We start from the raw sequence: 57,447 nt of genomic DNA, 5'->3' as shown, positions 1-57,447 counted from the left end.
CGTCGCTGAAGCTGCGAAAGAAGCTGGCGTAGAGATCACTGCTTACGCACGTTTGGCTGTTGGTGAAGGCGTCGAAAAAGTCGAAGAAGACTTTGCTGCAGAAGTTGCGAAACTAAACGTATAATTAAATCCGACTATCTATATTGCTTTAAAGCCCGCTGAGATTTCAGTGGGCTTTTTTGTGCCGAAAGCCAAAGTTTACTATTTCACTCAACTGAGACTGTGCAATTATACGTTGAACGCATTACATTTTGGAAAGACGATAATGAGCTCGTCAATTGTTACCGACACGAACGACCAATACAGCTGGGACACGATTGAAACTGTCTTTGATGACTATGGAGAAATCATCGAAAGAATTACATCTTACGACAATGGTATTCAAAAAATAGAAAGTTTTCTCGGGGGGCAAATACAATTTATCGCGCAGGTCGATACTTTGGATATTTCAAACTGGAATTATAAACTGAGCGAATTCGATCAATATGGAAATCTTTCCTCGCGCGGCACCGTCTTGGATAATGGCATTTCATACCAGTGGTATTACGAACTGGGTCAACTCAGTGAGTTCGTACAAATCGACCATAACAACGCGAAAAGCTGGGACCATATCTTCGCAACCTACACTGAAAATGGGGAAATTTCCGAGCGTTCCGTACTCTATGATAATGGAATAGGCCTCTATGAAGAGTACGAAGCAGGGCAAATAGCGTTTTCATATAAACGCGATCAGAATGATGTTGCGAATTGGACTTCCATTGAAACGATCTACGACGAGTATGGAAGCAAATTAAATCGTACAACGCTCTACGATAGCGGCCAAATAAAGTACGAATCTTTTGAGAACGGCACCCGAAGAGCAACGGAGCAATACGATGGTTTCTTACCATGGGAAGCGCCCTCAGAAGACGGAGGCGCATATTCCTGGGAGAGTATCTACACGATCTATGATGCGTCCGGCGAACTTGAGCATCGCGAGACCACCTATGACAATGGCGTTTCGAAAGAAGAGTTTTTCGAAAATGGAAAGAATGTCGAAACTATCAAGCTGGACCTCGAGAACGCAGAGACCTGGGATTCGATCGTCTTTAACTACGACAGCGATGGTAGAATTGCACAGTCTACAACGCAGTATGATGACGGACGGAGCAAAGAACTCATTTACGAGGAAGGCCAACTAAAAGCAGTTTACATTTCGGATAATGCAGATGCCTATGGCTGGTCCGGTAAGCTGTCCGTATACGATGATGATAGTCACCGGTATTTTGCCGGCACAGAGTATGATGACGGAGACGCAATTATTTGGCTTTTTGAAAACGACATCAAGCAAGAAAGAATTGAAGTCGATGGGGACGAGAGCGAATCGTGGCTAATGAAGGTCACACAATACGGTGATTCGGGTCCGAACACAGTCTACTATGATGAGTATGACGATATTCCAGTGGACTATATCGACTACTTACCCATGTACGCAGAGCAGTTCTGATCTAAACGAAACGCGGCACCGTGCTCGGGAAAAGACACGGTGCCGCTATGACTTATGTACACCCGATTTCGGGACGAGGGCATACAATCATCAGGGGTGCTGATGCCGACGGGCAAACCCTTGGCATCAGCGTCCGGATAACCGGCACGGAATGTAGAGCCTTGAAATCACAAGGGGTTCAAACCGCTGTTCCCAGGCCTAAGGCCACCACTCACGGAACATCTTTAATTTCGCAAATGACGCCGCGTAACGAAAGTCAGGGAAACCTGACCTACCGTATCTTTGTAACTTTTGCCGTGGCGTCAAACGAAAGATCATTGTTGTCTCTGTATCTGTATCGGCGTTGTTGAGGCTTACGATGGCTCACCATCCATCACAAACATCTGGTTGTAAAAAGCTGCTTTCAGCACTGCTTGGGCAGTAGTTTCCACATCTAAGGCTTCACGTGCAAGTCTTAAATGTTTTTCCACCGTAGCGGGAGTGAGGCCTAAGAGCACTGCAATGTCCTGTGTCGTCTTGCCGTCACCTACCCATTGTAACACTTCGCGTTGACGTTTGGTCAAGTGACGCTCGCCGGTGTAGGGTAGGGTCAGCAGCTTTAGGTGCATGACGTTATTCATGACGATAATTTCGTCGCCGTGCTTTGCCCAGGTCTGCTCTACCATGTCTTGAGTGACCCCGGCACGCGCTGTCAACGCGATGGCTGCTTTGCTACGTTCCGAGATCGAGCGAAAGCTGATGGTATAGCCTGCGGTGACGTTCATTTCGCGATTGAATTCCATCACGCGCAGTTCACTTGGGGTAAGATTGTCGATCCGTCCCATATCCATCATCCAGCGCCAACTGCATGCACCATCATTGGCAAGCGCCCATTTGATCATCGGGGCATGGAAGTAATACCCCTCGTCAAAAAAGACTTTCATGTACTCTGGTGTTTGCGTCGACAAAAGGACCCAGTCCTGCGGATCCCCCAAAGAGTTCGAAGTACGGTAGCGCGTGTAACCATACATGAGACGATCAAAGCCATAGGCTTCCATCTGCTGCGTGTGCAGCTTCCACAGTTCCTCTACGGAACTGGCGTTGGTCAACCGTGATAGCTGATCAACGAGTGTTCTCATGCTTTATCCCCCACATAGTCTATCAGGGCTTGCATGGCTAGTGGATAGCCAGCTGCCCCAAACCCACAAATTTGACCGATACATACCTTTGAGATGTATGACGTCTGTCGAAATGCCTCTCTGGCGTGAATATTCGACAAATGCAACTCAATCACCGGCAGCATAATGCTAGAGATTGCATCCATAAGTGCAACCGATGTGTGTGTGTAGGCCCCCGCGTTCAAAATTACTCCGACATGCTTACCACGTGCAGCATGCATCATGTCAATCAAACTGCCTTCGTGATTGCTTTGCGCGAATTCGATTTCAATCCCGAGGTCTTTGGCTTTGTCTAAACAAAGATTTTCGACGTCTTTCAGCGTGGTCGTTCCGTAAACCTCGGGCTGGCGTGTGCCGAGCAGGTTGAGATTTGGGCCATTCAAGATGAGAAGAGATCTAGTCATATCGTTCCTTTAGCACCTTTAACTTATTGGTCAAAAGGGAAATTATGGTTAGAACTCCCCCTAGCGCAGGCTTTAAAACAGTGGGTTCGAACGTACAACCGTCACACTGGGTTCTCGTTCAAGTCGCGCAATATCGTCCTCATACAGTTTGGTCAGGTGTTTGCGTTCCCAAGCATTCCACGGGTCAAAGCCGGGATTATCTGCATTTCGCGGGTATTGTTCTTGGATATCGCGAATCTGCTCTGAGGCTACTGCGATACCTTTAGTCAAAATTAGATTTTGAATTTCTGCCATCGCACGGGCAGAGGCCGAGGGACGTTTCTTTTCGTCCTTTGGCGTTTTGAATTTGGAAATGTCGATTTTTTCGCCAACGATATTCCGCAATATTTGCCCAGTCATATTCGGATCGTTTCGAAAGTCTTCGAATTTCCAAACGTAGATTTGTGCATCGGGAAAGTAGTGGCTAACCCGTGCAATAACACCATTCCATCCCAAAAGATTATTCATAACGCGATTGACCATGGTATCGGCGAAAATCACATTTGGACTAAAGGGACGTAAGGAGCGGATATATTGAACATATGCGGCAGCAAAGAAATCAGCATAATTTCTGACTGCGAGGTGTACTTCGCGGACCGGAAATGGAATCTCGTTTGCAGTCACGCGCATGAATGCGTCGCGAAACCGATAGAGCGATCCACGCTTTGCGCAATGACCGCAATGCCCGGCAAGGTTTTCGTCACTCAGTATCAGACGTTCAGGCGCCATTTCCCGCAGAGGTTCAAAGAACGCAGTGGTCATCTGACGCAGCTTCTTGTCATCAATGATATCTTTGCGCTGTATATTTAGATGTAAATAGCTGTTTTCCTGACAGGGGACAGTGAAACCCTTTCGCATCTGGCGGTGGTGGACGTAGTGCACGCCACGTTTGTCCATAAAACCTTGATTGCGATGCAGTATCCGTTGCAAGTAGGTCGATGCCGTCTTGTGGAAGCCACCATGAAGGACCGTGTAAGGAACGGTCATTCTATGCACCAATGCGGCGCTTATAGCGCCGAAAGCTTGCTCTGACCCGGTCGGCCATCACGTCTCGTCCGGCTTCGCTGTAGTATTTCTGCAAAGATCCCGCAAACCAAGGAAGCTTACGCCGTTCACGGTAAAGTTGATAGAATAGCTGTGGTGTAATTTCGCCAAACAGCCCTTCGTGCATCAAAGGTTTAAGGGCATCAACCTTACGCAAGAACACGGCTGATTTGTGGTTTGAAAACCAACACTTATACCCGGTTACATTCGGCCCAACCAGTCGCTCAAAGTGCTTGCGATCCGGTTCAAAATACGGGTCATAAAAGACGCTCACTGGCCCGCATCTACCCAAGATGCCACGTGCATCACTCAGGGGCAGGGACCAGTCCTGCCGACGCCCAATCCAATAGCGTTCTTCCCAAGGCACCAATTCAGGATTAAGCGTCGTTTGCGGGTTAAAGGCCATGACATGCGATCCGGGTACCAAAGAGGCAAAAACCAACGCAGCAAACGCACCCATTGAAGAACCGGCAAAGACCACACGCTCATATCCTTCGAAGAACCCTTCATTGGCCAGGTTCTGAAAGCGTTCGATCAAGACTGGATCGCGATACCACAGCTTACCATGGGCAAAGACACCGAGGTGAGAAATACTTTGGCTTTTGGCGAACTTGAATCCCCACGGGACCCGATCTGGACTATCGTCATTCACATTCGAAAGATTATCAAAGGTGACATAGAGCGTGGGCCGCAATCGCCGGACAAACATGATCGAGTGACGCGAGCCTTTTTCAAAAAAACCTTCACCAGTACCGCCTGGCGACAATTCTGCGAACCAAAGGGGCAGGGCAGGTGCATCTGTTTGCACAGCGTTTTCTTTCTGAACGGTTTTGTCTTTGATCTTGGCGGGCATGCGACCTCGAGTGCGTTGTGACCTTCACCCTACTAACGGTTTCAACGGCGCATTAAAACTGCTCATTCATCACCTTGTGCAAGACTGCCCATGTAATTCGGGTTGACACACGCAGTAACTCAGCAAAAACAAAAGGGAGTAAACTGGTTCAATCCGCACGAGGAATGTTTGATGAAGATCGCAGTCGCTGGGTTAGGGTATGTTGGGCTATCCAATGCGGTATTGTTTGCGCAGCATCAAAATGTCGTCGCCATCGATATTGATGAAACGCGTGTCGCACAGGTTAATAACCGTGTCTCCTCGATCGAAGATGAGGATATATCAGCGTTTCTTGCCAATGAGGAATTATCTCTAACGGCGACGACTGATCCTGAGACAGCATATCGTGATGCCGATTTTATCGTCGTTGCGACACCAACGAATTACGACCCGCGCACGAACCACTTTGACACCACAAGCGTCGAAGCCGTCATCGCCGCGGCATCCCAGATCGCACCTGACGCGGTCATTATCATTAAGTCTACGGTTCCGGTGGGCTTTACACAGCAATTGCGAGCGGAAACCGGGCAAGAGAATATTATCTTCTCGCCAGAGTTCCTGCGCGAGGGTAGGGCGCTTTATGACAACTTGCATCCTTCACGTATCGTTGTCGGTTCGCATAGCGATGCAGGCAAACAGTTCGCCGATCTCTTGATCGAAGGTGCCGTGAAAAAAGACATGCCGGTTCTCTTTACTGATGCGACCGAGGCAGAGGCGATCAAACTCTTTTCAAACACCTATCTCGCGATGCGCGTTGCATATTTTAACGAACTCGATAGCTATGCTATCGCGCATGGCCTCAACTCGCGTGAAGTGATTGAAGGTGTGAGCCTCGATCCGCGGATCGGCACACATTACAACAACCCATCTTTCGGCTATGGCGGATACTGTTTGCCCAAAGATACCAAGCAGTTACTTGCCAATTATGATCAAGTACCTCAAAATATAATCGGCGCCATCGTACAGTCCAATCGCACACGAAAAGACTTTATTGCAGATCAGATCATTGCCCAAAAACCAAAAGTTGTGGGCGTTCATCGATTGGTGATGAAATCAGGTTCCAGCAACTTTCGAGACAGTTCAATCCAAGGGATCATGAAACGTATTAAGGCGAAGGGCATCGAATGTATCGTCTATGAACCCGTGCTTGAGGACACATTGTTCTTTAACAGCCGTGTGGTCACGGACCTAGACGCCTTTAAGGCCGAAGCAGATTTGATCCTGGCGAACCGACACTCAGATGAACTGAGCGATGTTGCCCACAAACTCTACACCCGCGATCTCTTTGAGGTAGACTAATGACACAACAAACAATTCTCGTCACAGGTGCTGCGGGCTTTATTGGTTTCCACTTGTCGCAGCTGTTGCTGGGTGAAGGTTGGAAAGTGGTCGGCCTCGATAGCCACAATGATTACTACGATCCAGCGCTGAAATCTGCACGCGAAGAACAGTTGCGCGGTCATGCCGATTATCGGAGCGTTAAGGGCAGGGTGGAGGAACCCGGTCTCTTGATGGAGCTCTTTGAGACCCACAAATTTGACGCGGTTGTCCACCTCGCTGCGCAAGCCGGCGTCCGGTATTCTATCGAAAACCCAAGAGCTTACACAGAAGCGAACCTCATGGGTACGTTTGAGCTCTTGGAAGCTGCACGCGCATTTCCACCCAAACATCTATTGCTCGCATCAACCAGTTCGGTCTACGGCGCGAATACGAAAATGCCGTATCGTGAAACAGATCAAGTTGATCATCAAATGTCCTATTATGCCGCGACGAAGAAAGCGACCGAAGCCATGTCGCACAGCTACGCGCATTTGTTTGATCTTCCTGTGACAATGTTTCGGTTCTTCACGGTTTACGGCCCATGGGGTCGACCTGATATGGCACCATACCTCTTTACCAGTGCGATTATGGCTGGCGAGCCAATCAAGGTTTTTAACCACGGCGATATGAAGCGCGACTTTACCTTCGTCAAAGATCTCGTGCGCGGCATTCGACTACTCATTGACGCAGTACCAGTGCGACCAACAGATGGCATAGTTCCCGAAGGCGACAGCCTGTCACCAGTCGCGCCTTGGCGCGTTGTAAACGTCGGCAACGGAGAAAGCGTCCCACTGATGGAATTCATCGGAGCGATCGAACGAGCCTCAAACCACACAGCAGTGAAAAACATGTTACCAATGCAAGCCGGCGATGTGCCAGCCACCTGGGCCGACAACACGCTGCTACGCAAACTGACCGGCTATACCCCAGAAACCAGCGTCTCGGACGGCATCAGTCAGTACGTTGACTGGCACCGTAAGTACTACGGCGGAGCATAATATTCGCTCCATTATATAACATAATACTGATTATGCGAATACTGCACTTGGTAGCAGCAAAGCTAAAATGTCACTCATCTGCAATTCAGAAGTGTTACTCTTGCGCCGCCTCATCGCTGCCAGACAAATCGAGCGTAAAGTGAAACGCGCTTTCAATTAACACGCTATTGCAACCGTGGCATCGTGGATGAGCCGTTAGCGAAAACGCACCTCCGCACGAACAGCGTTTGATATCGAGCTTGTCATTGACGCTGAGCGCCAGCGCTTCGACTTTGGGCCCGACATCAGCCCAGCTTGCACCCATCGCAAAGGTCTCGCTCAGGTTATCCAGCGCATTAACGATCTCTAGATGATCGTAGGGGTTAATCTCTTCTTCGGATTTCGTGGCGCAGTCTGAACAATGGTACAATTCCCAAGTTGGGTCGAACCCGACACCTTTGGGAGAAAGGTCATGTGGCAGCCCACATCCCTCACAGTGAATGACCAACCCGACCGTGATGAGGTCGCTGTAACGTGCATAATCTTTGTCGGCCCGCTTTAGTTTTTCGTTGAACGCAAAAAACGCAGGAGTGTTCAAACAATTGAGATGCACCGCATACCAAGGGTTATCGTCAATGAGCGGATTACTCGTATCCAACTCTTTGTTTCCACAAACACAGCAAGGGCGTTCCGTCATAAATTTTCTCAAATTATCCTTAACTCCCATGAGTAGAGTTTCGATTGGCTCGATATGCAACCACCAATATATTTTTCGGGAACAACCTAGCCCCACAAGGCTAGTGAAGCGTTCCGAACCTAAGACGTGCATCAAACAGTTTAGGGGAAGAAAACGTGCATTTCCCCTACCCTTACTCACCGTATTCCACCACTTAATCAGTATATTCGCTGCTTTTCTTGAAACTCAGTCGATGGGGCTATTCCTTTGGGGCGAAGCAATGCATAAGTGCTCAGAACACAGACCAAGTCACAGGACCGACGAAATTGACACTCCCTAGTTACGATCTTTTTGTTCTCGCCGCAGGCGCGATACTGTTTGGACTATATTTGTTGGTTAAGGGTGGCGATTGGACGATTGATGCGGCGGTGTTCATCGCGCAACGCACTGGGCTGTCTCCGTTGTTTATTGGCGCGACAATCCTGTCATTTGGGACCTCTGTGCCAGAGCTCTTTACTTCGGTGAATGCTAACCTGAGCGGATTTCCGGGTATCGCGCTGGGGAACGTTCTTGGGTCCAATATTGCGAATATTCTTTTGGTCCTTGGGGCCACCGCAATCATTTGCCAAATTGAAGGGAAAGCCAAAGATCTCATCAAAGATCTTGCCATGATGCTCTTGGCTACGGCGATCTTGACTTATGGGATGATCGTTGGTGTTTTTTCGTTTCTCTTGGGCGTCGTAATGTTCGCGATCTTGGTGGGCTTTGTTTTCTACCAGTACAAAACCGACAGCCTGGACGTCGAGATCGAAGAAGATGACGACGAATGCAGCATCACTTCGATGAAGGCGGGCATAGTTGTGCTTTTGCTCGGTCTTGCGGCTTTGGCGATTGGTTCGGAAATGCTGGTAAAAGGCGCAGTGGTAACCGGCACGTTGATTGGCGTACCTGAAGCGATCATCGGTATGACTGTCGTTGCATTCGGCACCTCCCTGCCCGAGCTATCCACCTGCCTAGCTGCAGCCAGAAAGCGGTCGTTCGGTATGATTTTAGGGAATATTATCGGGTCAAATACCTTTAACATCCTGTCGATCGTCGCGTTGACTGCAATCATTAAACCTCTTGAGGTGACGCCTGTCTTGATGGGCATGCAGCTATGGGCGACAGTTATCGTGGCCGTCGGTTTCGCAGTCTGGATGTTGACAGTTGGTAAGATCACGAAATTCGCGGGCATCATCATGGTAGGCAGCTATATCGCCTTTACCATCGCGCAGTACATCATCCCCAGCGCAGCTTAGGTTCTGGTTGGGAAAACTTAAAACGAACAAAGTTTTCCCAGAACCACCGTTTCCATCTCTGACCATTGCCCCTATATCTCTGTCGAAATTATATCAGTCGGGGATCCCCTAAATGAGCAAAGCAGAAATTGGCCTGATTGGCCTGGGTACGATGGGTGCCGCATTGGCACTGAACATCGCGGACAACGGCTTTGATATTGCCGTTTGGAACCGGACGAGCAGTGTGACACATGATTTTCATGCGAATGCTGGCGAGCTGGCACCCAAGATCACGCCAACTGACACACTCGAAGAACTGGTCGCCTCTATTGCAGAGCCGCGTGCAATCATCTTGATGGTTCCAGCGGGTCAGCCTGTGGATGATCAGATCGCTGCGCTACGCCCGCTTTTGGGTGAAAATGACCTGATCATTGACGCAGGCAACGCGAATTTCCACGACACCAATCGTCGAGCGGCCGAAGCTGGCGATCTGCCCTTCTTGGGGATTGGCGTTTCTGGCGGCGAAGAAGGCGCACGTTTCGGTCCTTCCATCATGGGCGGCGGTAAGCGCGAATATTGGGACCGCGTATCACATATTCTGACCGCGATCTCTGCTAAGCACGAGGATACACCTTGTGCCACTTGGATGGGTGAAGGCGGTGCCGGACATTTTGTCAAAGCCGTGCACAACGGCATTGAATATGCGGACATGCAGATGATCGCCGAAGTCTACGGCATCATGCGTGACGGAATGGGCATGGACAACGCCGCCATTGCCGACACATTCGCCAAATGGGACGCGGGTCCTTTGAAATCCTACCTTATTGAGATTTCTGGCAAAGTCGCAGGCGCGACCGATCCAAAGACCGGCAAACCAATGCTTGACGTTATCGTTGATGCCGCTGGCCAGAAAGGTACGGGTCGTTGGACCGTGATCGAAGGTCAGCTATTGGCCGCGCCGATCCCAGCGATCGAAGCAGCAGTTGTTGCGCGGAACCTGTCGTCGCAGTTGGCCAACCGCGCCGCTGGCGAAGCGCTCTTTGGCGCTGCACCGCGTCAAATCCCCCACGATACGCTTTCGCTTGATACGCTCGAACAGGCGCTCATGGCCGGGAAGATCCTTTGCTACGCGCAAGGTTTTGAAATGATCGCAAGCGCTTCGAAAGAGTTCGGCTGGTCCCTGCCCTTGCCCGAGATTGCCAAAGTCTGGCGCCAAGGCTGCATCATTCGCTCTGCAATGCTGGATGACATGTCATCCGCGCTTGGCGAGGATGAAACACGCAACCTGATGTTTGCTCCATTCTTTGCTGACAAGCTCAAGGACAACCATGAAGCGCTGCGTCAGGTCGTCGCTCAAGGCGCGCTACACGGCATCGCCCTGCCCGCTCTTTCTTCGGGCTTGGCATATTTTGATGCAATGCGCACTGCACGCGGAACTGCAAATATGATTCAGGGCCAGCGCGACTTCTTTGGGGCGCATGGGTTTGCCCGCGTTGATGGTGGTGAAGGCCATCACGGCCCATGGGGCAATAACTAAGCCCACAAAAAACGTAGGGTGGGTTTTAACCCACCCTTTTTCTTAGCCTAAAGCGTATCCAGCACCGCGTACTGTGCGCACAGGGTCATCGCCGCCATGTTGCGTCAGTACTTTGCGCAGGCGACCAACGTGAACGTCCACGGTGCGCGTATCAACATAGATGTCACGTCCCCAGACCCGATCCAGCAACATGTCACGCGACCAAACGCGTCCGGGCTTTTCCATGAATGTAGTCAATAGCCGGAACTCGGTTGGCCCGAGCTTGAGCGGGTTTTCTGCCCGTGTGACACGGTGCGTTTCAGCGTCCAAAACAATGTCTTCATAGGTGAGGACTTGCCCCACGGTCGCAGGACGTACCCGTCGTAACTGCGTCCGCACGCGCGCCATAAGTTCAGACACCGAATAGGGTTTGACGACATAATCGTCTGCGCCAGTCTCAAGACCGCGGACCTTATCGACCTCCTCTGATCGTGCCGATAACATGATCACGGGAATTGCACGGGTTTCAGATTTCACCTTGAGCCTGCGACAAACTTCGATCCCAGACAAATGCGGCATCATCCAGTCTAGAATGATGACGTCAGGCGTATCTTCCTCTACGCAGAGAAGCCCTTCTTCGCCGTTTTCAGCGCGGGTGACGCGGAACCCTTCTGCCTCAAGGTTGTAGGCTAGAACTTCGCGTTGGGCCGCTTCGTCTTCAACAACAAGAACATGTGGTTGCTGGGCCATTGCTCTAACTCGGCTCTGCTACATACGCGGTTTTGTCGCCCTTGGGTCGGGCGTCATCAGGCATTTCGCCGGTGACCAGATAGATGACTTGCTCGGCCATATTGGTCGTCAAATCCCCCATACGCTCGATGTTTTTGGCCATAAAATGCAGGTGCATGCAGGCTGTAATGTTACGCGGGTCTTCCATCATAAAGGTCAGGAATTCGCGGAACAGCGCGTTATACATCTGGTCCACTTCCTGATCACGTTGACGCACCACTTCAGCCAGTTCCGCGTCGCCACGTAGATATGCATCAAGCGTATCTTTCAGCATTTGTTCGACCTCGCGTGCCATCCGACGTAGCGCCGCATCGGCCCCGCTCACGGGGCTCATCTCGACCAAGACGCTCGTTCGTTTGGCGATGTTTTTGGCGTAGTCGCCGATCCGTTCCAGCGATGCCGACAGACGCAGCACGGTCAAAATAGCACGCAAATCTTTGGATACAGGGGCGCGCAGCGCAATTGTGCGTGCGGCTTCTTCGTTAATCTGCTCCTCGAGGGCGTCAATTGCTTTATCAGCAGCGCGCACAGCCTCGGCCAATTCCACGTCACGATCCGCGAGCGAATTCGCAGCGCGTAAGATTGCTTCTTCGACCAGACCACCCATTTTCATGATTAGCGTGGTGATGCCTTCAAGATCGCGGTCGTAGGCGGATGAAATATGTTCGTTCATCGAAATGGCTCCTTAACCGATCCGACCCGAAATATAGCTTTCGGTCCGGCTGTCTTGGGGGTTGGTAAAGATTTTGTCCGTGTCATCAAACTCCACGAGGTTCCCCAAGTGGAAGAAGGCAGTCTTTTGGCTGACGCGCGCGGCCTGCTGCATGGAGTGGGTCACGATCACAACCGAGAAACTCTGACGCAGTTCGTCAATCAGTTCCTCGACCTGCGCCGTCGCGATGGGATCAAGCGCAGAACATGGTTCATCCATCAGCAAGACTTCGGGTGCCGTAGCAATCGCACGTGCGATACACAGGCGCTGTTGCTGACCGCCGGACATGCCAGTGCCGGGTGCATTCAGGCGATCCTTAACCTCGTTCCAAAGCGCTGCTTTGCGTAGAGACTTTTCCACGATTTCATCAAGGTCGGCCTTATTACGCGCCAGACCATGGATTTTGGGGCCATAAGCCACGTTATCGTAGATGGATTTCGGGAATGGGTTGGGTTTCTGGAACACCATCCCGACCTTTGCGCGTAGCTGCACCGGGTCCACTTTGGGGTCATAGATGTCTTCGCCATCCAAAAGGATGTCACCTTCCACACGGCAGATATCAATCGTGTCGTTCATCCGATTAAGACAACGCAGGAAGGTCGACTTGCCGCAACCCGACGGGCCGATAAAGGCAGTGACGGTTTTGTCGGCGATATTGACATCCACATCTTTGATCGCGTGGTTGTCGCCATAAAAGACCTGAACCCCTTTGGCTTCGATCTTGATATCTTGCTGGGTACTTATTGTACGGTCCATTTGAATCATGTCTTCCATTTTTGCTCTCCTCTACCAGCGTCTTTCAAAGCGGCGACGCAGGTAGATTGCGACCGCATTCATGATTAGCAGAAAAACCAGCAATGTAATAATTGCGCCCGATGCACGTTCCACAAAGCCCGGATCGGCACGCTGTGTCCAGTTGTAGACCTGAACGGGCAACGCAGTTGATGCTTCGCCGAACAGCCCGCTTTCTGGGGTAAATGCAGCCGGGTATTCACGGACAAAGGCCACCATACCGATCAACAAGAGCGGAGCAGTTTCGCCTAAGGCTTGTGCCAGTCCGATGATCGTTCCGGTCAGAATTCCGGGCGCAGCCAGTGGCAACACGTGGTGGAACACCGATTGCATCTTGGAAGCACCCACGCCCAATGCAGCATCGCGGATTGACGGTGGAACGGATTTCAACGCTGCCCGTGTCGAGATGATGATCGTTGGCAAAGTCATCAGGGTCAGGACCAATCCGCCAACCAGCGGTGATGATTGGTTGAACTCCATAAAGTTGATAAAGATCGCGAGCCCGAGAATACCGAACACAATCGACGGCACAGCAGCGAGGTTCGAGATGTTCACCTCAATGATGTCGGTCCAGCGGTTCTTGGGTGCGAATTCCTCGAGGTATATCGAAGAGGCCACGCCAATTGGCAGTGCGAGGAACAGCACGACAAGCATCATGTAGAGAGATCCCAATATCGCTACACCGATTCCGGCAGCTTCGGGTCGCTGATCCGATGCATCCGGCCACACGAAAAAGTTCCAGTTGAACTTGGTTTGCATGATGCCAGCGTCTGCCAAGGCTTGCGCGATTTCGAGCGCTTCGGGTGATGTGTTCGCGTCGAGCGCTGCGCTCTCCATCGTGACCCGCCCCTTAAAGTAGCCGTCGATCCGGCCAGATGCCAAAAGATCGAATTGCACGGTCTGCCCGACCAAATCAGGATTGGCCAAGACGCGGTTGCGCACAGTGGCGGCCGCTTCTTTAGAGATCATGTTGCCGATGTCTTTGTTCGACAGCGTGGTCTCGATCCCTTGAGCTTCGAGAGTCGCGAGCAAGGCATTACGCAAGATGGGCGCGTAGCCGATTGTCGTCACCTTTGACATGACCTCAAGATCGCGCACACCTGATTTGTCGAGCTTCTCTTCGGGCAATGCGACCTCAAGCGAGATAAAGGTCTGCTTAAATGCGCTCAGGCCGTTGCCCAAAACCGATGTCAGCAAGATGACAAGGGCGAACATCGCGACGATTATGGCACCCAGCCCGTAGGCCTTGAAACGTGCCTCTGCGGCGTTGCGCTTACGCGTCCGTGCGTCCGTGGTTAGCAAAGAGGTCTTCATTCGTACTGCTCCCGGTACTTACGCACGATATAAAGCGCAAAAACATTAAGCCCCAAGGTGATGACAAACAGTGTCAAACCAAGAGCAAAGGCCACCAGCGTTTCCGGGCTGGCAAAGTCTGTGTCACCTGTCAGTTGGCTGACGATTTTCACGGTGACGGTGGTCATCGCCTCAAATGGGTTCATCGAAAGCCGTGCAGCGGCCCCTGCCCCTAACACAACAATCATGGTTTCACCGATCGCACGCGATGCAGCCAAAAGGACAGCACCCACAATGCCGGGCAAAGCGGCGGGAATAACGACCTGACGAATAGTTTCCGATTTCGTCGCACCCAAACCAAATGACCCGTCGCGCATGGCCTGTGGTACAGCGTTGATGATGTCATCTGACAATGAGCTAACGAATGGGATCAGCATGATGCCCATCACCAAACCGGCAGTCATCACGGATGATGCGCTTTGGCCCAATCCCATTGGAGAGGCAAAATAATCACGAAGGAACGGGCCAACCGTGATCAAGGCAAACAACCCGTAAACGATGGTCGGAATACCTGCGAGGATCTCAATCGCGGGCTTTGCAACTGAACGCATTCTGCTGCCCGCATATTCAGACAGATAGATTGCTGCAAACAAACCAATTGGCACCGCAAAGGCCAATGCGATCAGACTGATATAGAGCGTCCCCCAAAGCAATGGGATGATCCCCAAATCAGAATCGCCGCGGAAGTTTGGCGACCAACTGGTCGAAAAGAAGAAATGTTTCCAGTCGTACTGTTCAAAAAAATTGAACGTCTCGAACAACATGGAAAAGACGATGCCAACTGTCGTCAGGATCGCAATCGTAGAGGCAAAGATCAGCAGCCCCAGTATCCAACGTTCCGCAAACGTGCGGGCGCGCGTTTGCACCTTGATCCCGATCAGCGAGAGCGCAAAACCAGTGACGGCCAGTGCGATCACCACAAGGGTAAACAGCCAGCTTCCGGTTCCTTCGGTCAATCGGTTGTAAACAGAAAACAACAGGATCGCCGCGACAGGCGGTATCGCTGTTGCTAGAACGGTGTTGAGTGCATGTTGCTTGGGCAATGAAACCAGCTTGCGGATATCTCCGCCAGCGACTTGCAATGCCCGCGTCTTGGCTAGGAAGTAACCCGAGATGGTCAGGCCTAGAATCACAAGAAGCGGAAGGGTCAGCGATTGCATGATCGTTTCCAACGTATAAAGGGTTCGCATGAGGCGCCACGCGGACGCCCCATGCTCATAGTAAACTTAAGAGCCGCTGCCCATAGTGACTTCGTCAGCAACTGTCGCTTGGACTTCTGCCAGTTCTGGGTCAGAGACCAGACCGTACTCGGCCAATGGGCCATCTGGGCCAGCAATATCGTCAGATACAAAGAACTCAGCAAATTCTTTTACGCCTGGAACAACTCCGATGTGCGCCGCTTTGATGTAGAAATACAGCGGACGTGATACTGGGTAGTCCCCAGCAGCGATGCTGTCAGTTGTTGGAATAACGTCGGACATTGTCGCGACTTGCAGCTTGTCTGTGTTGTTTTCATAGAAAGCCAGACCGAACACGCCGATGCCGTTGTTGTCTGCTTCGATACGGGCAAGTGTCTCTGTGTAGTCACCGTCGATATCGACAGAACGGCCGTCTGTACGGATCGCCATACATGTGCCTTCGGCTGCATCTTCGTCGCCGCCGTTCAGGCCCATGATTGCTTCCATTGCGCCGCTTTCTTCACAGCCAGCAAGGATCACTTTTTCTTCGAAGACTTCACGTGTGCCGTGCTTTGTGCCAGGGATAAAGGCTTGGATCGGCTGTGCAGGGAACTCTGGGTTCACTTGGTCCCATGTTTCCACTGTGTTTGGAACCAATGCGCCGTCGACGACAACTTCAGCAGCCAATGCTTTGTACCAGTCTGCTGGTGTGAAGGCGAAACCGTTGCCGTTGATGTCAGATGCAAAAACGATGCCATCATAGCCAATGCGCACTTCGATGATGTCTGTCACGCCAGCAGCAGCACATGCTTCGACTTCGGATGATTTGATCGCGCGAGATGCGTTTGCGATATCAATTGTGTTTTCGCCAACGCCTTCGCAGAAACGCTTGAGGCCAGCTGATGATCCGCCTGATTCAACAACAGGTGTTGGGAAATCAAAGTTTTCGCCGAAAACTTCTGCAACGATCGAAGCATAAGGCAGAACAGTTGAGGAACCTGCAACCTGTACGTTGTCACGTGCAGTAGCAGCAGTTGCAGTCAGGGCAGCAAGAACTGCGGTTGTCGCAGTTAGTTTCATGATCGACATCAAATTACTCCAGTCTGTCAAACATCAGTTGCACGAGCACCGCGCAACCGTTGCGCCCCGTCTAGAAGCGGCGCTCGAAGCTTTTGTGACACTAGTGTAAAAGTTTTATGACAGCGGTCAAATTGGCAAGAAAACAGAGACGGTGGTACCCTGCCCCAGTTCGCTTTCGATTTGCAGCCGCCCGCGATGCCGATTCACAATGTGTTTAACGATCGCAAGACCAAGCCCGGTTCCCCCAACTTCGCGCGAGCGATGGCTATCGACCCGATAGAAACGCTCGGTCAGGCGGGCGATATGATGGCTGGCAATGCCTTCTCCTTTATCGGCAACGCTTATTTGTATGGCCTTAGAACGCAGACGCAGATCGGTCCCACTAGGGTGCACTGTCACGTTAAGACGTTTGCCCTGTGCGCCGTATTTGATCCCGTTTTCGATAAGATTGGTAAAGACCTGCACCAATTGTCCAGCATCACCCGGCACCATCTCGGTTGTTTCCGCGGCATCTAGAATCACCGTGACGCCCGCCTCTTGCGCCTGTGGTTCTAGCCCCTTGATGACCGAACCCAGCAATGCCGACAAATCAACATGTTCGCGAGGGCGGACGCGTTCGTCCTCTTCCACGCGAGACAATGACAAAAGATCATCGACAAGACGTGTCATCCGACTTGCCTCATGCGCCATAATCGCAAGAAAGCGATCTCGCGCATCCGCATCATTTCTAGCAGCGCCGCCGAGGGTCTCAATAAATCCCATCAACGCTGTAAGCGGCGTGCGCAATTCATGACTGACATTTGCCACAAAGTCGCGCCGCATCTTACCGGCATCTTCAGAAGCCGTGAGATCTTCGAAGCTCAGTACAATATCGTCACCAGCTGCGGAAATGGTCACACGGTAGGTCGTGTCCTTCGCACCGTCGCGACTGCTGTAGCGAACATTGCTCGCGGGCCCACCTCCCCGCAGGGTTGTAATTGATTCGACAACCGCTGGCTGCCGCAATGCGGAAATATAGTGTTTCCCAACCAATTCTCCGCCGAGAATATCCACGAGCGCGGTATTCACGGCCCGAACACGATCATCCGCACCAACAACCAAAACCGGCATTGGCAAGGCCTCAATCACCTCTGAAATATGGGTATATGTCAAATTCGCACCGTAATCTTTCTGTTTTTCATTTCATTTTGCGAAAAAACTGTTTGCGCTGCCGTATTTAATACGAGAAGAAAAGGAACGGGCAAACTATTGAACGCAATAGCGAATACTAATTTTAAAGTTTTATCTGTTTTCATTCGAAACATTCGCTTTGGTTGCAAATGACAAGCTAAGGTAAAGACAAATAAATTGAGGTAACGAATGGCAAAGACCAAAACGATCGTCATCGGAGATGTCGCGCGCTGGAAGGCACAAGGGCGCAATTTTTCTTCTACTGATGAATTGTCCTACGTGTCCATTGATGCGCTATGCGCTGAAACGATCGCCAAAATTTCGCCAGATACCATTCTATCGCCTCTTGTTGCCGATACTTTTGATGCGTTGGATGTTGCCGAAACCCTGCATCAAATCGGCTTTCAGGGCCAATACTGTGTCGTCGCAGATCCTCTTCCTAACAAAAAAGCCATCATCGCAGAGGTGAATGCCAAAGCACCGGGTTTACGGTTCGACATCCTTACGATGCCGTTGAACTAGCACGGCATAAGGTCACGTGCGAAACGCGCTGCATTTTCTTGGTAGTGCAGCGCAGATGCCCGCAGGCGTTCACGTGACGCGTCATCTAATGTTCGCACGACTTTTCCCGGTGCGCCCATGACAAGCGAACCATCAGGGATTACTTTACCCTCGGTGATTAGCGCGCCTGCACCGATTAGACAGCCTTCTCCGATTACGGCACCATTCAACACGGTCGCGCCCATACCAATCAGGCTGTCCCGTCCAATCGTACAACCATGCAACATGGCCTTATGCCCAATGGTGCAACCAGCACCAACCGTTAGCGGATACCCCATATCCGTATGCAGTACGCAGTTTTCCTGAACGTTACTGCCTTCGCCAATTGTGATCATTTCGTTATCGCCGCGCATGGTGGTCCCGAACCAAACCGATGCTTTGGCTGACAGGGTCACCTTGCCAATTATATGACAGCCCGGTGCGATCCATGCTGTCTCATTCACTGTGGGGCGATATTCACCAAGCGCATAACAAGTCATTCTCTTTCCCCAAATTGCGTCTGCAAAAGCCGAACATGGTTTACCAAATCAGGCTGCTGAGAACGACGCAACCGTTCTGCGCTAATGATGGTTTTCAGGCGCTCTTCGGTCGCGTCCAGATCATCATTGACCAAGACATAATCATAACCATCCCAATGGCTGATTTCATCCCAGCTTTTCTGCATCCGCGTTTCGATGACCTCTTGAGAGTCCTGACCACGTGAAACCAAGCGGCGATGCAGTTCCGTGATCGAAGGCGGCAAGATAAAGATCGACAACACATGTTCCTGAAGCGCCGAATTGCTGATCTGCTGCGCGCCTTGCCAGTCAACGTCGAACAGAACATCACGTCCCGCTTCAATTGCAGCCTGAACAGGCGCTTTCGGAGAACCGTAGTAATTGCCGAAAACGCGCGCATGCTCGAGCATGTCGCCGCTGGCTACCTGATCTTGGAATTCGGGGATTGTCACAAAGAAATAGTCTTCGCCATTTACTTCGCCGACCCGCGGTTCACGCGTGGTCGCCGATACTGAGAACCGCAGTGTGTCGTCCCATTTCCGCAAGCGCCCCGCAAGCGTCGACTTACCTGCGCCGGACGGCGAGGAGAGAATGATCAATAGGCCACGTCGGGACATCAGTTACTCCACATTCTGAATTTGTTCGCGCATCTGGTCGATCACGGCTTTTAGGTCAAGCCCTATCGCGGTCAGTGCCGGTGACTGTGCCTTGGCACATAAGGTGTTGGCCTCACGATTGAATTCCTGCGCCAGAAAATCAAGTTTGCGGCCCACCGGACCATCCGCGTTGATCAAATCGCGTGCGGCCTGCACATGCGCGCTGAGCCTGTCAATTTCCTCGGTCACGTCATTCTTAATCGCCAAGAGCGCCAATTCCTGCGCAACGCGTGCTTCCTCGACCTCGGTGATGTCTTCCATAACGCGATTCAGTGCGGTCGCGAGGTTTTCACGGGCCTGAGGTGCCCGCTCTTGTGCGGCGACTGCGGCATCGCGGGTCAAACTGGCGATTTGATCGATTTGCTCGCGCACCACTGTTTGCAGCGCCTGCCCCTCGCTTTTGCGCATTGCATTGAAGGCGCCAACGATCTCGGGGATTTCGGACAATAAGACCTTGACCAATTCAGCGTTGTCATCGTCGACTTTCGCAGGCACCAGAACGCCGCGTTGTCCCAGCACGTCGGCTGCCGTTGGTTGCGCCAGTGTCACGCCTTTGGCAAAAGCACGATCCTGAATTTGATCTAGCGCAGACAAAACTGCATCAAGACGCGCTTCATCAACGACCAGCTCTGCGGCTGTCTCTTCATGGTTCACACGCAGGTTTACGGTGACATTACCACGCGTCACCACCGCCCCGACCGCACGCCGCAATGCTTGTTCGACCCCGTCCAGGCCTTCGGGTAGCCGCATCCGTAAATCAACACCACGCGCGTTTACCGCACGCATTTCCCAGCTCCAAGTCGCTGCGCCCAATGCGCCGGTACGACTAGCGAATGCTGTCATCGAATGCGTCATATCTTACCGTCCCGTTTCCTGTTGGCACTGGTCCTATTGGATAAAGGGGCGTGGGGGCAAGCCTGCGTTCGTTAACCGTTTAACACTTTGTTAAATGAAATCGTGCTCAAACTGCGTTAAATTCTAATTAAAGGAAAACACAATTGTCCTGAGTTTAGAGTTTACAGTATCGCCGAGGATCAAATGGAAATCGTCAACAACATCCCGTTTCACCACCAAGACAGCTTTCCTGGTGCGAGCGATCCTATCCTCCAGAGCCTCGAGGCCTATTGGAATGCGCTGCGTCACGCGCGTCAAATTCCGTCGCGCAACGATATTGAGCCACGGGCGATTGATGCCGCCCTGCCCCATACGTTTATTTTGCAGCGCATTTCATCAGGGGTGGCACGGCTGCGTGTTGCGGGTCAGCAGCTACATGATCTGCTGCGGATGGATGCGCGCGGGATGCCTATTGGCACATTCTTTACGCCTGATGCCCGCGACGACATCATTCAAATTGTCGAAACGGCCTTTACCGAGCCTGCGATTATTTCGATCCCACTTGTCTCACCCGGGGCAGACCTGACTGGCACAATGCTGTTGTTGCCTTTGCGCGACGAAAAAGGCCAGACAACGCGCATTTTGGGGGCGATTGTCACGCAAGGTTCGCGCGGTCAGCGTCCATGCCGTTTCGAGATTGCCCATGACCTGCCCATTCGCCACGAAACACTGGCGCTGCGTGTCGCCTCCACCCAAGAGGCTGTGCTCTCTCAAATAACAAAAGGGCCAGATGCAACCAAGCACCCAGCCCTTCGTTTGGTTGTGAACAATCGCTGATTAGCCAGCTTTCGCTTGTTCCAGCTTATTACGACGCGCTGACAGTTCCTCGGAGACAAGGAAGGCAAGCTCCAAAGACTGCGACGCATTCAGCCGTGGGTCACATGCAGTGTGATAGCGGCTGGACAGATCTTCGTCAGTTACGGCGCGAATACCGCCTGTGCATTCGGTCACGTCCTTGCCGGTCATCTCAAAGTGAACGCCGCCAGGCACTGTGCCTTCTGCATTGTGAACAGCAAAGAATTCCTTCACTTCGCGCAGCACACTGTCGAATGGGCGCGTCTTATAACCTGTTGTCGATTTGATGGTGTTGCCATGCATCGCATCACAGGTCCAAACAACGTTTGCACCTTCTTCTTCGACGGCTTTGATCAGACGTGGCAGGTGTTCCCCGACAGAACCCGCACCGAAGCGTGCGATCAGCGTCAAGCGACCCGCTTCATTGTCTGGGTTCAACGACGCCATCAATGCTTTCAGGTGGCCAGAGGTCATGGACGGTCCACATTTCAGGCCAATCGGGTTTTGAACACCCTTACAGAATTCAACATGGGCACCATCAGGTTGGCGTGTCCGGTCACCGATCCAGATCATGTGACCCGAACCCGCAAGCCATTTGCCCGAAGTTGAATCCAGACGGCACAGCGCCTCTTCGTACTCCAGCAATAGCGCTTCGTGGCTGGTGTAGAAATCAACGGTCTGCAATTCATGGTTAGTGTCAGTGGTCAGACCGGCAGCTTCCATGAAATCAAGCGTATCTGTGATACGCGCAGCCATATCACTGTATTTCTTAACCTCATTTGCGGATGTAAAGCCGAGCGTCCACTTGTGAACCTCGTGCACATTGGCAAAACCACCTGTTGAAAATGCGCGCAACAGGTTCAGTGTTGCCGCCGCTTGCATGTAGGCTTGCGACATGCGCTCTGGATCAGGAATGCGCGCTTCTGGGGTGAAATCAAAACCGTTAATGATATCGCCGCGGTAGCTGGGCAATTCCACGCCTTCGACAGTTTCAGTCGGTGCAGAACGTGGTTTCGCCATTTGGCCAGCCATACGACCAACTTTGACAACTGGCACCTTGGCACCATAGGTCAAAACCATCGCCATCTGTAGCAGCACCTTAAAGGTATCACGGATACCATCGGCACTGAACTCAGCAAAACTTTCCGCACAATCACCACCCTGAAGCAAGAACGCCTCGCCTCTGCTCACGGCAGCTAGCTGGGATTGTAGTTTGCGTGCTTCACCGGCAAAGACCAAGGGTGGATAACTGGCGAGACGACCTTCAACAGCGCTTAGCGCGGCTGCGTCGGTATACTCAGGCATCTGTACCCGGGGCTTGTTGCGCCAGTCAGATTTTTGCCAGTTAGTCATTTTATTGCTCCATATCCATGCAAAGTGAACGAAATTTAGGTCTTTCGTATAGCGTGCTGCGGACCAAGGGCCAATACGAAAGTGAATTCCCTGACTTAGCGTCTTGAACGGATGAAATTGGGCTTGATCGGTGCGCGCAAAACTGTTTCGGTCTTTCGATACACTTTTCGGGACTTGGTGCGCATGATTGCAGACCCTCAAATCGTTGACGTTGATCACAGTGGCAAGCCACGCCACTTTGTTTTCGTGCTGCTGAATAACTTTACGATGCTTAGCTTTTCGGCCGCTGTTGAAAGCTTGCGGATCGCGAACAGAACCGCTGGTAAGTCTTTGTATACATGGAGCATTGTTAGCGAAGACGGCGAAGACGCAGTGTGTTCAAACGGCTGTGCATTTCGCGTTGAAAATGGTTTGGGTGAAACCGAGCGTGACGATACGATCATGGTATGCGGCGGTATCGGCGTGCAGATCGCGACGACCAAACGGCTGCTCAATTGGCTTAGACGCGAGGCGCGCAAAGGTGCTACAATCGCAGGCCTTTGTACGGCTGGGTATTCAATTGCAAAAGCAGGTTTGCTTGATGGCAAACGCGCGACAATCCATTGGGAGAATCACGACAGTTTTCTCGAAGAATTCGAGGATGTGACGCTGACCAAATCGGTTTTCACGATTGATGGGAACCGGATCACCACTGCGGGTGGTACGGCCTCGCTGGATTTGATGATCAAATTAATCGCTGATGACCACGGCGAGGATTTGGCCAATGCTGTCGCGGATATTCTGATCTATTCCGCCATTCGGACAGACCAAGACACCCAAAGACTATCTATTCCAACACGAATCGGGGTTCGTCACCCCAAATTGTCGCGTGTCATTCAGATGATGGAACAAAACATCGAAGAACCGATCAGCCCCGCCACACTGGCGACCGATGTTGGCATGTCGACCCGACAACTTGAACGGCTGTTTCGACGCTACTTGTCCCGCAGCCCCAAGCGGTATTACATGGAGCTTCGCCTCCAAAAGGCCCGCAATTTGCTGATGCAAACGGATATGACGGTTATTAATGTGGCCTTGGCCTGTGGGTTTGCCTCGCCGTCGCATTTCTCAAAATGCTACCGTTCGCATTATGACACGACGCCCTACCGCGAACGCGGCAGCCATGCATCACGCGCCTAAAACTTTATAACATCAACAGCTTATTTCGCGAACCTGCATCGCACAATTCAACCCTAATATATGACGTGCGGTTCCGACTTTCCTTTTGGAAACACGCTGATAAGCTGCCGCACAGGATAAAAGATCCAACTGGGAGTCTAAAATGAAAAAGCTACTACTGGCGACCTCTGCCATGACAATGATTTCAGGTGCTGCTGTAACCGCAGCAAACGCTGAAGACATTAAAATCGGTGTAATCCTTGGCTTCACCGGCCCGCTCGAATCAATCACACCAGCGATGGGCTCTGGCGCTGAGCTTGCGATGTCCGAAGTTTCGGAATCCGGTGCACTGCTTGATGGCTCCACTGTGACGCCAGTTCGTGGCGATAGTACCTGCATCGACAGCAGCGCGGCGACAACATCTGCCGAACGCCTTGTGACATCTGACAACGTCAACGCCATCATGGGCGCCGATTGTTCAGGCGTTACCGGCGCGATCTTGCAAAACGTTGCACGTGCGAACGGTGTTGTGATGATTTCACCTTCCGCGACATCACCTGGCCTGTCGACTGCCGAAGATGACGGTCTGTTCTTCCGTACCGCACCATCTGATGCGCGTCAGGGTCAGATCATGACCGAGATCTTGGGTGATCGTGGCGTCACCGAGGTTGCGCTGACATATACCAATAACGACTACGGCAAAGGTTTGGCCGATGCGTTCCAGTCAGCATTCGAAGCAGCGGGTGGTTCAGTCACAATTTCTGCAGCGCATGAAGATGGCAAAGCAGACTACTCTGCCGAAGTTGGCGCATTGGCATCCGCTGGCGGCGAAGTACTGGTCGTTGCAGGTTACGTTGACCAAGGCGGTTCTGGCATTGTGCGTTCCTCGTTGGATTCCGGCGCCTTTGATACGTTCTTCTTCCCTGACGGGATGGTTGGCGCTGCGCTCAACGAAAACTTTGGCGATGAACTGAACGGCTCTATCGGCAGCTACCCCGGCACTGATAGCACGGGTGCGGCGACATTCTTTGAAATGGCCGAGGCAGCAGGTTTCGACGGCACAAGCACATTCGCTGCCGAATCGTATGACGCAGCGGCACTGATCATGCTGGCGATGCAAGCGGCAGGTTCTTCGGCCTCTGCTGACCTCAAGGACCACGTTTTCGACGTGGCAAACGCACCAGGCGTAGAGATTTTCCCAGGTGAATTGGCCAAAGGTCTAGAGCTGCTCGCCGCAGGCGAAGACATTGATTACGTGGGTGCTTCTGCTGTGGAACTCATCGGAGCGGGTGAATCCGCAGGCAACTTCCAAGAAATTGAGTTCGCCGACGGGGTTTATTCCACCGTGAAGTACCGCTAATCAGCGAGCTTATGCAAAAAACGGCGCAGGAAACTGCGCCGTTTTACACAAATAGACATGCCAAACAGGCGTGCGAGGGGAAGATATGATCGTTGTTGAGAACCTGGTGAAAACCTTTGGTGGTTTTCATGCTGTGAACGGCGCATCATTGCGTATCGAACAAGGATCAATCACCGGTCTGATTGGCCCCAACGGCGCGGGAAAAACGACGCTTTTCAATGTGATCGCCGGGGTTCTCACACCGACCTCTGGTCGTGTGACGATGATGGGCGAAGACATCACGGGCCTCGCCCCGCATGAACTCTTTCACAAGGGCTTGCTGCGGACCTTCCAAATTGCGCATGAGTTTTCTTCGATGACTGTGCGTGAAAATCTGATGATGGTGCCCGGCGCACAGTCAGGTGAAACACTGTGGAATGCATGGTTTGGCCGCAAGCGGATCGCCAACGAAGAACGCGCACTGCTTGCCAAAGCAGATGAAGTTCTTGAATTCCTGACGATTGACCACCTCAAAGATGAAAAGGCAGGGAACATCTCTGGGGGGCAGAAGAAGCTATTAGAGCTTGGCCGGACAATGATGGTCGATGCCAAGATCGTTTTCCTCGATGAAGTGGGCGCAGGCGTAAACCGCACACTTTTGAACACCATTGGCGATGCAATTATTCGCCTCAACAAAGAACGCAACTATACGTTTGTCGTGATTGAACACGACATGGATTTTATCGGCCGCCTTTGTGATCCTGTTATTTGTATGGCCGAGGGCCAGGTTTTGGCCGAAGGGACGTTGGCCGAAATCAAAGCCAACAACCAAGTGATCGAGGCTTATCTCGGCACTGGCTTAAAAAACAAAGACAAGGTTATGACATGAAATTTCTACTGACTGTTTTGTTCGGCGCGGTATTGGGCGCGGCTGGAACATTCTACTACATCTACCTCTATCACGCAGATCCAACCGAGCAGGCGCTGATGCGCGACACGCTCACGACGTATCTGCCCTTCTTGTCGGAGTACATCAACAAGTGAGCGAACCGTTTCTGATCGGCGACGCCATGACCGGTGGTTATGGCAAAGGGCCAGATATCCTACATGGTTGCACGATTACCGCAGAAAAAGGCGAAATCGCTGTGATTGTCGGCCCCAATGGGGCTGGCAAATCGACCGCGATGAAGGCCCTTTTTGGCATGTTAAACGTACGCACTGGGGCCGTCCGGCTCGATGGTGTGGATATCACAAAATTGTCGCCTCAGGAACGCGTGGTTCAAGGGATGGGGTTCGTACCCCAAACCCATAATATTTTCACGTCGATGACGGTCGAAGAAAACCTAGAAATGGGTGCCTTTATCCGTCGCGACGATTTCAAGGACACGATGACGCAGGTCTACGACCTGTTCCCGATCCTCAAAGAAAAGCGCAACCAAGCCGCGGGCGAATTGTCGGGCGGTCAACGTCAGCAAGTTGCCGTCGGTCGCGCACTCATGACCCAACCCAAAGTGCTGATGCTGGACGAACCCACTGCAGGCGTGTCACCCATCGTGATGGACGAGCTTTTCGACCGGATCATTGAGGTATCCCGCACAGGTATTCCAATCCTCATGGTGGAACAAAACGCACGCCAAGCACTTGAAATTGCCGACAAAGCCTATGTTCTTGTTCAGGGACGAAATGCACACACTGGCACGGGCAAAGAACTACTGGCGGACGAAGACGTACGGCGGAGTTTCTTGGGCGGATGAACCAAACAGTCCAAAAATACCGTGCTCGCAGTGCCTTGGCATTCTTTGTCGCATCTCTGGCTGCGCCATCATTTGCAGAAACCCAATGCAAGTTTACGGTCGAGTGCTTTGAAAACGAACCATGCCAAGAGACCTCTTTCGAGTTTGACTATGTAGTGACTTCTTGCCCGCGTGCGCCTGGTCTACGAGATATCGTTGTCCAGACTGAATTCGGCGAGCTCTATGGCCAAGAAAGTGCAAACACATCTCAATGCTCAGGCGCTCAGACTAATATGGAGAGCTTTCATCTGTCAGATGAAACCACTGCCTACCTTCTAACGGTTTCATCCGAAGGGGCGCGTTTTACGGCCCATATGGATGGCCCGATCTCTATAAACTATTTGGGACATTGCGAGGAAACTGAGTGATGGACTTTTTAAACGCCCTTGTGGCCCTCGCTAACTTTGTCATCGTACCGGGCCTAGCCTATGGAGCGCAACTCGCCATCGGCGCGCTTGGTGTCACGCTGATCTATGGCATCTTGCGGTTTTCCAATTTCGCCCATGGCGACACTATGGCCTTTGGCACGGCAATCACCATTATTGGGACCAATGCGCTACTTGCGCTTGGGATTACCTTTGGCCCACTGCCAACCGCCCTTCTCGCCTTGCCATTCGGTATTGGTGCAACGATCCTTTTAGTGCTGTTCACCGATTGGCTGGTTTACAAATTCTACCGCGACCAAAAGGCCAAGCCAGTGATCCTCGTCATCGTATCCATGGGCGTGATGTTTGTGATGAACGGCATTGTGCGTTTCGTCATTGGGGTGCGCGATATTCGCTTTGCGGATGGTGAGCGTTTCTTGATCACCGCACGCGAATTTAAGGAAATGACAGGCCTGCGCGAAGGGTTGGCGATCAAAACAACGCAAGCCATCACGCTTGTTGTTGCCTGCATCGCGGTCGCATTGCTTTTCTGGTTTCTCAACAAAACCCGTACGGGCAAATCAATGCGGGCTTTCTCGGATAACGAGGATCTTGCGCTGCTGTCAGGTATCAACCCTGATTGGGTGGTCAAAGTGACCTGGATGATCGTAGCCGCACTGGCGACGACTGCCGGTGTTCTTTATGGCTTGGACAAATCTTTCAAAGCCTTCACCTATTTCCAATTGCTCTTACCAATCTTCGCCGCAGCGATCGTTGGTGGGCTCGGCAATCCATTAGGTGCCATTGCGGGTGGTTTTGTCATCGCATTCAGCGAAGTCACCATTACATACGCTTGGAAAAAAGTGCTGGTCTATCTGATGCCCGAAAGCCTCGAACCTGATGGGCTCGTGCAGTTGATGTCGACTGATTACAAATTTGCCGTCAGTTTTGCGATCTTGATCGTCGTACTGCTGTTTAAACCAACTGGCCTGTTCAAGGGGCAATCCGTATGAACCCTGCACTGAAAAACACGTTCTTGTTTGCATTTGTCGGCCTGCTTTTGGTCGGAACTGGCATGGTCCAAGGATGGAACTCGGCTCTCTTTATTCTCAACATGGGGTTGGTGTCGGCAATAATGGCGCTTGGCGTCAATTTGCAGTGGGGCTTTGCCGGGTTGTTTAACATCGGTGTGATGGGTTTCGTAGCACTGGGTGGACTAGCGGCGGTGTTGATTGGGATGCCCCCAGTTGGCGAAGCATGGTCGGCTGGCGGTATCTCGATCCTTGCAGGTCTTGCGTTGGGTGTGGCGACCGTTATCGCCGTCGTCATGTTCCGCAAACGCACTGCTGGGCGGGTCCAGACCTTTGGCACAATCGCGATCTTAATCCTCGGTTTTGTCATCTACCGCGCAGTATTTGATGGCGGCGTGAACGCAGTCGAATCTGTGAACCCGGCCTCTACGGGATATTTGGGCGGATTAAACATCTTTGGGCCACATCAAACAGCCGATGGGCTGCCCCTGCCTGACTATTTCATACTGCTTGCTTGGCCCATGGGTGGCGTTTTAGCTGCTGGTGCAGCGTGGATCATTGGCAAGACTGCACTGGGACTGCGTTCTGACTACCTCGCGATTGCGACCTTGGGCATTGCCGAGATTATCATCGCCGTTCTCAAGAACGAAGACTGGCTTGCCCGTGGTGTAAAAAACGTCAATGGCTTACCGCGTCCCGTACCGTATGAGGTAACGCTGCAAAACGATCCGGGGTTTATCGCGCGCGCGGCGAGCTTTGGTCTTGATCCGGTTGCGGCCTCAACGATTTACACAAAGCTTTGCTATACCGTGCTCTTTGCGATTGTGCTTTTGGTGATCCTGTGGCTTTCGCAAACCGCTTTGAAGAGCCCTTGGGGTCGAATGATGCGCGCCATCCGAGACAACGAAACAGCGGCGGCTGCGATGGGCAAAAACGTTACCGCGCGACACCTACAGATTTTCGTGCTGGGGTCCGCCATCTGCGGGATTGCCGGGGCAATGATGACAACATTGGATGGGCAGTTGACACCGGGCACCTATCAACCGCTACGGTTTACCTTTCTTGTTTGGGTCATGGTGATCGTAGGTGGATCTGGAAATAACTTTGGTGCTGTCCTTGGGGGCATTCTGATCTGGTGGCTCTGGGTCCAAGTTGAACCCTTGGGACTTGGCTTGATGAACCTGCTGTCCAGCGGGCTCGAGGATGGTAGCGCGCTGAAGGATCGGATGATCGAATCTGCGGCCTATATGCGACTGCTCACCATGGGGCTGGTCCTGCTGATTGTGCTGCGTTTCAGCCCACGTGGATTGATCCCTGAACGCTAACTTGTTCTTCTCGATAGCATTGATAAAACGGGGCCAATAAGAAACCCAGAGGTCCTCATGGCGTTTACCTTTCGTTGGCTTATCAGGCTCGCAACGGCTTTGATCGTACTCACCGTTGCGACCATTTCACTGGCCTACTATTTTGCGTCACGGTCCCTGCCCGACTACAACGCACAAAGCGATGTCGCCGGGATCAGCGCGACGGTCGAGATCGTGCGCGACAACGCCAATGTCCCCCATATATTTGGGGACAATGACGCGGATGTCTTTTTCGCCCTAGGTTATGCCCACGCCCAAGACCGCCTGTGGCAAATGACAATGTTGCGCCGCACGGTTCAGGGGCGGCTGTCGGAACTGTTCGGTGAAGATACGGTCGCATTGGACGAAGAAATGCGCCGCTATGACATTTACAACCTGTCAGTTGCTTCAGCCAAAGTGCAAGATGAACAGACGACGGCTGCACTCAACGCTTATGCTGCGGGTGTGAACGCATGGATGAACGAGGTTAACGCTGGTGCCCGCGGACGTGGTGCACCTGAAATGTGGCTCTTTAGCCATCCGATCGCACCTTGGGATCCGGCTGATTCCATCGCCATTTTAAAGTATCTCGCGCTTCAGCTATCGCCCCACCTCGCAAATGAGGTGTTACGCGCACGCACGTCCCTGCTGCTCGACAATGATCGGCTCCGCGATATTTTGCCCGATGATCCGACGACGGGGATTGCAGCCTTGCCGCAATATGCGGAGCTGGTGCCCGGTGTTCCAGAATATACGCCCAACATGCGGATTGCGGAAAATTCGCTTTCTCCGTTTAAGCCTGCAGAACTTGCCGGTGCGTCCAACGCCTGGGCTGCAAACGCGTCACGGTCTGCCACGGGATCGACCCTCTTGGCGAATGATCCGCATCTTGGTCTGACCGCGCCAACCCTGTGGTATCTTGCGCGGCTCGAACTTGAAACTGGCGGCGTTATTGGCGCCACCATCCCCGGATTGCCATTGGTGCTGACCGGTCGCAGCGATAGCTTGGGTTGGGGTATTACTGCCGGTTATGTCGATGATCTCGATATTATGATCGAAGAAGTGAACCCCGATAACCGCGACCAATATCGGGGCCCTGATGGCTGGGTTCCGTTTCGGACCCGCGACAGCATTATTAACATCAAAGATGCACCTGCTGTAACGCTCAAGCTGCGCTGGACGGCGAATGGTCCGGTCATGCCCGGCAACCACTTTGATCTGGGTACGATCACGCCACCCGACCATGTAACCGCCATTTCTTGGAGCGCGCTATCAGATCGCGACACATCAATCTCGTCGGCGCTGCGCATCATGAAGTCCCGCACCGTAAACGAGGCCATCCGCGCTGGTGAAGATTTCATCGCGCCCGCGCTGAACCTCACCCTTGCCGATCGCAATCGAATTGCAATGAAAACCATCGGAGCGATCCCAGCGCGTAGTGCGCAACATGAAAGCCAAGGGCGTTTCCCGTCCTTTGGATATCTGCCTCAAAACCGCTGGCAAGGGCGTTTCGCCTATAGCGACAACCCAATCTTTATAAATCCGCAAGGCGGCATTCTGGGCAATACGAATAACAAGACAGTTGATCGCCCGTTTCCACACCATGTGTCCTATCTCTGGGGCGATACACAGCGGATTCACCGTTGGCGGCGATTGATGCAAGCCCGCGAGGTGCACACCCGCGACAGCTTTATCGAGGCGCAACTTGATACGGTGAGCTTTACCGCGCGTACGCTATCGGCACTGATGGGTGCTGACCTTTGGTACACAGGTGACGCCGCCCCCGAAGGCACGCCAGAACGCCGCAGACAGGTTGCACTAGACCTCTTGTCCGCGTGGAATGGTGAGATGAACGAGCATCTGCCAGAGCCGTTGATCTACGCGGCGTGGGTGCGCGCCGTACAACAGCGATTGATCCGCGATGAGTTGGGACCGCTCGCTGCGGAATTCACGCATGTTGATCCGGTCTTTATTGAACGCGTATTCCGTGACATTGATGGCGCGGGCATCTGGTGTGATGTCATTCAATCTGCACCTGTTGAGACCTGTACTGATATCGCGCGACAAGCCTTAGATGATGCCCTACTCTGGATCACCGAAACACAAAGCACTGCAATCGAGGCCGTACGCTGGGGCGACGCCCATGTTGCGACCCACGACCACCCGGTTTTGGGACAAACTCCAATCCTGAACTGGATTGTTAATATCCGGCAATCGACAAGCGGCGGAGACAATACCCTTCAACGCGGCAAGACATCGGGCGCAGGGCCAGCGCCATTTCAAAACGTCCATGCGGCGGGTTATCGGGGGGTCTATGACTTTGCAGACCCAGATAGTTCGGTGTTTGTCACTGCAACAGGTCAATCAGGCCACCCGCTATCGCGCTATTACGATAACTTGGGTGAACTGTGGCGGCGTGGCGAATATATTCCGATGTCGCTTGATCCAGCGCTTGCACGGGCGGCGGCTGTGGGGGTAACGGTCCTTACGCCCGCCCCTTAGAGGCGAGAGAACCGTTCCTTTTGCAGTTCCGTCCAGAAAACGCTGATCGTGTAGCCCGTATCGGTTTGGACCTCTTGCGTGACGATACCTGCGTCGAACAACCATGCCCGCCTGCGCCCTTCGGCAAAGGACAAGGTGACCTGCGCCTCGGACCGTGGATCTTTTAGCTTGTTCGGAATGGCGGCAAGCAGTGGCTCCATCCCTTCGCCAGTGACAGCAGAAACTGCAAATAGATCGTCGGTACGACCAGCCTGCGTGATCATCGCATCGTGATCTTCGTCAGAAAGTTGGTCGATCTTATTCCAAACCTCGATCAAAGGCGCCTCTTCGGCAACACCAAGGCTTTGTAGGATTGCCATTACATCTTGCGCTTGCTCTTCGGTCTGTTCGTGGCTGATATCGCGCACATGAACGATCAAATCTGCATCAAGGACTTCTTCCAAGGTCGCGCGGAATGCAGCAACCAGTTCAGTCGGCAAGTCACTGATAAAACCAACCGTATCCGAAAGAATGACCTCATCACCGGTCGGCAGAACGATTTTGCGCATCGTAGGATCGAGGGTCGCAAAAAGCATATCTTTGGCAAAGACTTCTGCCCCAGTCAGCCGGTTGAAAAGCGTCGATTTACCCGCGTTAGTATAGCCAACCAGTGCCACAATCGGAAACGGGACCTTGGCACGCGACGCGCGGTGTAGCTCGCGGGTTTTCACCACCTTTGCCAACTGGCGGCGCAGTCGCCCCAGCTGTTCGTCAATCGCGCGGCGGTCTGCCTCGATCTGGGTTTCCCCAGGACCGCCCACAAACCCGAGGCCACCACGCTGTCGCTCAAGGTGGGTCCAGGCTCGCACCAGACGTGTCCGTTGATAGGACAATGCTGCCATCTCAACCTGCAGAACTCCCTCAGAAGTGCGTGCGCGGTCGCTGAAAATCTCAAGGATCAAACCCGTTCGATCCAGCAGCTTCACACCCCATTCTTTTTCAAGGTTGCGTTGCTGAACCGGCGTCACGGGGCCATCAATCAGTACCAAGGCAACGTCATTTTCCTTGAATACGGCCTTCAGTTCCTCGATCTTACCGGTTCCAAACAGCTTACCGGGATGAATTTTGGGCAGACGCACGGTATTGCTACCGACGACTTCCAGATCAGGAAGCGCAGCAGCCAAAGAAACGGCTTCTTCCAGCGCTGACCCTGCGGCACGGCGCTGGTGATCTGTCTTGAGATCAGGGTGAAGCACCCACGCCCGCGTCACGGGCCGATCATGTGTTTGCAATCTTACTCTTCGCCTTCATAGAGGCTGATAGGTTGCGCTGGCATGATTGTTGAAATCGCACTCTTGTAAACAAGCTGGGCTTGTCCATCGCGACGCAGCAATACGCAGAAACTATCAAACCAAGTGATCACGCCTTGCAATTTCACCCCGTTCACCAAGAAGATCGTCACTGGAACCTTGGTCTTGCGAACGTGGTTTAGAAATGCATCTTGCAAATTTGCTTTGTCGGCGGCCATTGTGACACCCTTTTTTTGTTATTACGGCCGCGCATCGGCCCCTCGCTGTTAGCCGCAGTATGTCGCGACCCACACAGAGTTTCCAGCCCCAAAAGGAAAACACTGCAACCTATGTTAACCGCGCCAAATTTCAGGGTTAAATAGCGCGATGATTGCGAGCGTTTCCAAGCGCCCCAATACCATTGCAGCCGCAAGAATGACCTTGGCACTATCTGGTATACCGGAATAGGCAATCGGTACTTCGGCTGCGACCGCGGCCAGTGGGCCAGTGGTCGACAATGCCGAAACACTGAGCACCATCGAAGTTTCAAATTGCACGCCGGTCAAGGACATCAGCGTCATGACTGCAGCAATGCTAAGCGCAAAGAGCATGAAGAATATCCACGAAATATACGCACCTTGTTTACGGATGCGGCGCGCCTCTTTGCCGCCTCCGCCGATGGACGATGGATGCAAGAGCCGTTCTTGTTCTCGTTCACCGTGACGAAACAGGGCATAGATCCGCAAAAGTTTTACGCCGCCTGCTGTCGTCGCAACCCCACCGCCGATCAGGGCCATACCCGTCAGAAACAGACCCGGCGTGTTCAACCCTGACCAAGAAGCGGCACCGTCCCAAAAATGCGATTCGAACCCGGTGGTGGTCAAAAACGAGGTCACGGTAAACAGGCTGCCCCAAAGTGCAGCAAAAATTTGTTGAATGGTTACCATGCTCTGCTGGTCGGCTGCCCCAATAAAGTGACGAAAAAACAGGGCCGCTGTGACCAATCCGATCAAGACCATCGCAGTGCGAAACTCGGGATCGTGCCAGAGACCTTTGTTCGCTTCTCCCATCATGCCGCGGCTAAACGTCAAACGTGACAAGGCAAAAATAAGAAAGCCAAGGATCAGCAATTCGCCCCAGAATCCAGAGACCGCGTAGTACAGCCCATCAATTGGCGAAATTCCTGACGTTGATAGCGTCGACATTGCATGGCAGAGCGCCACGTAGGGAAATTCACCCGCGACGACCAACCCGATCCACAACACAAATGTTAGCCCGACATAAATTGGTGTCAGCGTCAGCGTGTACCGGACCAAACGTTCTGAAGGATCGGCAATCCGTGAAATCTGGGTAAGCGCGGACCCTGCCCCTTTGCCGATGTTTGAGGTTGCACGCACCTCAAATCCACCAAGGTTCATTGGAGCAAAGATAGACACCGCCGTGACCCAAACCAACAAACCACCAAGCCATCCCACAAGCGCACGCCACAGGTGCAATGATGGAGTCAAACGACCAGATGTATCGTAAACGGTCGCCCCGGTCGTGGTGAAGCTTGACACCATTTCGAACCATGCGTTGATGTAGGTCGTGTTGCCAATGGCCTCGTAAAACGGGACCGCAAACATCAGCGGCAGCAGTGTAAACGCCGACAGCAAGCCTATCAGTTGGCTACGCGCGACATTGGTTGGTGCATAGCCCGCCGTCGCCAATCCGACGACCAATGTCAGCATGGAAAATAGCAAGAAACCGTAAAAGAACACGCGCATGGTGGTGAAGTCTTCCAAAATCACGCCATGCACTGCGGGCACCAACATCGCCAACGCGCCGATGCCCATGAGCACCACAAAAAATGGAAGCTTAACGATCCAGCCCATCAGAAGAAATCAATCGAAACCTGCAAGAGTCGTTCGACCTCTGGGACGTCATGACTCATTGCAAAGATCGCAATCACATCCCCTTCTTCGACGCGGGTATCCCCAACGGGTTTGGTGAATTTTTCGTCCTTCATTATCCCGCCGATGATTGTGCCTTCGGGGAATGCGATATCGCGAATGCGTTGCCCGGCAATTGGCGATGTCCCCAAAACTTGCGCTTCGATAACTTCGCCTTCAGCATCACCAATCGAATAGACGCCACGTACGCGCCCGTGCCGAATATGGCGCAAGATTGAACTAACCGTTGTCGCGCGCGGGTTAATATAAGCATCAATATCAAGCGGCCCCATCAGTGGCACCAAGGTTGGGTCATTGATCAAACAGATAGACATCGGGCAGCCCATCTCTTTGGCGCGGACCGAGACAAGGATATTTGTCTTATCATCATCAGTCACAGCCAGAACGGCGTCAGCAGTCGAGATATTCGCCTCTTCCAAAAGAGCGCTATTCAACCCGTCCCCATGGAGAACAATCGTCCGGTCAAGCGCATCCGCTGCGTCCTCGGCGATGGTTCGGTCTTTTTCAATCACCTTCACACGCACCCGTTCCGTTCGTGCCTCAAGCGCTTGCGCCACCCCAAGACCCACATTTCCGCCGCCAATGATCACGATACGTTCTTGTTTCGACTGCGTTTTTCCAAAAATCTCGAGCGTACGTGGCATATCTTGCGTATCGCAAAAAATATAGCATTCGTCGCCGGCAAATATCTGATCTCCGGCGGACGGCACAAACAATGCGCCATCGCGCCTGATCCCGACAACAATTGCGCGAAGCGTCGAAAATAGATCCGTCAACTGCCGCAAAGGGGTGTTGATGACGGGACAATCATCATCAATCGTGATCCCCAAAAGCTGTGCACGCCCCTCAAGAAAGCTCTCTGTATCAAAGGCGGCAGGCGCGGCAAGACGTTGAAGCGCGGCCTCTGCGACTTCTTTCTCGGGTGAAATCACAACGTCAATTGGCAGGTGATCACGCCGGTACAGATCTGAATAAATCGCATCGAGATAGTTCTGCGCGCGCAGTCGCGCGATCTTGCGTTGCACCGCAAACACCGAATGCGCAACCTGACAGGTCACCATATTGACCTCGTCCGAATGGGTCGCCGCGATAATCATATCCGCGTCACGGGCACCGGCACGATCCAATACATCGGGGTAACTTGCGTGGCCTGCAATGCCCTGCACATCGAGCGTATCTGTCGCACGTCGCACCAGCTCCGGGTTATTATCAACGACTGTTACATCGTTGCGTTCACCCGACAAATGGCGCGCGATTTGCCAACCGACTTGCCCCGCGCCACAGATAATGACTTTCATTACGCTTCGTCCTCGACATAGGCGACACGTCCGCCTGCCTTGTTTGTTGTCACCACACCAAGCGATTTGAGTTTACGGTGAAGCGCTGATCGCTCCATCCCGACAAAAGTCGCAGTCCGACTTATGTTACCACCAAATCGGTTAATCTGGGTCAAGAGGTATTCGCGTTCAAAAAGCTCACGTGCTTCGCGCAATGGCAAGGTTGCCAAACCACCGGCAAGAACAATGCGCCCTTCATCGCTACCGCCACCTTCTTCGGCAGAGGGCAGCTCGCGAGCCGCAATATCACCTGTATTTTCACCAAGGATAAGAACACGTTCGATCACATTCTTAAGCTGACGCACGTTACCCGGCCACAGCATGGTCTGAAGCAATGCACGTGCATCGTCGGCCAATTTGCGCAACGGCATCCCCTGCGCCTTGTTGAATACTTCGATAAAATGCTCGGCCAAAAGAGGAATATCTTCGCGCCGCTCTTCCAACGACGGAACAGCAATCGGCACAACGTTCAGACGGTGATACAGCTCTTCGCGGAATGTGCCCGCTGCAATCGCGGCCGGCAGATCGCGATTGGTGCTCGACACGACACGCAGATCAACCTGCACCTTTTCGGCGCCCCCGACACGTTGGAAACGTTGATCCACCAAGACGCGCAATATTTTCGACTGCGTGCCCAAAGGCATATCGGCAATCTCATCAAAATAGATCACGCCGCCATTGGCCTCTTCGAGCAGTCCAGGCTCGATACCGCGTCCGCTATCTTCGCGTCCAAACAGGACCTCTTCCATGCGTTCTGGCTCGATTGAGGCTGAATTCACGGTCACGAATGGTGCGCTGGAACGGTTCGAGTTCGCATGAATATAGCGCGCTGCGATCTCTTTCCCGACACCTGCCGGCCCTGTCAGCATCACGCGACCATTGGATTTCGTCACCTTATCCAACTGTGCCTTCAGGGCGCGAAACGCAGCACTATCCCCGAGCATTTCCGCGCTGGCCACATCACCACGTTTTAGCGCGACGTTCTCGCGGCGCAGTCGTGACGTTTCCATTGCGCGACGAATAACAACCAGCAACTGGTCGATATTAAACGGCTTTTCGATAAAGTCGTAAGCACCTTGTTTAATCGCGGCGACCGCAATTTCAATGTTCCCATGCCCCGAAATAATCACAACGGGCACGTCAGGATAGTCTCGCTTCACGGTCTTGAGAATGTCGATCCCGTCCATGTTGCTATCCTTGAGCCAAATATCGAGGATCATCAACGCCGGAGGTGACTTTGTTATTTGTGCCATACATTCATCGGATGTTCCCGCCAGCCGCGTTGTATAGCCCTCATCCTTGAGAATATCGGAAATAAGTTCGCGAATATCGCGCTCGTCATCGGTAATTAAAATATCGCCCATCATCGTCCTCATGCTGGTATTTTTATTGTCTGCGTATCAGCAGCCATCAATGGTAGTTGTATGATCGCGCAGGCCCCCGCGTGGTCCTGCCCCTCAAAGATTTCGGCATCCGCAAGTGTAAGCGAACCGTTATGTTCTTCGATGATCTTTTTGACAATCGGCAGGCCAAGCCCAGTCCCCTTGTCACGTGTCGTCACATAGGGTTCAAACAGCCGCGCCCGGTCCTCTGGCAGGCCAATCCCATTGTCAGAAACGGTGATTTGCGCGTGGCCATCGGCCTGCTCCATCGTCACTCGAACTTGCGCCTGATATCCTGCTGCATTGTGCTTTTCTTTATATGTTTCAGTTGCTTCTGCAGCATTTTTGACCAAGTTCATCAATGCTTGGCTGATCATCGTTCCATCGATATCCGCCAGTACTGAAACATCGGGCAATGTTGCAGAGACCAAGACATCAGGTTGCCCCGCCGTTTGGAGTGCCACCACATCTGCCACGAGTTTTGTCAGATCGACCACCGCCATTTCAGGTTCGGGCATACGCGCAAATTTTGAAAAATCATCGACAATACGGCGCAGGTCATTTGTCTGCCGGACGATGACGTCTGTCATCTGCTCCAGATTTTCCGCCTCTTCGCCCAAGAGCCTTGCGAATTTACGCTTGATCCGTTCAGCCGATAGCTGGATCGGCGTGAGTGGGTTTTTGATTTCGTGCGCGATCCGGCGTGCCACATCGCCCCATGCCGCCATACGCTGAGCGCTCACGAGGTCGGTCACGTCATCAAATGCCACAACATAGCCCTCGAGCGCGCCATCGGCATTTCGACGCGGGGACATACGCACCAGCAGGCTTTCTTGCTGACCTTTACGGACCAGGTTGACTTGATCTTGAACGTTATCTGCACCGGCCGCGATCATTTGCTCAAAGAGATCGCCAAATTCAGGGATCGCAACGGGCAATGCTGTCGGCCCACTGTCCGATGTCACGGACAGCAACCGCTGCGCTGAAGGGTTCACCAGATTGACCCGACCATCTGCATCAAGCCCGACCACGCCCGAAGTGACCGAGCTTAGCACTGAATCAAACAGCCGCCGCCGTTGTTCCGTTAGACGGTTGGTCTCCAGCAGCTCATCGCGCTGTCCCTTAAGCTGGCCCGTCATTTGGTTGAAATAGTGGCCTAACTGCGAGATTTCATCGTCGCCATCGTCTTCGATCACGCGCACATCAAGGTCGCCACCGCCCACGCGTTGCGACGCTGAAACCAGGCGACCAATTGGCCGCGAAAGCCCCTCTGCGAACCAAAGAGCCGCCCAGATCGCTGCCAAAATCAGAATGGCCGCAAATCCAAGATAAAGCAGACCAAACTGGAACAGCATCTTTCCGCGTTCCGTGGCGAGCTGTTGGTATTGCTCAACTGTTTGCGTCGTATCTGTAAGCAATGACAATACGTTACCATCCACATTTCGCGTAACGTAGAGGTACCTATTCACAAATGCGGTTAGCGGAATAAGCGCACGAAATTCGTTGTTGTCGACGTCTTCGATAATCGCGAGGCCATTCGCATCCGCTTTAGCAAAATCAGCCGCGCTCGGGCGTTCGTAGTCAAAATCATAGGACTTCGAACCACGCGCCGCAATTTCACCGCCGCCATCAATCACAAACGCCTCAGATAAGGACCGATCAATTTGCGGTTGGACCTCGACCAAAGCGAGCCGCACCTCGCCGTCATCCATAAAGAGGTTCGCTTGTCGTTCACGGTTCAGGTAACCCGCCAACCCGCGCGCATCGCGTGACAGTTCTTGTCTATGTTCCTGTTCATAGGCTTGCGCCGTCGTCAGTGATGTCCGCAAGACATTGCCAACGGGTTCGGAAAACAGTCCGTCCAATGCCACCGAGATGAGCAAGACGGAAAACACAGCCACCAAAACGGTGGGCACCAAGGCAGACAGCGCAAATACACCGGTCAACCGCAGATGAAGACGCGATCCCGCAGATTTCGCCCGGCGTGCCGCCACAATACGCGCAACCTGTCGTGTGACCACGGCCATCACGATCAAGACGTAGACCAAATCAATCAGCAATATTACGCGCAGCGGAGGAGAATAAGACTCCTCGCCCAAGGGACTAACTGCCCAATACGTCACCGCAGCAAGAACCGGGCCCGCGATGACAAGCACCGCCGTCACAAAGCTCTGTACGTGCCGCTGACGTTGCCAGCGACCAAAACGCATCAAATATGAGGCCCCAAAGGTACGCCGCACGCCTCAGTCTCTTTTTATTTAGGTGGGTTTTCCCACATTACCGCCGGTCCCGTGGGCGCGCCCATGCCATATGACGTAGTTGCGCCACGGTCCTGTTGCGGTTTTACATCAATTTGCGGCGGCGTGTCACGCGGATATCGAGGTCAGTGATCTTCTTGCGCAAAGTATTGCGATTGATCCCAAGAAGATCGGCGCATTTCGCCTGATTTCCACCTGTCGCATCAAGCGCAATCTCAATCAGTGGGCCTTCGACCTCTTTGAGGATACGGTTGTACAAACCCGGCGGTGGCAACACGCCTCCGTGCAGATCAAAATAGCGGCGCAGGTGCTTGCCAACACTCGCAGAGAGCTTCTCTCCTTCTCCACCAGACCGCAGCGGCTCAATGGCGGGTTGGTTGCCCAAGACCATCTCAACTTCTGCACGGCTGATTTCTTCTTCGGCTGCGGTAAATACCAAACGGCGCACGGCATTTTCCAACTGACGCACATTCCCCGGCCAGCTATAGGCCCGGATCAATTCTAGGGCCGATTCACCAAACCGACGGACTGGCGCCCCATCACGTTCTGACCGCGCAAGGAAATGTTCGGCAAGCAACGGAATATCATCAACCCGTTCGCGCAAGGATGGCACATCAACGGTAACGCCACCTAGACGGTAAAACAGGTCCTCGCGGAATTTGCCTTCTTCCATGCGGGCCATCAGATCGGATTGCGATGTTGCCATGATACGCGGCGCATTATCGCCCAAGGCATCCAACATCCTTACGATACGCCCCTGCGCATCGTCAGATAGATCACTTACCTCGTCAAAGAGAATAGAACCGCCCTTAGCACGGCTCAGCACGGTCGAAGGACCGTCCATACCCTCTAGGTCCGCAGCGGAAACCACAACAAACGGCAGGCTACGCCGATCCGAGAAATCATGCACCGCGCGGGCAATCAGCGACTTCCCTGTCCCGCTTTCGCCCGTGATCAAAACGGGCAGCTGTGTATTCATGACGCGAGCAACCAGCCGATAGAGCGCTTGCATGACGGGGGTGCGCCCAACCAATGGCAAATCACCGGCCTGCTCGGTGGTTGAGACATCCGCTGTCCGGGTGTTGGGCGCGCGGCGCTTAACCTCAAGCGCACGTGCCGCCCGTTTCATCAGATCAGGCAAATCAAAGGGTTTGGGCAGATAGTCATATGCATCCGCCTCGGCCGCTTGGATGGCTGTCATGATTGTATTTTGCGCCGATATGACGATCACAGGCAGACCCGGCCGCGATGCGGCAATTTTCGGCAATTGATCGAGCCCGTTTCCGTCTGGCATGACAACGTCGGAAATAACAAGGTCGCCCTTGCCTTCGTCGACCCAGCGCATCAACGTCACAAGCGAAGAGGTCGCGTGTACTTTGCACCCTGCCCGTGTCAGGGCCTGCGTCAGTACCGTCCGGATTGTCCGGTCATCATCTGCGACAAGAATGGTGCCGTCCATTAGCTTTCTCCTAGTTCAGTCTCTTTGGGTGCCAGCGGTAATGAAATCCGAAACACGGTGCGGCCGGGAACGCTGTCGACAGTGATCCAGCCCCCAACATCGCTGATGAGTTTGGACACCAGCGCCAAACCCAATCCGGTTCCATTTTCCTTGCCCGACACAAATGGTTCAAAAATATCGTCAGCGATCTCTGCCGGAAGGCCGGGACCGTTATCTATGATCTCAATCTGAAGCGGAAGGCGCGCCTGTGTGCCATCTGAACGGCGCACGCGCAGCGAGGTATCGTAGAATGTATGCAGCCTGATCGCGCCGCCGTCCCGGCTCGCTTCTGATGCATTCTTGATCAGATTCAAGAAGACCTGAAGCAATTGATCACCATCCGCCATCGTTTGTGGCAGCGAAGGATCGTAGTCTTCGATAAAGAGCATATGCGCGCCAAATCCAACCGATGCGGACTGGCGTGCACGGTCGAGGATATCGTGGATATTGACCGGCTTCAAAAGCGGTGGACGCAGATTGCCAAACTGCTCAACCTGTTCAAGCAGCTTTACGATCCGTCGGCTTTCTTCGACAATAAGATCGGTCATTTCCTGATCTTCAGTGCTTAGTCCCATCGACAGCAATTGTGCCGCCCCTGTAATCCCTGCCAACGGGTTCTTGATCTCATGGGCAAGCATTTCTGCCATCCCAATCGCAGATTTAGCGGCCTTTTCCGAGGAGTGATGTTGATTGACCCGCCCGGCAATTTCGCGCGGGCTAATCATGACGATCATCACCTCATCACTGCCCTGCAGGGGCGCAAATTGGACGTTACAGATCAACGGCGCACGTTCACCGCTACCGACATTGACGTCATTCACAAAGAGCGAAGATCGGTTTTTTCGCGCACGGTCAAACGGCTCTTCGAGTGGTGCGTCAATCATCACCTTGTCCCACATGCGCTGACCCGTCAGTGCTTTGGTCGACATGTTAAGGAAGCTCTCAGCGGCTGGGTTGCTTGAAATGATCAAATCGTCTGCATCCAGCATCAAAGCAGGAACAGGCAGCGAAGACCAAAGCGCAGTATCCAAGATCATGCGGGCACCTTTTGGCTCAATGCGTCAGGAAGATCGCGCAACACGTCACGCGGATTAGCATGGGTTAAGATTGATTTACGAAGGCTCGGCGACGTTTGGGCGTCGTCCATGTACCAACCCAAATGTTTACGTGAAACTTTGCGCCCGAGTTCGGCACCGTAAAACGACAGCATTGCTTCGTAGTGCTGGCTCACCATTTCAATGAGGTCTTTTTCGGCCGGAATTTGCACAGCCTCGGCGCCATGTAGCGCCGTTGCGACCTGCGCCAATATCCATGGACGCCCCTGCGCGCCACGCCCGATCATCACGCCATCAGCACCAGACTGGTCAAGTGCCCGCTGGGCGGTCGCTGCATCAACAATATCGCCATTCGCGATCACGGGAATTGTCACCGCATCCTTGATGTTCCGAATAGCTGCCCAATCCGCCGAGCCTTTGTAGAACTGGCATCGTGTCCGACCATGGATCGTAACCAGTTGGATCCCTGCATCTTCAGCCCTCTTCGCCACGTCTGCTGCGTTCATGCTTTGATCATCCCAACCAAGACGCGTTTTCAGCGTTACAGGGATATCGACTGCGTTTACGACTGCCTCGATCAGAGACAAGGCGTGATCTGGCGTCCGCAATAGCGCAGAGCCGGAATAGCCATTCGTCACCTTCTTCGCTGGGCAGCCCATATTGATGTCAATGATGGCGGCACCGTTGTCTTGGATCATGCGCGCAGCCTCGGCCATCCAGTAGGCGTCGCGCCCAGCGATCTGGACGGCTGTGCCCTCTTGATCATATCCAAGCTCTGCCCGCTCGCGTACGCCGGGCTTGGCCTGGACCATCTCTTGGCTCGCAACCATTTCACTGACAACCCAGCCCGCACCAAATGACGCGACCAGCTGTCGAAAGGGTAGATCCGTGATGCCCGCCAACGGCGCAAGGGCAACGGGCGGCTGCAAGGCCACGTCGTTGAGCGTGATAGATTCGTTTTTTGCCAAAGGAACAGTCATTCGCTTAATGGGTGTGCGTTGTGCATCAACTAAGGCGAAATGCCTGTTTTCACAACGAACCACGCCTGCATATCACGAAATAAAATGGCATATGATTAATTATTAAGCAAAACGCTGCAGAAACTGTCGAATTGCACTTAGGCTTCCCGCACCGTAAACCTTGCGCCAAAGGACATAGCGATATGAAAACAGCCGCAATATTCGTCGCCGCAGGGCGTGGCACCCGCGCAGGCGGAGAGCGCCCAAAGCAATGGCAACTGCTTTGCGGCAAAACGATTGCGGCGCATGCGATGGAACCCTTTGCGCGTCATCCTAAAATTGACGCGCTCATTTTGGTTCTACACCCGGACGATATCGACTCCGATCTATGGGCTGATACCCCCAAAGCAATGATTGTCGCCGGCGGTGACACACGACAAGACTCTGTTCTCGCCGGCCTCAACGCCGTCAAAGATGCAACGCACGTGCTGATACATGATGCGGCGCGCCCATTGATTACATCAGAGGTCATCGACCGTGTGTTGACTGCCCTAATTGATCACGATGGTGCAGCACCCGCAGTCGCGGTCACTGACACGTTGTGGCGCGGTCAAAATGATACTGTCGAAGGTGTTCAGGACCGCACAGACATCTACCGCGCTCAAACACCGCAGGGCTTTGCGCGAGAACCATTGCTAAAAGCCCACCAGAACAGCACAATTCAGGCCACAGATGATGTGTCGGTCGCACAGGCGGCCGGAATCGAAGTTGCCATTGTGGCTGGCGACGAGAACAATATCAAAATCACGACGCCCGGCGATTTCGCCCGCGCCGAACAACTACAACGAGGCAAAATGGATATCAGATGCGGTAATGGCTACGACGTGCACCGCTTTGGACCCGGCGATCATGTGTGGCTCTGCGGGGTTAAATTGCCGTTTGACCGAGCACTCCAAGGGCACTCTGACGCGGATGTTGGCATGCATGCGATCACTGACGCCATCTATGGTGCGCTGGGCCAAGGCGACATTGGCCAGCACTTCCCGCCATCTGACCCGCAGTGGAAAGGCGCGGAGAGCCACATCTTTCTAACGCACGCTGCAAACCTGGCGACGCAGAGCGGCTACAAGATTAGCAACGTCGATTGCACCCTGGTTTGCGAATTCCCCAAGGTCGGCCCCCACCAAGAGGCCATGAAAGCAGCGCTTTCGCGGATTATGAATCTGCCCACTGATCGGATCAGCGTTAAGGCAACGACATCCGAGCGGCTTGGGTTTACGGGACGCGGCGAAGGGATTGCCGCGCTTGCAACTGCTACTTTGGTGAAATCATGACACATCTTATCGCGACATTCTTTTACGTAGGGCACTTGCGCCCTGCCCCCGGCACATGGGGTTCGCTCGCCGCGCTGCCCGCCGCATGGCTGATTTACACGCTCCTTGGCCCCTGGGGGCTGCTAGCAGGCTGCGTGATTTCGTATTTCGCTGGCGTATGGGCAACTAGGGTCGAAACCGCTGGCAAAGAGAACCATGACCCGTCCGAGATCGTCATCGACGAAGTCTGCGGCCAGTGGATCGCTCTGTTGCCTGTGGCCTACGGCGCCTACATGATGTCCGCGAATATCACCGCACTTTGGCCCGGCTGGATTGCGGCGTTTATCCTGTTTCGCCTGTTTGACATCACCAAATGGGGCCCGATTGGCTGGGCAGATAGGCGCAACGACCCAACAGGTGTCATGCTAGACGATGTTATCGCCGGGATATTTGCGGCCGTCGTTGTCGTGGCTTTGGCCGGACTTTCACATGGGTTATTGATGTGAAACAACTCGTCGAAATCGCACGCGCCAAAGAGGTCGTTATCACGACCGCAGAGAGCTGCACGGGTGGTCTGGTCGCTGCAGCGATCACCGACACACCGGGCAGCTCTGCCATGTTTGACCGTGGTTTCGTCACCTATTCCAACGCCGCCAAGGCCGAAATGCTGGGCGTGGAACAAGCAACACTCGACGCCTATGGCGCAGTTTCAGAAGAGGTCGCAGCACAAATGGCGCGCGGTGCCATCCAGCACTCGCGCGCGACACTCAGTGTATCGATCACTGGAATAGCAGGACCGGGTGGGTCCGAATTCAAACCTGAAGGTCGGGTGTGCTTTGGGGTGGCGACGGCCAACAATGTCACGACCCAAACGGTAGAGTTTGGAGCGCTAGGCCGTGAACAAGTCAGGCTCAAAGCACGTGAGTACGCGCTCGACCTACTACTCAGCGCCACCGATTCAGTGTAGCTTATTTTTTAATCAATAAACCCAATCGTCGCTCATTTTGCGATCACTCCGCACACTGATTAAAACATAGGCTCTAATTTATGCGCATCGCTACTTTTATCATCATCGCGAATCCGCATTAACGCCGCTCCAACGGGAAAACCTAAACGGAGGGGACAAAATGAACGGAGCGGATACCGCGTGGATCATCGTGGCCACGGCGCTTGTACTATTCATGACATTACCGGGACTGGCATTGTTTTACGGGGGGCTCGTGCGTGCGCGTAACGTATTGAGCGTCTTTATGCACTGCTACGCGATCGCATGCTTGATGAGTATTCTTTGGTTTGCGGCAGGATATTCAATCGCATTTGGCGGTTCTGGCAATGCTTTCTGGGGCGGATTGGACAAGATGTTCTTGTCCGGCATTGACGCTGAAACGCTCAGCGGGACACTTCCCGAAGTTCTGTTTTTTGCCTTCCAAATGACATTTGCCATCATTACGCCTGCGCTGATTGTGGGTGCTTATGTTGAACGCATCGGCTTTGGCTTTGTGCTGCTTTTCTCAGCGCTGTGGATGCTGCTTTGCTATGCACCTGTCACGCATTGGATCTGGGGCGGTGGCTTCTTGTCCGATGGTGGCATCTTTGGTGATACTGGCGTTCGGGATTTTGCTGGCGGCATCGTCGTTCACGAAACTGCGGGCCTGGCCGCACTGATCCTTGCTGTTTTCTTGGGCTCACGTCGTGAGACATCAAAACCACCACACAACCCCGGCATGGTCATGATCGGTGCGGCAATGCTGTGGGTCGGCTGGTTTGGCTTTAATGGCGGTTCACAGCTGGCTGCTGATGGGGGCGCTGCGATGGCGCTGACAGTGACCCATATCTCTGCTGCGACTGCCTCTTTGACATGGGCACTGTGGGAAAGAATCAAATTTGGCCGCGCGTCATTGGTGGGTATCGTCACGGGGACAATTGCTGGCCTCGCGTCGATCACGCCTGCGTCTGGCTTTGTCGGTCCTGTTGCCGCATTGATCATCGGTGCCGTTGCTGGTGTGCTTTGCCAAGAGGCCGTCAACCTGATCCGCAACAAGCTCAAGATCGACGATACACTTGATGTCTTTGCGGTTCACGGTGTTGGCGGTATTTTTGGTACGATCATGATCGCAGTCTTTGGCGCCGGATCATGGGCTGCACAACTGGGTTCACTTGCCATCGTCGGTATCTTTACCACTGTCGTCACGATCGCCCTGATCTACATCTGCAAGGCCATCACGCCATTGCGCGTTGATCAAGAAAGCGAAGAGCAAGGGCTCGACATCACCGTGCATGGTGAACGTGCCTACCACTTCAATTCGTAAATAGCTGGGCGCTGCATCACAGGTGCGGCGCCCGATCCCTCAGCCGTAAAGTTCGGCTGCGCGGCGCTCAAATGCCCGCACGACTCTTTGCATTGCCTCGTTAAAGAACACGCCAGCCGCCCCTTGCAGTAGGCGGTTTTTAAATTCGAAATCCACGTAAAACGAGACTTCGCAACCACCCTCTACATCTTTGAAATTCCACTGACTTTCCAAATGCCGAAACGGCCCATCCAGATATTCAGTGTCGATCTTTTGGGCCTCTTGCCACAATGTCACGCGGCTCCCAAAAGTCTCGCGAAACACTTTGAATGAGATCACCAAATCAGCCAGCATGACCTGCTTTTCGCCCTGATCATCGACGCTTCGTACACGTGCGGCGGCGGTCCAAGGTAGAAACTTGGGGTAATTGCCCACATCGGCAACAAGATCGTACATCTGCTTGGCTGAGTACGGCAGGATCTTTGTTTCGGAATGGGTGGGCATTGGTGGTCTTTCTCAGGTGACTTCACGCCCTGATGTCGTAAACTGCGCAGAGAAAATCAACCCTTCTCTAGCCCAGAGCCAACTATGCCGCACCGCCCCTATAAAATCGACGAAATGATCAGCGCCAAGGCAATCGCGGCCCGAATCGAAGACCTCGCCCGAGAGATCGGGCGCGAATTTGCGGATACCAACAAGCTGGTCGTCGTCGGGCTTTTGCGCGGGTCATTTGTGTTTATTGCCGATCTGGTGCGCGAATTTGATCTTCCCGTCGAAGTCGATTTTCTTGAGGCCTCTTCCTACGGCGACAGCATGGAGAGCAGCCGCGAGGTGCGAATCCTTAAGGATTTGCGCGGCCAAATCGAAGGGCGTGATGTTCTGGTTGTCGAAGATATCGTTGATACGGGGCACACCCTCAAACATGTCACTGAATATCTTCAGACGCGTCACCCTGCCCGGCTGCGCACAATTGCGCTTTTGGATAAACCGGCGCGTCGCGAGGTAGATTTTAAGGCTGACCTGATTGGATTTGAAATTCCCGATGAATTCGTCGTCGGCTATGGTATTGATTTTGCGCAACGAAACCGAAACCTGCCCTTTATTGGCAAAGTTCGATTTACGGATGAGCCATGAATATCCGTTTCCTCTTGCGCGCAAAACGATGGGCAGCCCGCCCACCATCCGAAGCAATGTTCAAAATGGTGGTCGGCATTATCGTTTTTTGTGTGATCCTATTTGCGATAGAGAAATTTATCGGATGGCCTGATTGGCTGAGCGCAGATCGGATCGGTCGCCCTAGGTTCGTACGAAACTAATCAAACGGCACCAAGTTTCTTCATGCGGGCCTCGCGCAGACGCGCGAAATCATCACCCGCGTGATAAGAAGACCGGGTCAACGGCGTCGCAGAGACCATCAAGAATCCTTTGCCATATGCGGCTTTTTCATAGGATTCGAATTCTTCTGGGGTCACAAAACGATCCACTTTGTGGTGTTTTGGGGTCGGCTGCAGGTATTGGCCAATCGTCAAGAAATCGATATCGGCTGCGCGCATATCTTCCATCACTTGAATGACGGCCTGACGGTCCTCGCCCAGTCCGACCATGATTCCCGATTTCGTGAACATCGAAGGATCGATTTCCTTGACCCGTTGTAGCAAGCGCAATGAATGGAAATAACGCGCACCTGGGCGCACCTCTGGATACAATCCTGGGACAGTTTCAAGGTTATGGTTAAACACGTCAGGGCGCGCTTTGACCACGATTTCCAGCACTTCCGGTTTGCAGCGGATAAAATCGGGCGTCAGAATTTCAATTGTCGTACCAGGAGATTGACGACGCACAGCCCGGATTGTCTGGGCAAAATGCTCTGCCCCGCCATCTTCGACATCGTCACGATCCACCGACGTAATAACAACGTGATTGAGGCCCAGTTTTTTAACCGCATCCGCGACGCGACCCGGTTCAAAAACATCCAGCGCCTCTGGCGGTTTGCCGGTCGCGATGTTGCAGAACGTACAGGCGCGGGTACAGACGTCGCCCATAATCATCATGGTCGCATGACCTTGAGACCAGCATTCGCCAACGTTTGGACAGCCCGCTTCTTCGCAGACTGTGACCAATTTGTTTTCACGCATAATGTCGCGCGTCTGTTTGTACCCTTCAGAGGTCGGTGCTTTCACCCGAATCCAATCCGGTTTTTTGGGCTGCGGCGCGTCAGGGCGGCGCTGCTTTTCCGGATGGCGTTGCGCCGGAATTTTCAGATCGCGTGTTGGCATGTCGGTCTCCGATGGCTCTGGCTTTTACCTAGCGTCGGTCAGAACGATTGTCCAACCTTGTTGACCAAAGACATGCCTGCACTGCGTCTGATGCATAGAATGGCGTCAGCCAATCATCGGCGCGAACTTCCCGCTCGTGGTTTCATAGTAGCGTTGCAATCGCTCAAGCGCGATGCGCAGGACGATTTTGCCGGAACGCGCAGACCAGCCCATCGACTTTTCTGTTTGCTCAAGCCCTTCGAGAAAACAACAGCACCGCAATACGATATCACCCAAACCCGGCCCTAGATCACATAGCGCAGCAAAGACCCGTTGGCTTGCCGGATCGGTCGGGGCTTCGGCATTGGCGATGTCGTCCCAGCTATTGATTTGCGTCCCACCAAGCTGCGCAAGCTCAAAATCTTCGCGTAACCGTTCGCCGACCGCCACGAGCGAGCGATCCAAAAACGGGCTTCCATCCCGATCCTTGCGCCGGGCGAGCCCGACCAAGGGGCTTTCAGTTCCGTGGTAGCGGCGTGTGCGGCGCGTGCCCCCCTCGATCGCATCAAGATCCCAAGCGGCCTCTGCTTTGGGGTTGCCACGGTTGTGACCCAAACCATGCGCGCGGTTTTCGTCTTCGGCAATCAACCGGCGCAGCGCTGCACGACCGGTATTCGTGATGAAATAACGCGCCACACGGCTATCGGGATCAGGGCAGCTGATCCAGTCTTTCAGCGCCATGGCCTGCGCGATTTCGCGGTCTACAGCTGCGGTTCGGAGCTGATCAGCATTGCCAGCCTCGCGCACGACGACCGCTGATTCCATTTCGCGAGCCACCGCAAGAATCGCTCCCGGTTCACAAAGACGCCGCAAGATTCGCTTGGCCTCTTGATCAATCCGACGCTGTGTCAGTTCTTCGGTTTCATGTGGTTCTTGGCATTTAAGTTGCGCGATCATTGCAGATTTTCCCCATTCATTCGCAATATCAATCGACGAAACCCTGTCCGAGAGCGCGTCCAGCGCCGCATCAATTAACGGATCGTCGCGGCGCCCCTCAAAACGCCGAACTTGCCGCAGAACTGTCGATGGATGGCAGTCGCTTGCCCGTGCAACCGCGCGGATCGACAGACCTTTTTGAGTGTGAGCCAGATAATTACGCGCGGCGTCCGGTATCCAAACCGGAAGCCGTTCAGACCGCAGCGGTCCCTTCTGTAATGTCATGTCACGCGTCCTCTTCGTAGGTTTCGATGTGCCTTCGCAGGTCGTAAACAGCGGTGACACATAGAAAAATCAACCTATGAGTGCTTGGTTACCTAAGTGTTAACGCCTGACTTGGCCCGTCAACTATTCTTGCCAAATGATAAACAAACCTCACCAAAGCGTTCTTAACAAATAGCCATTCCGCAACACCCGGACCGGCTGTGGCATGTTTCAGCGACTCAGCAATCGACCGAGAAGGGAAACATTATGCTTGATTTGGAAACACGGATTCGCGGACTGAAACGCCCTAGCCTACTTGCTCGCGCTGCCCGTTTTGGCGCCGATGAGTATCGCCGTGAAATACACCTACGCCGAATTCTGGGTGTCGAAAAACTGCCACGTCACGCAGAGGCGATCATGCGATTGCTTGATATAGAGAATGAGATGAACAATCACCGACTGGATCACGCCGGTGAATACCGCGTTGCCCGCCATGTTGACGTGCTGATCGCAATCGCAGGCGAGGTGCAGCTGATGCGCGCGACCCGACTGCGATTGCTCTAGTGAGATTTAGCCAAATGCATCCGGCATGCTTGCTTTTTTCTCGGCGACATAGGCCCGCAGCCGTGCCTCGATCTCTGGGTCGAGTGCAGGTTGCTGATATGTATCGAGCATCTTTTTGACGCGCGCAGTCGCGAGGGTCTGGGTGTCACGCGCACCCTCTTCGTCCCATGTTTCAAACGGTTTGTAATCGAGCACATCGGTGCGCCAAAACGCCGTTTTGAAATTTGACTGCGTATGGGTGCATCCCAAATAGTGACCGCCGGGGCCAACTTCGGCAATTGCATCCATCGCTTGACCGTTTTCAGACATGTCTACGCCACGCGCAAAGTGATGCAATGTCCCCAACTGATCTGCGTCGAGCACGAATTTTTCAAACGAGGCAACCATCCCCCCCTCGAGCCATCCACAGGCATGCAACATAAAGTTCACGCCTGACAGCAAACCCATCTTGAGGCTGCTTCCGGTTTCATAGCCTGCTTGGGCGTCGGGCAGTTTGGAACCACAGAACGAACCGGCCGAACGATAGGGTAACCCCATACGGCGGGCCAACTGCCCTGCCCCATAGGTAATGTGCTCTGCCTCCGGTGTGCCAAAGGTCGGCGCGCCAGAATTCATATCAATCGAGGTCACCATGGTTCCGAAAATCACAGGCGCGCCCGGACGCACCAATTGAGAATAGGCGACACCGGCCAAGACTTCGGCCAAAGTTTGCGTTAATGTACCAGCCACCGATACCGGTGCCATCGCACCACCGACGATGAACGGGCTGATAATACAAGCCTGATTGTTTTGTGCATAAACCTCGAGCGCACCCATCATGGTGTTATCAAACGTTAGCGGCGAGTTGATATTGATGAGCGATGTCATCACGGTGTTTTCTTGCACGAATTCTTTACCGAACAAGATTTCGCACATTTCCACTGAATCTTGCGCACGCACGGGCTCAGTGACTGCGCCCATGAACGGTTTGTCACTATATACCATATGCGCCAGCAGCATATCGAGGTGACGCTTGTTCACCGCAATGTCTGTCGGTTCACAGACTGTACCGCCCGAATGGTGCAGCCATTTTGACATATAGCCCAGTTTCACAAATTTCTCAAAATCCGCAATGGTCGCATAGCGGCGGCCACCTTCGGCATCGCGCACAAATGGCGGGCCGTACACCGGGGCCAGCACCAATGAATTGCCGCCGATCTCTACGTTTCTTTCGGGGTTGCGGGCATGCTGTGTGAATTTCGACGGCGCCGTCGAACAAAGCTTGCGCGCCAACCCACGTGGGATGCGCACGCGCTCGCCGTCAATCTCGGCGCCAGCGGCGCGCCAACGCTCTAGTGCAGCAGGGTTATCAACAAAATTCACGCCGACCTCAGCCAAGACCGTCTCGGCATTCGCTTCAATCACTTGGAGCGCTTCTTCGGTCAGAACTTCGTAATTGGGGATATTGCGCTCGATGAACTTCGCCGTCTCAATGCTAATTGCTGTACGCTCTGCGCGACGAGCCGCGCCACCACCCCCGCGACCGCGGCGCCCTGTTCTGACTGGTGCATCTGACATAAGAAGTCCTCTGAAACTGTGTTTGGTTGTTTCTAGCAACGTGACCTGAATCACCCTGCTAATTTTACGCCACTTCCGGCGTGAAAACGACATTCACTGTCGCATTTCCAAAATCCAATGCAAAAACGACCCGCAGCACGGATATTGCGGCACTTGAATGGGCTGCCCCCTCTTGCACAAATACGTGACTGCCTTTACCGAAGCGCCATGGAAAAAAGCACCCACGAACGCCTTCTCATTATTGATTTTGGCAGCCAGGTTACGCAGCTGATCGCGCGACGCCTGCGCGAATTGAACGTCTACTGTGAAATTCACCCCTACCAATTGGTGACCGATGCATTCTTGACAGAATTCGCGCCAAAGGCCGTGATTTTGTCAGGTGGCCCAGACAGCGTTACACGCGAAGGATCACCACGCGCACCGCAATCACTGTTCGATTTGGGGGTTCCCGTCCTTGGTATTTGCTACGGACAGCAAACCATGATGACCCAGCTGGGCGGCAAGGTTGAATCAGGTCATGGCACGGCTGAATTCGGTCGCGCCTATGTTACACCCCATGGGACGTTGCCACTGCTCGATGGTTGGTTTGCAGACGATAAAGAACAAGTCTGGATGAGCCATGGCGACCATGTGTCTGAAATTGCTCCTGGATTCGAAGTTTACGGCACGTCTCCGAACGCGCCATTCGCGATTACGGCGGATGTTGCACGCAACTTTTATGCCGTGCAATTCCACCCCGAAGTTCACCACACGCCAAACGGCAAAAAGCTGTATGAGAACTTTGTAAAGCTGGCTGGTTTTACGGGTGACTGGACGATGGGCGCATATCGCGATCAGGCGATTGCGGCGATCCGCGAACAAGTCGGCGATAAACAAGTAATCTGTGGTCTTTCGGGTGGTGTTGATAGCTCAGTCGCAGCGGCTCTATTGCATGAGGCAATTGGCGATCAGCTCACTTGTGTCTTTGTTGACCACGGTCTTTTGCGCCTGAACGAAGCCGAAGAAGTCGTCACAATGTTCCGTGATCACATGAACCTCAAAGTGATTCACGCTGATGAATCAGAGCTGTTCTTGGGCGAATTGGAAGGTGTTTCTGACCCCGAAACCAAACGGAAAATCATCGGTAAGCTATTCATTGATGTGTTCCAGAAATACGCCAATGATATCGAAGGTGCAGAGTTCCTCGCACAAGGCACGCTCTATCCGGATGTGATTGAATCGGTGTCTTTCTCTGGTGGCCCTTCGGTGACGATTAAATCCCACCACAACGTAGGCGGCCTACCTGAAAAGATGGGTTTGAAACTAGTCGAACCACTACGTGAACTCTTTAAGGACGAAGTCCGCGCACTTGGCGTTGAACTGGGTTTGCCGGCCAGCTTTATTGGGCGTCACCCCTTCCCAGGACCGGGCCTTGCTATCCGTTGCCCTGGCGAGATCACCCGCGAAAAACTGGAAATTTTGCGGAAAGCAGATGCAGTTTATATTGATCAAATCCGCAAACATGGGCTTTATGATGAAATCTGGCAGGCCTTTGTTGCAATCCTTCCGGTACGCACGGTTGGGGTTATGGGCGATGGCCGGACCTATGACTATGCCTGTGCGTTGCGTGCGGTGACTTCGGTCGATGGGATGACTGCTGACTACTATCCGTTTAGCCACGAATTCCTTGGCGAAACTGCGACACGCATTATTAATGAAGTCAAAGGCATCAACCGCTGTACGTATGACATCACGTCAAAACCACCGGGAACGATTGAATGGGAATAATGGGTAAGCCTGGCAATATACGCCTCACCGGAACGATTGTTATTCCGATGGATCAACTCGAAGAGTTGGTCCCCCTCTTGGAAGAACACATCATTCTGACGCGTAAAGAGCCGGGCTGCCTTCATTTCGACGTCACGCAAGACGCTGAAACCCCAGAACTTTTTCACGTTAGCGAACTCTTTATCGACGCCTGCGCCTTTGACGCCCACCAACGCAAAGGCGCACAACGCCGTTGGGGCGCTGCAAGCGCGGACCTTGACCGCGACTTTCATAAAGAGACGCTTTAATCGCTTGCAATTTTTATGGCCTCGGGTGCAACTGATGCCATGAATACTACATTACAAGCCGGGCTCTGGATGCTCGGCGCGATCGTTTCTTTCACCAGCATGGCAATCGCCGGTCGTGCGGTCAGCTTTGAACTCGACACGTTTGAAATCATGCTCTTTCGGAGCCTGACCGGGATTGTCGTTGTCGTTCTTGGCGCTTGGTATTTCGGCACATTCCGTCAGATCAAGTCAGATCGGATCGGCCTGCACTTCCTTCGGAACTTATTCCATTTTACCGGTCAAAACCTGTGGTTTTTTGCTATTGCAAGCATCCCACTGGCCCAAGTCTTTGCACTTGAGTTCACAACACCGATTTGGGTGTTGCTACTCTCACCTCTCGTGCTGCGCGAACGTATGACGCTGGTTGGCATCATGAGCGCAAGCCTTGGCTTTATCGGCGTATTGATCGTCACGCGCCCTGATACGGCCACGCTTAGTCCGGGGCTGGTCGCCGGAGCCACCTGCGCCATCTTTTTCGCGCTCACGGCCATTTTCACGCGCAAACTCACCATCACGCAACCGATCACATCCATCATGTTTTATCTCACGACGATGCAAGCGATTTTTGGTTTGATCTGTGCGGGTTACGATGGCGACATCACCGTTCCGTCTGTGCAGACCGCGCCAATGATTATCCTCATCGGTTTTGCGGGTCTCTTTGCTCATTTTTGCCTGACCCGCGCGCTTAGCCTTGCGCCAGCGAGCATCGTCATGCCCATGGATTTCGTGCGCCTGCCAACTATCGCGATTGTCGGCATGATTGTATTCCATGAGCAGATTCAACTCTCGATATTTGCTGGAGCAGTCTTTATCTTTGCGGCGAATTACCTCAATATCATGTACTCGGCCCCAAACACCAAATGAGGTTGCGCGATAAATTCGACAACTAAACTGTTCAGTTTATTGCAAATTTAGAACGCAGCATTTACGAGAGCCGCATGACGCAGCGTCAAGAATTGACGCAAAGCTAACCCACTCCTTAGGGTCAATCCACGAGGAGATTCATGACAGGGATGAGGACATGAAAAACGTATTCACAGCAGGAGCAGCACTGCTGCTCACGACCAGCATCGTAAACGCGGGAGGGATTGACCGCACGGGCAACCCATATTCGGTACTGTTTGAAGAAGGCAACTACGTCCAGCTTTCTTTCAGCTCGGCGTCGCCTGACGTATCCGGTGACTATCCAGCCGCCTTTGGTGGTGGTTCGACGGAAAACATGGCAGAAAGCTATTTCAGCGCTGGTGTTGCACTGAAATATGCTATCAGCGCAGACGTGGATGTCGCCGTAATGTTGAATCAACCGTACGGTGCGGATGCGAACTACACTGACGGCCCTTACGCCGGCCTTGCTGCCGAATGGAACAGCACACAGCTTGCCGTCGTCGGTAAGTATCAGACTTCTGAAGCCGTCTCTGTCTATGCGGGTGTGCGCGCGGTTCAGTCCGAAGCCACGATCACTATTCCGCCCGCACTATTTGGTGGCGCAGAATATTCAGCTGAAACCGAGAAAAACACGCAACTGGGCTATATCGTTGGCGCAGCCTATGAGCGCCCTGAGATCGCTCTGCGCGTCGCTTTGACATACGAAAGTGGTGTTACACATGACTTTGACACCACAGAGTCCGTAAATGGCTCTACCGCTCTAGAAAGCACAACAGACATTGAGATGCCGCAGGCTGTTACGCTCGACTTCCAATCTGGTATCGCCGTTGACACACTCTTGTTCGGTTCCGTTCGCTGGTCCGAGTGGTCAGTATGGGAAGTACGCCCTGCATACTACGAAGGTGCCGCAGGTGACCGCGTGACGGGTATCGACGATGACGTGTTCACCTACCGGATTGGTCTGGGTCGCCGTATTAACGACGATCTGTCCGTATTCGGTCGCATTACCTATGAAGAGGAAAACGGCGGTGCTGCCTCGCGCCTCTCACCAACGGATGGTTCAACCAGTATTGGTCTTGGAGGCAGCTATACTACCAATGGCGTCGAGTTCACTGGCGGAATCGAATACGCGATGCTTGGTGATGCAACCGACGCTTCTGGTGTCGAGTTTAAAGACAACTCCGCGATCGGCGTTGGTCTGACAATCGGCTATAGTTTCTAAAGAAACCAATCTCACGAATAGAAAGCCCCGCAAAACTTGCGGGGCTTTTTGTGTTTACGTTACGCGTTGGTGCTTAACATAACCCATCCAGCACAGCGCGCGCTGCGCGCAGTCCCGGGTTTTCGCCGCCACGACCGAGACGCTCCATCGTGATCTCCATCGCCTCGTACTGTGCAGTCGGGTCAGCGAGTACTTCACAGACGGCATTCGCA

57 protein-coding genes (2 of these 57 running past the window's edge) are annotated in these 57,447 nt (G+C 53.2%); 27 read left to right on the top strand and 30 right to left on the bottom strand.

What is annotated here, in order from left to right; all coding sequences use genetic code 11:
• Positions 1-124, top strand: the end of a protein-coding gene (gene tsf, locus TW80_RS04810; RefSeq protein WP_045996168.1) for a translation elongation factor Ts. Its footprint begins 749 nt before the window's first position; 124 of the gene's 873 nt are visible here — the last part of the coding sequence; the start codon falls outside the window, past its left edge; it ends in the stop codon at positions 122-124.
• 141 nt (positions 125-265) lie between these two features.
• Positions 266-1,486, top strand: a complete 1,221-nt coding sequence (locus tag TW80_RS04805; protein WP_045996167.1) for a hypothetical protein — start codon at positions 266-268, stop codon at positions 1,484-1,486.
• Between the two features lie 353 nt (positions 1,487-1,839).
• Here the strand turns inward: TW80_RS04805 and TW80_RS04800 are convergent, their stop codons facing one another.
• From TW80_RS04800 to TW80_RS04785, 4 genes are all read right to left on the bottom strand, one after another.
• A complete protein-coding gene (locus TW80_RS04800) occupies positions 1,840-2,604 on the bottom strand; it encodes a LuxR family transcriptional regulator (RefSeq protein WP_045996166.1) in 765 nt (254 codons plus the stop codon).
• A complete protein-coding gene (gene aroQ / locus TW80_RS04795; RefSeq protein ID WP_045996165.1) occupies positions 2,601-3,047 on the bottom strand; it encodes a type II 3-dehydroquinate dehydratase in 447 nt (148 codons plus the stop codon). Before aroQ ends, TW80_RS04800 begins: the two co-directional genes overlap by 4 nt.
• Positions 3,048-3,119: 72 nt before the next feature.
• Positions 3,120-4,073, bottom strand: coding sequence for a hypothetical protein (locus tag TW80_RS04790; protein WP_045996164.1), 954 nt, complete (start codon positions 4,071-4,073; stop codon positions 3,120-3,122).
• A gap of 1 nt (position 4,074) precedes the next feature.
• Positions 4,075-4,983: a hypothetical protein gene (locus tag TW80_RS04785; RefSeq protein ID WP_052700886.1), complete on the bottom strand. Its 909-nt coding sequence runs from the start codon at positions 4,981-4,983 to the stop codon at positions 4,075-4,077.
• Positions 4,984-5,154: 171 nt separating this feature from the next.
• Here TW80_RS04785 and TW80_RS04780 point away from each other — a divergent pair, with 171 nt between their 5' ends.
• The gene (locus TW80_RS04780; protein WP_045996163.1) at positions 5,155-6,321 is read left to right on the top strand and encodes a nucleotide sugar dehydrogenase; all 1,167 of its coding nucleotides are present in this window, start codon (positions 5,155-5,157) and stop codon (positions 6,319-6,321) included.
• The gene (locus TW80_RS04775; protein WP_045996162.1) at positions 6,321-7,340 is read left to right on the top strand and encodes an SDR family NAD(P)-dependent oxidoreductase; all 1,020 of its coding nucleotides are present in this window, start codon (positions 6,321-6,323) and stop codon (positions 7,338-7,340) included. The genes TW80_RS04780 and TW80_RS04775 overlap by 1 nt, the downstream gene beginning before the upstream one ends.
• 94 nt (positions 7,341-7,434) lie before the next feature.
• Here the strand turns inward: TW80_RS04775 and TW80_RS04770 are convergent, their stop codons facing one another.
• Positions 7,435-8,016: a hypothetical protein gene (locus TW80_RS04770; protein WP_045996161.1), complete on the bottom strand. Its 582-nt coding sequence runs from the start codon at positions 8,014-8,016 to the stop codon at positions 7,435-7,437.
• 305 nt (positions 8,017-8,321) lie between these two features.
• Here TW80_RS04770 and TW80_RS04765 point away from each other — a divergent pair, with 305 nt between their 5' ends.
• Both TW80_RS04765 and gndA read left to right on the top strand, forming a co-directional pair.
• On the top strand, positions 8,322-9,293 hold the full coding sequence (locus TW80_RS04765; protein ID WP_045996160.1) for a calcium/sodium antiporter: 972 nt from the start codon (positions 8,322-8,324) through the stop codon (positions 9,291-9,293).
• Positions 9,294-9,405: 112 nt separating this feature from the next.
• Entirely contained in the window at positions 9,406-10,809 is a 1,404-nt protein-coding gene (gene gndA / locus TW80_RS04760; RefSeq protein WP_045996159.1) for an NADP-dependent phosphogluconate dehydrogenase, read from the top strand.
• Positions 10,810-10,851: 42 nt separating this feature from the next.
• On the opposite strand, the gene phoB is transcribed toward gndA, so the two are convergent.
• From phoB to TW80_RS04725, 7 genes are all read right to left on the bottom strand, one after another.
• Positions 10,852-11,538: a phosphate regulon transcriptional regulator PhoB gene (phoB, locus tag TW80_RS04755; RefSeq protein ID WP_045996158.1), complete on the bottom strand. Its 687-nt coding sequence runs from the start codon at positions 11,536-11,538 to the stop codon at positions 10,852-10,854.
• 4 nt (positions 11,539-11,542) lie between these two features.
• The gene (gene phoU, locus TW80_RS04750) at positions 11,543-12,250 is read right to left on the bottom strand and encodes a phosphate signaling complex protein PhoU (protein ID WP_045996157.1); all 708 of its coding nucleotides are present in this window, start codon (positions 12,248-12,250) and stop codon (positions 11,543-11,545) included.
• A 12-nt stretch (positions 12,251-12,262) separates the two neighbouring features.
• Positions 12,263-13,063 (bottom strand): phosphate ABC transporter ATP-binding protein PstB, encoded by an 801-nt coding sequence (gene pstB, locus TW80_RS04745; RefSeq protein WP_045996156.1) that lies wholly within the window; start codon positions 13,061-13,063, stop codon positions 12,263-12,265.
• Between the two features lie 12 nt (positions 13,064-13,075).
• On the bottom strand, positions 13,076-14,395 hold the full coding sequence (gene pstA / locus TW80_RS04740) for a phosphate ABC transporter permease PstA (protein WP_045996155.1): 1,320 nt from the start codon (positions 14,393-14,395) through the stop codon (positions 13,076-13,078).
• Positions 14,392-15,594: a phosphate ABC transporter permease subunit PstC gene (gene pstC / locus TW80_RS04735; protein WP_045996154.1), complete on the bottom strand. Its 1,203-nt coding sequence runs from the start codon at positions 15,592-15,594 to the stop codon at positions 14,392-14,394. Before pstC ends, pstA begins: the two co-directional genes overlap by 4 nt.
• Positions 15,595-15,660: 66 nt before the next feature.
• Complete coding sequence (locus tag TW80_RS04730; protein WP_045996153.1) at positions 15,661-16,701, bottom strand: substrate-binding domain-containing protein; 1,041 nt, start codon at positions 16,699-16,701, stop codon at positions 15,661-15,663.
• Positions 16,702-16,818: 117 nt separating this feature from the next.
• Positions 16,819-17,844, bottom strand: coding sequence for a sensor histidine kinase (locus TW80_RS04725; protein ID WP_045996152.1), 1,026 nt, complete (start codon positions 17,842-17,844; stop codon positions 16,819-16,821).
• A gap of 207 nt (positions 17,845-18,051) precedes the next feature.
• On the opposite strand from TW80_RS04725, the gene TW80_RS04720 reads away from it, so the two are divergent.
• The gene (locus tag TW80_RS04720; protein WP_045996151.1) at positions 18,052-18,384 is read left to right on the top strand and encodes a hypothetical protein; all 333 of its coding nucleotides are present in this window, start codon (positions 18,052-18,054) and stop codon (positions 18,382-18,384) included.
• On the opposite strand, the gene TW80_RS04715 is transcribed toward TW80_RS04720, so the two are convergent.
• The 3 genes from TW80_RS04715 to TW80_RS04705 are packed head-to-tail and all read right to left on the bottom strand — an operon-like array spanning position 18,381 to position 20,419.
• Positions 18,381-18,902: a gamma carbonic anhydrase family protein gene (locus TW80_RS04715; protein ID WP_045996150.1), complete on the bottom strand. Its 522-nt coding sequence runs from the start codon at positions 18,900-18,902 to the stop codon at positions 18,381-18,383. The two genes, TW80_RS04720 and TW80_RS04715, sit on opposite strands and share 4 nt — an antisense overlap.
• On the bottom strand, positions 18,899-19,537 hold the full coding sequence (gene gmk / locus TW80_RS04710) for a guanylate kinase (protein ID WP_045996149.1): 639 nt from the start codon (positions 19,535-19,537) through the stop codon (positions 18,899-18,901). The genes TW80_RS04715 and gmk overlap by 4 nt, the downstream gene beginning before the upstream one ends.
• Positions 19,538-19,540: 3 nt before the next feature.
• Complete coding sequence (locus TW80_RS04705) at positions 19,541-20,419, bottom strand: YicC/YloC family endoribonuclease (RefSeq protein WP_239450487.1); 879 nt, start codon at positions 20,417-20,419, stop codon at positions 19,541-19,543.
• A 195-nt stretch (positions 20,420-20,614) separates the two neighbouring features.
• Here TW80_RS04705 and TW80_RS04700 point away from each other — a divergent pair, with 195 nt between their 5' ends.
• The gene (locus tag TW80_RS04700; RefSeq protein ID WP_045996147.1) at positions 20,615-21,247 is read left to right on the top strand and encodes a PAS domain-containing protein; all 633 of its coding nucleotides are present in this window, start codon (positions 20,615-20,617) and stop codon (positions 21,245-21,247) included.
• On the opposite strand, the gene TW80_RS04695 is transcribed toward TW80_RS04700, so the two are convergent.
• Entirely contained in the window at positions 21,248-22,618 is a 1,371-nt protein-coding gene (locus tag TW80_RS04695) for a class II 3-deoxy-7-phosphoheptulonate synthase (protein ID WP_045996146.1), read from the bottom strand. It abuts the gene before it with no gap.
• 183 nt (positions 22,619-22,801) lie between these two features.
• Between TW80_RS04695 and TW80_RS04690 the strand changes: the two genes are divergently transcribed.
• The 8 genes from TW80_RS04690 (at position 22,802) to TW80_RS04655 (ending at position 32,149) form a co-directional block, all read left to right on the top strand.
• Positions 22,802-23,797, top strand: coding sequence for a GlxA family transcriptional regulator (locus TW80_RS04690; RefSeq protein ID WP_045997019.1), 996 nt, complete (start codon positions 22,802-22,804; stop codon positions 23,795-23,797).
• A gap of 142 nt (positions 23,798-23,939) precedes the next feature.
• Entirely contained in the window at positions 23,940-25,136 is a 1,197-nt protein-coding gene (locus tag TW80_RS04685; protein ID WP_045996145.1) for an ABC transporter substrate-binding protein, read from the top strand.
• A gap of 85 nt (positions 25,137-25,221) precedes the next feature.
• Positions 25,222-26,004: an ABC transporter ATP-binding protein gene (locus TW80_RS04680; protein ID WP_045996144.1), complete on the top strand. Its 783-nt coding sequence runs from the start codon at positions 25,222-25,224 to the stop codon at positions 26,002-26,004.
• Positions 26,001-26,159 (top strand): hypothetical protein, encoded by a 159-nt coding sequence (locus TW80_RS18265; protein ID WP_204218468.1) that lies wholly within the window; start codon positions 26,001-26,003, stop codon positions 26,157-26,159. The genes TW80_RS04680 and TW80_RS18265 overlap by 4 nt, the downstream gene beginning before the upstream one ends.
• Positions 26,156-26,869, top strand: coding sequence for an ABC transporter ATP-binding protein (locus TW80_RS04675; protein ID WP_045996143.1), 714 nt, complete (start codon positions 26,156-26,158; stop codon positions 26,867-26,869). Before TW80_RS18265 ends, TW80_RS04675 begins: the two co-directional genes overlap by 4 nt.
• Before the next feature lie 406 nt (positions 26,870-27,275).
• Entirely contained in the window at positions 27,276-28,286 is a 1,011-nt protein-coding gene (locus TW80_RS04665; protein WP_045996141.1) for a branched-chain amino acid ABC transporter permease, read from the top strand.
• A complete protein-coding gene (locus TW80_RS04660) occupies positions 28,283-29,629 on the top strand; it encodes a branched-chain amino acid ABC transporter permease (RefSeq protein WP_045996140.1) in 1,347 nt (448 codons plus the stop codon). The genes TW80_RS04665 and TW80_RS04660 overlap by 4 nt, the downstream gene beginning before the upstream one ends.
• 57 nt (positions 29,630-29,686) lie before the next feature.
• On the top strand, positions 29,687-32,149 hold the full coding sequence (locus TW80_RS04655) for a penicillin acylase family protein (protein ID WP_045996139.1): 2,463 nt from the start codon (positions 29,687-29,689) through the stop codon (positions 32,147-32,149).
• Here the strand turns inward: TW80_RS04655 and hflX are convergent.
• From hflX to dusB, 9 genes are all read right to left on the bottom strand, one after another.
• On the bottom strand, positions 32,146-33,420 hold the full coding sequence (gene hflX / locus TW80_RS04650) for a GTPase HflX (RefSeq protein WP_045996138.1): 1,275 nt from the start codon (positions 33,418-33,420) through the stop codon (positions 32,146-32,148). The genes TW80_RS04655 and hflX overlap by 4 nt on opposite strands.
• A 2-nt stretch (positions 33,421-33,422) precedes the next feature.
• Positions 33,423-33,656, bottom strand: a complete 234-nt coding sequence (gene hfq, locus TW80_RS04645; protein WP_045996137.1) for an RNA chaperone Hfq — start codon at positions 33,654-33,656, stop codon at positions 33,423-33,425.
• 114 nt (positions 33,657-33,770) lie between these two features.
• Positions 33,771-35,291, bottom strand: a complete 1,521-nt coding sequence (locus TW80_RS04640; RefSeq protein WP_045996136.1) for a TrkH family potassium uptake protein — start codon at positions 35,289-35,291, stop codon at positions 33,771-33,773.
• Entirely contained in the window at positions 35,291-36,667 is a 1,377-nt protein-coding gene (gene trkA / locus TW80_RS04635) for a Trk system potassium transporter TrkA (protein ID WP_045996135.1), read from the bottom strand. Before trkA ends, TW80_RS04640 begins: the two co-directional genes overlap by 1 nt.
• Positions 36,667-38,070, bottom strand: a complete 1,404-nt coding sequence (gene ntrX / locus TW80_RS04630; RefSeq protein ID WP_045997018.1) for a nitrogen assimilation response regulator NtrX — start codon at positions 38,068-38,070, stop codon at positions 36,667-36,669. The genes trkA and ntrX overlap by 1 nt, the downstream gene beginning before the upstream one ends.
• A gap of 8 nt (positions 38,071-38,078) precedes the next feature.
• Complete coding sequence (locus TW80_RS04625; RefSeq protein ID WP_045997017.1) at positions 38,079-40,298, bottom strand: sensor histidine kinase NtrY-like; 2,220 nt, start codon at positions 40,296-40,298, stop codon at positions 38,079-38,081.
• 133 nt (positions 40,299-40,431) lie between these two features.
• Complete coding sequence (locus TW80_RS04620; protein WP_045996134.1) at positions 40,432-41,805, bottom strand: sigma-54-dependent Fis family transcriptional regulator; 1,374 nt, start codon at positions 41,803-41,805, stop codon at positions 40,432-40,434.
• Complete coding sequence (locus TW80_RS04615) at positions 41,805-42,881, bottom strand: two-component system sensor histidine kinase NtrB (protein ID WP_045996133.1); 1,077 nt, start codon at positions 42,879-42,881, stop codon at positions 41,805-41,807. Before TW80_RS04615 ends, TW80_RS04620 begins: the two co-directional genes overlap by 1 nt.
• Positions 42,878-43,879 (bottom strand): tRNA dihydrouridine synthase DusB, encoded by a 1,002-nt coding sequence (gene dusB / locus TW80_RS04610; RefSeq protein ID WP_045996132.1) that lies wholly within the window; start codon positions 43,877-43,879, stop codon positions 42,878-42,880. The genes TW80_RS04615 and dusB overlap by 4 nt, the downstream gene beginning before the upstream one ends.
• Positions 43,880-44,061: 182 nt before the next feature.
• Here dusB and TW80_RS04605 point away from each other — a divergent pair, with 182 nt between their 5' ends.
• The 4 genes from TW80_RS04605 (at position 44,062) to TW80_RS04590 (ending at position 47,480) form a co-directional block, all read left to right on the top strand.
• Positions 44,062-45,192 carry a bifunctional 2-C-methyl-D-erythritol 4-phosphate cytidylyltransferase/2-C-methyl-D-erythritol 2,4-cyclodiphosphate synthase gene (locus TW80_RS04605; RefSeq protein WP_045996131.1) on the top strand — a complete coding sequence of 377 codons (1,131 nt, stop codon included), beginning with the start codon at positions 44,062-44,064 and terminating at the stop codon, positions 45,190-45,192.
• Complete coding sequence (locus TW80_RS04600) at positions 45,189-45,677, top strand: phosphatidylglycerophosphatase A family protein (RefSeq protein ID WP_045996130.1); 489 nt, start codon at positions 45,189-45,191, stop codon at positions 45,675-45,677. The genes TW80_RS04605 and TW80_RS04600 overlap by 4 nt, the downstream gene beginning before the upstream one ends.
• The gene (locus TW80_RS04595; RefSeq protein ID WP_045996129.1) at positions 45,668-46,138 is read left to right on the top strand and encodes a CinA family protein; all 471 of its coding nucleotides are present in this window, start codon (positions 45,668-45,670) and stop codon (positions 46,136-46,138) included. The genes TW80_RS04600 and TW80_RS04595 overlap by 10 nt, the downstream gene beginning before the upstream one ends.
• A gap of 160 nt (positions 46,139-46,298) precedes the next feature.
• Positions 46,299-47,480, top strand: coding sequence for an ammonium transporter (locus TW80_RS04590; RefSeq protein ID WP_045996128.1), 1,182 nt, complete (start codon positions 46,299-46,301; stop codon positions 47,478-47,480).
• Between the two features lie 39 nt (positions 47,481-47,519).
• On the opposite strand, the gene TW80_RS04585 is transcribed toward TW80_RS04590, so the two are convergent.
• On the bottom strand, positions 47,520-47,963 hold the full coding sequence (locus TW80_RS04585; RefSeq protein WP_045996127.1) for a type II toxin-antitoxin system RatA family toxin: 444 nt from the start codon (positions 47,961-47,963) through the stop codon (positions 47,520-47,522).
• Between the two features lie 84 nt (positions 47,964-48,047).
• Between TW80_RS04585 and hpt the strand changes: the two genes are divergently transcribed.
• Together hpt and TW80_RS04575 are read left to right on the top strand one after the other, a co-directional pair.
• A complete protein-coding gene (hpt, locus tag TW80_RS04580) occupies positions 48,048-48,593 on the top strand; it encodes a hypoxanthine phosphoribosyltransferase (RefSeq protein WP_045996126.1) in 546 nt (181 codons plus the stop codon).
• Positions 48,590-48,775, top strand: coding sequence for a hypothetical protein (locus TW80_RS04575; RefSeq protein WP_045996125.1), 186 nt, complete (start codon positions 48,590-48,592; stop codon positions 48,773-48,775). The genes hpt and TW80_RS04575 overlap by 4 nt, the downstream gene beginning before the upstream one ends.
• On the opposite strand, the gene lipA is transcribed toward TW80_RS04575, so the two are convergent.
• Together lipA and TW80_RS04565 are read right to left on the bottom strand one after the other, a co-directional pair.
• Entirely contained in the window at positions 48,776-49,735 is a 960-nt protein-coding gene (lipA, locus tag TW80_RS04570) for a lipoyl synthase (protein ID WP_045996124.1), read from the bottom strand.
• 105 nt (positions 49,736-49,840) lie between these two features.
• Positions 49,841-50,935: a DUF6456 domain-containing protein gene (locus TW80_RS04565; protein ID WP_045996123.1), complete on the bottom strand. Its 1,095-nt coding sequence runs from the start codon at positions 50,933-50,935 to the stop codon at positions 49,841-49,843.
• A 246-nt stretch (positions 50,936-51,181) separates the two neighbouring features.
• Here TW80_RS04565 and TW80_RS04560 point away from each other — a divergent pair, with 246 nt between their 5' ends.
• Positions 51,182-51,478 carry a DUF6477 family protein gene (locus tag TW80_RS04560; RefSeq protein WP_045996122.1) on the top strand — a complete coding sequence of 99 codons (297 nt, stop codon included), beginning with the start codon at positions 51,182-51,184 and terminating at the stop codon, positions 51,476-51,478.
• 6 nt (positions 51,479-51,484) lie between these two features.
• Here the strand turns inward: TW80_RS04560 and TW80_RS04555 are convergent, their stop codons facing one another.
• The gene (locus TW80_RS04555) at positions 51,485-53,035 is read right to left on the bottom strand and encodes a trimethylamine methyltransferase family protein (protein WP_045996121.1); all 1,551 of its coding nucleotides are present in this window, start codon (positions 53,033-53,035) and stop codon (positions 51,485-51,487) included.
• A gap of 207 nt (positions 53,036-53,242) precedes the next feature.
• Here TW80_RS04555 and guaA point away from each other — a divergent pair, with 207 nt between their 5' ends.
• The 4 genes from guaA (at position 53,243) to TW80_RS04535 (ending at position 57,235) form a co-directional block, all read left to right on the top strand.
• Complete coding sequence (gene guaA, locus TW80_RS04550; RefSeq protein WP_045996120.1) at positions 53,243-54,802, top strand: glutamine-hydrolyzing GMP synthase; 1,560 nt, start codon at positions 53,243-53,245, stop codon at positions 54,800-54,802.
• Positions 54,802-55,089, top strand: coding sequence for a putative quinol monooxygenase (locus TW80_RS04545; RefSeq protein ID WP_045996119.1), 288 nt, complete (start codon positions 54,802-54,804; stop codon positions 55,087-55,089). The genes guaA and TW80_RS04545 overlap by 1 nt, the downstream gene beginning before the upstream one ends.
• A gap of 39 nt (positions 55,090-55,128) precedes the next feature.
• Positions 55,129-55,992: a DMT family transporter gene (locus tag TW80_RS04540; RefSeq protein ID WP_045997016.1), complete on the top strand. Its 864-nt coding sequence runs from the start codon at positions 55,129-55,131 to the stop codon at positions 55,990-55,992.
• 157 nt (positions 55,993-56,149) lie between these two features.
• On the top strand, positions 56,150-57,235 hold the full coding sequence (locus TW80_RS04535) for an OmpP1/FadL family transporter (RefSeq protein ID WP_045996118.1): 1,086 nt from the start codon (positions 56,150-56,152) through the stop codon (positions 57,233-57,235).
• 73 nt (positions 57,236-57,308) lie between these two features.
• On the opposite strand, the gene lpxB is transcribed toward TW80_RS04535, so the two are convergent.
• Positions 57,309-57,447 carry the 3' portion of a lipid-A-disaccharide synthase gene (lpxB, locus tag TW80_RS04530; protein WP_045997015.1) on the bottom strand. 977 nt of this gene lie beyond the right edge of the window, so only the last 139 of its 1,116 coding nucleotides appear in the window; its start codon lies off the right edge, out of view — the gene reads right to left on this strand; the stop codon is at positions 57,309-57,311.

The sequence above is a fragment of the Loktanella sp. S4079 genome, assembly GCF_000967725.1.
In the GTDB taxonomy this organism is placed as follows: domain Bacteria; phylum Pseudomonadota; class Alphaproteobacteria; order Rhodobacterales; family Rhodobacteraceae; genus Yoonia.
This window is presented reverse-complemented; position numbering and strand designations above follow the sequence as displayed.

Excerpts from the sequence above, each read along its gene's own strand:
- TW80_RS04785 (WP_052700886.1), bottom strand. The coding sequence starts at position 4,983 with ATGCCCGCCAAGATCAAAGACAAAACCGTTCAGAAAGAAAACGCTGTG.
- TW80_RS18265 (WP_204218468.1), top strand. The coding sequence starts at position 26,001 with ATGAAATTTCTACTGACTGTTTTGTTCGGCGCGGTATTGGGCGCGGCT.
- TW80_RS04715 (WP_045996150.1), bottom strand. The coding sequence starts at position 18,902 with ATGACTTGTTATGCGCTTGGTGAATATCGCCCCACAGTGAATGAGACA.
- lipA (WP_045996124.1), bottom strand. The coding sequence starts at position 49,735 with ATGCCAACACGCGATCTGAAAATTCCGGCGCAACGCCATCCGGAAAAG.
- hpt (WP_045996126.1), top strand. The coding sequence starts at position 48,048 with ATGCCGCACCGCCCCTATAAAATCGACGAAATGATCAGCGCCAAGGCA.
- guaA (WP_045996120.1), top strand. The coding sequence starts at position 53,243 with ATGGAAAAAAGCACCCACGAACGCCTTCTCATTATTGATTTTGGCAGC.
- TW80_RS04585 (WP_045996127.1), bottom strand. The coding sequence starts at position 47,963 with ATGCCCACCCATTCCGAAACAAAGATCCTGCCGTACTCAGCCAAGCAG.
- TW80_RS04730 (WP_045996153.1), bottom strand. The coding sequence starts at position 16,701 with ATGTCGATCATGAAACTAACTGCGACAACCGCAGTTCTTGCTGCCCTG.
- dusB (WP_045996132.1), bottom strand. The coding sequence starts at position 43,879 with ATGACTGTTCCTTTGGCAAAAAACGAATCTATCACGCTCAACGACGTG.
- TW80_RS04680 (WP_045996144.1), top strand. The coding sequence starts at position 25,222 with ATGATCGTTGTTGAGAACCTGGTGAAAACCTTTGGTGGTTTTCATGCT.
- TW80_RS04695 (WP_045996146.1), bottom strand. The coding sequence starts at position 22,618 with ATGACTAACTGGCAAAAATCTGACTGGCGCAACAAGCCCCGGGTACAG.
- phoU (WP_045996157.1), bottom strand. The coding sequence starts at position 12,250 with ATGAACGAACATATTTCATCCGCCTACGACCGCGATCTTGAAGGCATC.
- TW80_RS04790 (WP_045996164.1), bottom strand. The coding sequence starts at position 4,073 with ATGACCGTTCCTTACACGGTCCTTCATGGTGGCTTCCACAAGACGGCA.
- pstC (WP_045996154.1), bottom strand. The coding sequence starts at position 15,594 with ATGCAATCGCTGACCCTTCCGCTTCTTGTGATTCTAGGCCTGACCATC.
- trkA (WP_045996135.1), bottom strand. The coding sequence starts at position 36,667 with ATGAAAGTCATTATCTGTGGCGCGGGGCAAGTCGGTTGGCAAATCGCG.
- TW80_RS04575 (WP_045996125.1), top strand. The coding sequence starts at position 48,590 with ATGAATATCCGTTTCCTCTTGCGCGCAAAACGATGGGCAGCCCGCCCA.
- pstB (WP_045996156.1), bottom strand. The coding sequence starts at position 13,063 with ATGGAAGACATGATTCAAATGGACCGTACAATAAGTACCCAGCAAGAT.
- TW80_RS04655 (WP_045996139.1), top strand. The coding sequence starts at position 29,687 with ATGGCGTTTACCTTTCGTTGGCTTATCAGGCTCGCAACGGCTTTGATC.
- TW80_RS04600 (WP_045996130.1), top strand. The coding sequence starts at position 45,189 with ATGACACATCTTATCGCGACATTCTTTTACGTAGGGCACTTGCGCCCT.
- TW80_RS04605 (WP_045996131.1), top strand. The coding sequence starts at position 44,062 with ATGAAAACAGCCGCAATATTCGTCGCCGCAGGGCGTGGCACCCGCGCA.
- TW80_RS04705 (WP_239450487.1), bottom strand. The coding sequence starts at position 20,419 with ATGACAGCATTCGCTAGTCGTACCGGCGCATTGGGCGCAGCGACTTGG.
- aroQ (WP_045996165.1), bottom strand. The coding sequence starts at position 3,047 with ATGACTAGATCTCTTCTCATCTTGAATGGCCCAAATCTCAACCTGCTC.
- TW80_RS04540 (WP_045997016.1), top strand. The coding sequence starts at position 55,129 with ATGAATACTACATTACAAGCCGGGCTCTGGATGCTCGGCGCGATCGTT.
- TW80_RS04690 (WP_045997019.1), top strand. The coding sequence starts at position 22,802 with ATGATTGCAGACCCTCAAATCGTTGACGTTGATCACAGTGGCAAGCCA.
- TW80_RS04590 (WP_045996128.1), top strand. The coding sequence starts at position 46,299 with ATGAACGGAGCGGATACCGCGTGGATCATCGTGGCCACGGCGCTTGTA.
- TW80_RS04780 (WP_045996163.1), top strand. The coding sequence starts at position 5,155 with ATGAAGATCGCAGTCGCTGGGTTAGGGTATGTTGGGCTATCCAATGCG.
- TW80_RS04625 (WP_045997017.1), bottom strand. The coding sequence starts at position 40,298 with ATGCGTTTTGGTCGCTGGCAACGTCAGCGGCACGTACAGAGCTTTGTG.
- TW80_RS04545 (WP_045996119.1), top strand. The coding sequence starts at position 54,802 with ATGGGTAAGCCTGGCAATATACGCCTCACCGGAACGATTGTTATTCCG.
- TW80_RS04555 (WP_045996121.1), bottom strand. The coding sequence starts at position 53,035 with ATGTCAGATGCACCAGTCAGAACAGGGCGCCGCGGTCGCGGGGGTGGT.
- TW80_RS04620 (WP_045996134.1), bottom strand. The coding sequence starts at position 41,805 with ATGGACGGCACCATTCTTGTCGCAGATGATGACCGGACAATCCGGACG.
- TW80_RS04720 (WP_045996151.1), top strand. The coding sequence starts at position 18,052 with ATGGCAAAGACCAAAACGATCGTCATCGGAGATGTCGCGCGCTGGAAG.
- TW80_RS04640 (WP_045996136.1), bottom strand. The coding sequence starts at position 35,291 with ATGGGCTGGATCGTTAAGCTTCCATTTTTTGTGGTGCTCATGGGCATC.
- TW80_RS04660 (WP_045996140.1), top strand. The coding sequence starts at position 28,283 with ATGAACCCTGCACTGAAAAACACGTTCTTGTTTGCATTTGTCGGCCTG.
- ntrX (WP_045997018.1), bottom strand. The coding sequence starts at position 38,070 with ATGGGCGATATTTTAATTACCGATGACGAGCGCGATATTCGCGAACTT.
- TW80_RS04770 (WP_045996161.1), bottom strand. The coding sequence starts at position 8,016 with ATGACGGAACGCCCTTGCTGTGTTTGTGGAAACAAAGAGTTGGATACG.
- hfq (WP_045996137.1), bottom strand. The coding sequence starts at position 33,656 with ATGGCCGCCGACAAAGCAAATTTGCAAGATGCATTTCTAAACCACGTT.
- TW80_RS04700 (WP_045996147.1), top strand. The coding sequence starts at position 20,615 with ATGGAAATCGTCAACAACATCCCGTTTCACCACCAAGACAGCTTTCCT.
- gmk (WP_045996149.1), bottom strand. The coding sequence starts at position 19,537 with ATGTCCCGACGTGGCCTATTGATCATTCTCTCCTCGCCGTCCGGCGCA.
- gndA (WP_045996159.1), top strand. The coding sequence starts at position 9,406 with ATGAGCAAAGCAGAAATTGGCCTGATTGGCCTGGGTACGATGGGTGCC.
- TW80_RS04685 (WP_045996145.1), top strand. The coding sequence starts at position 23,940 with ATGAAAAAGCTACTACTGGCGACCTCTGCCATGACAATGATTTCAGGT.
- TW80_RS04565 (WP_045996123.1), bottom strand. The coding sequence starts at position 50,935 with ATGACATTACAGAAGGGACCGCTGCGGTCTGAACGGCTTCCGGTTTGG.
- TW80_RS04805 (WP_045996167.1), top strand. The coding sequence starts at position 266 with ATGAGCTCGTCAATTGTTACCGACACGAACGACCAATACAGCTGGGAC.
- TW80_RS04800 (WP_045996166.1), bottom strand. The coding sequence starts at position 2,604 with ATGAGAACACTCGTTGATCAGCTATCACGGTTGACCAACGCCAGTTCC.
- TW80_RS04535 (WP_045996118.1), top strand. The coding sequence starts at position 56,150 with ATGAAAAACGTATTCACAGCAGGAGCAGCACTGCTGCTCACGACCAGC.
- TW80_RS04775 (WP_045996162.1), top strand. The coding sequence starts at position 6,321 with ATGACACAACAAACAATTCTCGTCACAGGTGCTGCGGGCTTTATTGGT.
- TW80_RS04665 (WP_045996141.1), top strand. The coding sequence starts at position 27,276 with ATGGACTTTTTAAACGCCCTTGTGGCCCTCGCTAACTTTGTCATCGTA.
- TW80_RS04560 (WP_045996122.1), top strand. The coding sequence starts at position 51,182 with ATGCTTGATTTGGAAACACGGATTCGCGGACTGAAACGCCCTAGCCTA.
- TW80_RS04615 (WP_045996133.1), bottom strand. The coding sequence starts at position 42,881 with ATGATCTTGGATACTGCGCTTTGGTCTTCGCTGCCTGTTCCTGCTTTG.
- phoB (WP_045996158.1), bottom strand. The coding sequence starts at position 11,538 with ATGGCCCAGCAACCACATGTTCTTGTTGTTGAAGACGAAGCGGCCCAA.
- pstA (WP_045996155.1), bottom strand. The coding sequence starts at position 14,395 with ATGAAGACCTCTTTGCTAACCACGGACGCACGGACGCGTAAGCGCAAC.